This is a genomic window from Gordonia sp. GONU (genome assembly GCF_024733855.1).
Lineage (GTDB): Bacteria > Actinomycetota > Actinomycetes > Mycobacteriales > Mycobacteriaceae > Gordonia > Gordonia amicalis.
On the sequence record NZ_JANRHB010000037.1, the window covers coordinates 1 to 53,855 of the forward strand.

Here is a 53,855-nt window from a genome sequence, read left to right on the forward strand (position 1 = left end):
GCCCCCGGCCGACGTTGCGTCGACGCGCACCTTCCGCAAGCAGCCGCCGCCCGAGTAGGGCCCAGCTGCGCGGCGACCCCCGCGGGCGCATCCGGTACCCACCGGATGCGCCCGCGGTGTTTTGTCTGTAACAGGTGGAGCACTACGTGTCGGCCGGCGACACGAACTGCTGAATGTGGCCCTCAGAGGCGCGAGTCCCCCTCCCTCGGGTGCGAGGAGCGCGCCACCCCGCCCCCTGAGATGCGAGGAACGCGCCACCCCGCTACCTGCCGTGCGACGAGCCGCGCCACCCCCGCTCCCTCAGGTGCGAGGAGCGATAGCGACGAGCCTCGAAAGGCCGGTGAGGAGACGTCAGCCCTTCGACCGGGACGGCTCGCAAGCCTCTGGGGCCCGTAGCCAGGCAGCGCCACACACAACAAGGGCCGGTGACCCCGAAGGTCACCGGCCCGTGCCGTTGTTGTCTCTATGGAGTTACGAGACCGTTCACTCGGCTCAGAAGAACGCCGGGCGGAAGGTCTTGGCCCACGACTCCTTGAAGGTGCTCGACCAGTAGTCCCACCAGTGCGCACCGTCCGGGGTGATCCGGGTGGTGAGCTTGACGCCCGGGACGAGCGCCACGCGGCCGACGTACAGCTGGCTGCTGGTCGAGGCGGCGACCTCGAGCGGGATCATCTGCGCGAACTTGACCGGGTCGAAGTTGCCGCTGGTCGGGTTGACCGACGAGTCGTACTTGCTGCCGACGCCGCTGCCGGACGACACGTAGACGTACTTGCCGGCCAGGTTGCCCGCGCTCAGGAACGGGTCGTTCTGGAACCAGCTACCCGCCGGGTAGAAGCCCCACATGTTGGTGGGGTTGCCGCCCATCTCGATGACGGAGGCCTGGATGCCCTGGGTGAAGCCCGGCATGGTGACCGTCGGGTAGCCGCTGTAGGACGCGACCGCCTTGTAGAAGTTCGGGTGACGCGACGCGAGGTTGAGCGCCGAGGTGCCCGACATCGACAGGCCGGCGATGCCGTTGCGACGGTTGTCGCTGCCATGGCGAGCGGCCATGTAGCCCGGCAGCTCGCGGGTCAGGAAGGTCTCCCACTTCTGGACGCCCAGCGCGGGGTCGGCCGACTGCCAGTCGGTGTAGAAGCTGCCGCCGCCGCCGAACGGGATGGCGACGTTGGTGCCCTTGCCGGCCATGAAGCGGGCGACATCGGTGTTGATCAGCCAGCCGCTGTTGTTGTTGGGGGCGCGGAGTCCGTCGAGGAGGTAGAGCGTCGGCTTCGGTCCGCCGCCACCCGCCGAGACGATGCACACCGGCACGGTCCGGTTCATGGCGTTCGAGCGGACGTACTCGACGTTGCAGCCATTGGCTGCGGACGCCGGCGGAGCTGCGACCAGCGTGGCACCTGAAACGGCCACGAGAGCCACGAGTCCGGCGACGAGGCGCTTACGGGCGCGAGTCAGCATTCGTCAGTTTTCCTTTGGATCTCGGCCGGAGTCGGCCGCTGGCTGGGTCTTGCCTACCGGGTACTGCGGAAGTGGTACGTAGGGGGATTGTATTGATCCCCGTCCGGCGCGGTACCCGTCGTTGTGAAGTGTAACGGCACGATAACGTCGCGGCAAAGGCTGGAACGTGCTTCGTGACCCCGGATGACAGTGGCGCATCTCACATCTGCCGCGATCTGAACAGCCCATATGACCCATACGCGGCACCCTTGCCCGATTTTGCCCTCTGAACGAATGAAATTGCCGCGACCGCACCGTTATTCGTTTGGGTGGTTAACGGTGATACGGAGATCCGTCGCGACCTTCGGGGCCGGCCGTGTCGATCAACCACCCGCGATTCGACGCCTGGATCACTAGGGTCAGGGCGGTGGACATGGGTGAATACCTCGACGCCGACGCCACCGCACTCGCCGGACTCGTCGCCTCCGGCGAGGTCACGGCAGTCGAACTCCTCGATCTGGCACGGGCACGTGCCGCCACGGTGAATCCCCACCTCAACGCCATCGTCATCCCGATGGAAGCCGAGGCCGACCGCCGGGTGCAGACCGAGCTCGACGGGCCGTTCGCCGGCGTCCCGTTCCTGATCAAGGACCTCGCGCAGGACTACCGCGGCTATCCGACGACGCGCGGCTCCCGGTCACTCGCCCGGTACGTGGCCACCGAGCACGCGACGGTCGTCCAACGCTTCCTCGACGCCGGGCTGGTCATCTTCGGTAAGACCAACACCCCGGAGTTCGGTGCCAAGGCACAGACCGAATCCGACCTCTGGGGCCCGGCGCGCAATCCGTGGAACCCCGACGTGACCCCCGGCGGCTCGTCCGGTGGCAGCGCGGCCGCCGTCGCCGCCGGCATCGTGCCCGCGGCCGGAGCCAACGACGGCGGCGGATCCATCCGCATCCCGGCGGCGTGCAACGGCCTGGTCGGCCTGAAGGCCTCGCGCGGTCTGATGCCGTTCGGCCCCGCCACCGGTGAACCGCTCTTCGGGATGGGGGTCGAGGGCGTCGTGACCCGGACCGTGCGCGACGCGGCCGCCCTCTACGACGCGATCATCGGCCCCACCTCGTCGTCGACCTACCCCGCTCCCCTCCACACCGAGTCCTTCACCACCCGGATCGCCACGCCGCCGCGACTGCTGCGGATCGGGTTCACCACCCGTTCGGCGATCAACCCCGCACCACACCCCGAGGCGGTCGCCGCCGTCGAGCACGCCACACGCGTGCTCACCGGACTCGGGCACCACGTCGAGGAGGTGGACCCGCCGCACGACGACGCGGAACTGGCCCGCGACTTCCTCGAGATCTGGTTCGCGAAGGCGGCCGCCCAGGTCGACGAGGCGCGACGCCTGACCGGCGCCGGTGACTCCGAGTTCGAGGCGGACACTCTCGCCCTCGCCGAGATCGGCCGTGCGGCCGGGGTCGTGCCGCTCTTCCGGGCACTCGATCACGTCAACGACCACGTCCTCGCGCTCGAACGCTTCCACCAGAATTACGACCTGCTGCTGACCCCGACCCTCGCCGTACCGCCACCGAGGATCGGGTCCATGACGACCCCACCCCTCCTCCAGCGGGCAGCACGTCTCGCGGCTCGCGCCCGCGTCGGCCGGGTGATGTCGCGGATGGGAATCGTCGACCAGCTCATCGAGGAGAACCTCGACTGGGTTCCCTACACCCAGCTGGCGAACCTGACCGGGCGTCCGGCGATCAGCGTTCCCCTGCACTGGACCGACACCGGCCTGCCGCTCGGGGTGCAGTTCGTCGGCAAGCTGGGCGCCGACGGCGATCTCCTCGCCCTCGCCGCATCACTCGAAGATGCCGCGCCGTGGTTCCACCGGTACGCCGACATCACCGTGTGACGCGGCGCTAATGTCTTCTCGAGATCGCGAGTTCTCGTGGGGACGAGCGGCACATCGAACGCGGTGAGGAGTTGTCGTGACTGAGCAGGTGGCCGACGCGGTGGTCGTCGGTGCGGGTCTGGCGGGTCTGGTCGCGACATACGAGCTCACCAAGGTCGGCCGGCGCGTGGTCGTCGTCGATCAGGAGAACCGCAACAACCTTGGGGGGCAGGCATTCTGGTCGCTGGGCGGACTCTTCATGGTCGACACCCCCGAGCAGCGCCGACTCGGCATCTCCGATTCCGCGGACCTCGCCCTGCAGGACTGGATGGGGTCAGCCGGATTCGACCGTGACGACGAGGACTACTGGCCGCGACAGTGGGCCCGGGCGTACGTCGACTTCGCGGCCACCGAGAAGCGGCAGTATCTGCACGATCTCGGACTGCGCATCACCCCGATCGTCGGCTGGGCCGAACGCGGGGGCGGTTTCGCCGACGGGCACGGGAATTCCGTGCCACGCTTCCACCTGACCTGGGGCACCGGACCGGAGGTCGTGCGGATCTTCGCCGAACCGGTCGTCGAGGCCGAGAAGCGCGGGCTGGTCGAGTTCCGGTTCCGCCATCGCGTCGACGAACTCATCGTCGAAGACGGTGTCGCCGTTGGCGTGCGGGGCGCGACCCTCGCACCGACCGACCTCGGGCGCGGCAAGGCGTCGAACCGCGATGTGACGGGCGAGTTCGAGGTCCGCGCCGGCGCGGTCATCGTGACCTCCGGCGGGATCGGCCACAACCACGACCTCATCCGCAAGAACTGGCCGGTCGACCGTCTCGGACCGGCACCGAAGACGATGATCTCCGGCGTCCCGGCCCACGTCGACGGACGCATGCTGGGGATCAGCGAGGACGCCGGCGCGAGCATCGTCAACCGGGACCGCATGTGGCACTACACCGAGGGCATCCACAACTGGGACCCGATCTGGCCGGACCACGCCATCCGGATCATCCCGGGCCCGTCGTCGTTGTGGCTCGACGCCAACGGCAATCGCCTCGCGCCGCCGAACTTCCCGGGCTTCGACACGAACTCGACGATGAAGGCGATCCTCGCCGCCGGTCACGACTACTCGTGGTTCATCCTCACCCAGTCCATCGTCGAGAAGGAGTTCATGCTGTCGGGTTCGGAGCAGAACCCCGACATCACGTCCAAGGATCTCCGGCTCGCCGCCAGGAGCCGCCTCGCCAAGGGCGCCGCCGGTCCGGTGGATGCCTTCCTGCGCAACGGTATCGACTTCGTGGTCGCCGACAACCTGCCCGAATTGGTCAGCGGCATGAACGCGATCGCCCGCGGCCCCGAACTCGATCTCGCCCACATCGAACGCGTCATCTCCGCCCGCGACGCCGAGGTGGACAACAAGTTCTCCAAGGACGCCCAGCTGATGGCGATCAACAACGCGCGACAGTTCATCGGCGACAAGATGGTTCGTGTGGCCAAGCCCCACCGCATCCTCGATCCCGCACACGGTCCGTTGATCGCGGTGCGGCTCAACATCCTCACACGGAAGACCCTCGGCGGCCTCGAGACGAACCTCGACTCCCAGGTGCTGCGACCCGACGGCAGCGCGTTCGACGGTCTGTTCGCCGCGGGCGAGGTCGCCGGCTTCGGGGGCGGCGGTGTGCACGGTTACAACGCTCTCGAGGGCACCTTCCTGGGCGGGTGCATCTTCTCCGGACGAGCGGCCGGACGGGCCGTCGCGCGCAGCTGACCCCGGCCCTCGACCGGGTGGCGGCACGTCTACGAAAAGGGCTGCCTGCCCTACTTTTTCGCGACCCCATCCGCGATCCCGTTTCGGACATGCGTGGGCTAGGGTAATGGGCGTGCCGGTGCCGCAGACGATCCTGACGCGAAAGACCAAGTCGGCGATCTTTCTCGTCCTCACCATCGACGACGGTGGTGAGGACACGGTCCGCGATGTGCTGGCGGAGATCCCGGGACTGAACAACGCGGTGTCCTCGCGTGCCCCGGAGGCGGCGCTGGCCGGCATCGTCTCGATCGGTTCGGACGCGTGGGACCGGTTGTTCGACGGCCCCCGTCCCCGTGCGCTGCGTCCGTTCGTGCCCTATGAGGGCGACGTCCACACGGCTCCGGCCACCCCGGCCGATCTGCTGGTGCACATCAAGTCCGACCAGATGGACCTGTGCTTCGAACTCGGCCGCCTGATCACCGACGCACTCGGCGATGCGGTGACGGTCGTCGACGAGGTCCACGGCTTCCGCTATTTCGACCTGCGCGATCTCATCGGTTTCGTCGACGGCACCGAGAATCCGGTCGGGCAGGCCGCGGTCGAGGCGATCACCGTCGGCGACGAGGACCCCGACTTCGCCGGCGGCAGTTACGTCGCGATCCAGCGCTATGTCCATGACCTCTCGTCGTGGAACGGGCTGAGCACGGGTGAACAGGAGGCCGCGATCGGGCGGACCAAGCTCGACAACGTGGAGATGTCCGACGACGTGAAGCCGGCGAACTCCCACATCGCGCTCAACAAGGTCGAGGACGAGAACGGCGAGGAGATCGACGTCGTCCGCGACAACATGCCCTACGGCGACGTCTCCGGGGCCGGCGAGAACGGCACCTTCTACATCGCCTACTCCGCCGGACCCGACGTCACCGAGGAGATGCTGCGCAAGATGTTCATCGGCGATCCGCCGGGGACCTACGACCGCCTTCTCGACTTCACCACCGCCGTCACCGGTGCGCAGTTCTTCACCCCGACCATCGACTTCCTCGAGGATCTGCCGCCCGCACCCCAGACATCCGAACCCGCCGCCCAGGTCCCGCCCCGCCGCGGCGACGGTTCCCTGGGGATCGGCTCCCTACGCTAGTCCCCCCGGGAACCAGTCCCTGCAGACAGACCCACCGCCCGACACCACCGCATCAGGAGGCCACCATGAACAACCTGCACCGCGAACTCGCGCCCATCTCCGAGGCAGCCTGGGCGGAGATCGAGGAGGAGGCGACCCGGTCGTTCAAGCGGAACATCGCGGGCCGTCGACTCGTCGACGTGAAGGGGCCGATGGGTCAGGACACCGCGGCGGTCACCCTGGGCCATCGCAGCAAGATCGACTCGCCGGCCGACGGCATCCAGGCGTTCATCCGGCGCACACAGTCGCTGGTCGAGTTGAAGGTGCCGTTCACCGTCTCCCGTGAGGCCATCGACGATGTGGACCGCGGCGCCCAGGACTCCGACTGGGATCCGGTCGTCGAGGCCGCGCGCCAGCTCGCGCTCGCCGAGGACCGGGCGATCTTCGAGGGCTACGCGGCTGCCTCGATCGCCGGTATCCGCTCCGAGGCCACGGCGACCCCGATCCAGCTGCCCGAGGACGTCCGCGACTACCCCGAGGCCGTCAGCCAGGCACTGACCACGTTGCGACTCGCCTCGGTCGACGGGCCGTACTCGGTCGCCATGTCGGCGGAGGTGTACACGCAGGTCAACGAGACGTCCAACCACGGCTACCCGATCCGCGACCACATCAAGCGGCTGGTCACCGGCGACATCGTGTGGGCGCCCGCCATCCGTGGCGCGTTCGTCATGAGCACCCGTGGTGGCGACTTCGAGCTGACGATCGGGCAGGACGTCTCGATCGGCTACGACTCCCACGACGCCGACGTCGTGAACCTCTACTTCCAGGAGTCGTTCACCTACCTCACCCACACCGGGGAGGCGGCCGTCGCGCTGTTCGGCGGTTGATCGACGGAGACCGACGCACCTCACTTAGCCGGGGCAACTAGTCTGACGCAGGTGATCGCAGTGACCTCCGCCCCGCTCGCCACGCGGGCTACGCTCCCGGCGCCGGGCCATGACCTCGGCCCGCTCGCTACGCTCCCGGCGCCGGGATGCTGACCCGACTCATCCGCACGTACCTGCAGCGGTACCGCATCAACATCGTCATGGTGGTGTCGCTGCAGCTACTGGCGACCGCGGCGATGCTGTACCTGCCGAGTCTCAACGCCGACATCATCGACAACGGTGTGGCGACCGGCGACACCGGCTACATCCTGCGGATCGGTGGCTGGATGCTCCTGGTGAGCATCGTGCAGGTGGTCGCCACGGTCATCGCGCAGTTCTTCGGCGCCCGGGCCGCCCTCGGCGCGGGCCGCGACATCCGCGGCGACCTGCTGCACCGGGTGAACTCGTTCTCCGCCCGCGAGGTCGGCACCTTCGGCGCACCGTCGTTGATCACGCGCACCACCAACGACGTCCAGCAGGTACAGATGCTGATCGTCATGAGCAGCGCGATCCTCGTGATGGCGCCGATCATGTGCGTCGGCGGGATCATCATGGGCATCCGCGAGGCCCCCGCACTGTGGTGGGTCATCGCGGTGGCCGTGCCGGTCCTCGGCCTGTCGATGGGGCTCGTCATCGCCCGCATGATCCCCGGTTTCCGCTCGATGCAGGAGCGCATCGACGCGGTGAACCGGGTTCTGCGCGAACAGATCACCGGCATCCGCGTCGTGCGCGCCTTCGTGCGGGAGGACCACGAGCGGCAGCGCTTCGCCGTCGCCAACGACCGCCTCGCCGACGCCACCCTGCGGGTCGGCAAGCTGATGGCCCTGATGTTCCCGCTGGTCATGGTGATCACCAATGTCACGATCGTCGCGGTCATCTGGTTCGGCGGGCACGCCGTCTCCGACGGCACCGTCGAGATCGGCGCGCTCACCGCGCTGATGACCTACGTCATGCAGATCCTGATGTCGGTGATGATGGCGTCGTTCCTGGCCATGATGGCGCCGCGCGCCGCGGTCTGCGCCGAGCGCATCTCCGAGGTCCTCGACACCGAGACCTCGGTGCATCCGACGACCGATCCGGTCGGTTTCGCCGGCCATCCGGGCACCGTGCGGTTCGACGACGCCGAGTTCCGCTACCCCGGCGCCGATGATCCGGTGCTGAGCGGCATCAGCTTCGGCGTGACGCCCGGGACCACGACCGCCATCGTCGGGTCGACCGGTTCGGGCAAGACGACGCTCCTGGGACTCGTCCCCCGACTCATCGACGCGACCGCCGGGGAGGTCAGGGTCGGCGGCACCGACGTCAAACGTCTTGATCCCGACGAGCTGAGGGCGGTGGTCGGTCTCGTACCGCAACGGCCGTACCTGTTCTCCGGAACCATCCGTTCCAACATCCTGCACGGCAAGGCCGACGCGACCGACGACGAGATCTGGGAGGCGCTGCGCATCGCGCAGGCCGACGAGTTCGTCTCGGCGATGCCCGACGGCCTCGACACGAAGGTGTCGCAGGGCGGCACCACGGTCTCCGGCGGGCAGCGGCAGCGGCTGGCGATCGCCCGAGCTCTCGTCCGGCGTCCCGCCATCTATCTGTTCGACGACTCGTTCTCGGCCCTCGACCTCACCACTGACGCCAGACTGCGCGCGGCCCTGCGCCCGGCCACCCGGGACGCTTCGGTGATCGTCGTCGCCCAACGCGTCTCGACCATCGTCGACGCCGAGCAGATCGTCGTCCTCGACCGCGGACGCATCGTGGGCATCGGCACACATGACGACCTGCTGGCCTCGTGTCCCACCTACGCCGAGATCGCCGAATCGCAGATGGCCATGGAGGAGCGCGCATGACCCGCCCAGGTGGGCCACCGGCGGCCGGCAGCCCCGAGTCCAAGCCGCGCTCGTTCTGGCCGTCGATCAGACGAGTTGTCGCCCAACTCGGTTCGTACCGGGGCCTGATAACGGTCACGCTCTCCTCGATCGTGGGTTCGGTCGTCCTGCTGGCCATCGCCCCGCGCGTTCTCGGGCACGCCACCGACCTCGTCTTCAACGGGGTCATCGGCCGGATGCTGCCCGCGGGCCAGACGAAGGACCAGGCGGTCGCGGGCCTGCGTGCAAGCGGTGACGACACGTTCGCCGACATGGTGTCGTCGATGGACGTGACACCCGGCGTCGGAGTCGATTTCGGCGACGTCGGCCGAGTCCTCTTCATCACGTTCGTGATGTACGTCGTGGCGTCGGGACTGGGCTGGCTGGCCGCCTATCTGCTGAACATCGTCGTCGTGGAGACCATCCGGGAGCTCCGTGCCCAGGTCGAGGAGAAGGTCCACCGTCTGCCCCTGCGCTATTACGACACGATGCCGCGGGGTGAGCTGCTCAGCCGGGTCACCAACGACCTCGACAACCTCTCGCAGAGCCTGCAGCAGACCATCGCCCAGTTCGTGAACTCGGCGCTGACGGTGATCGCACTGCTGGTGATGATGATCTGGATCTCGCCGTTGCTCGCGCTGATCGCGGTGGCGACGGTCCCGCTGGCGGTCCTCGCCACCGCCGTCATCGCGAAGCGTTCCAAGCCGCACTTCTCCGCGCAGTGGGCATCGACCGGGGCACTGAACGCCCAGGTCGAGGAGGCCTTCACCGGTCACGAGCTGGTGACTGCATTCGGGCGTCAGCGCGAGATCGAGGCGACCTTCGACGAGCGCAACGAGAAGCTGTACGAGTCGAGTTGGCGCGCGCAGTTCATCTCCGGCGTCATCATGCCGACCATCATGTTCCTCGGGAACCTCAACTACGTGGCCGTCGCCGTCGTCGGTGGCCTGCGGGTGGCGTCGGGTTCCCTGAGCCTCGGCGAGGTGCAGGCGTTCATCCAGTACTCACGCCAGTTCACGCAGCCGCTGACCCAGATCGGGTCGATGATCAACCTGATGCAGAGCGGTGTCGCCTCGGCCGAGCGCATCTTCGACATCCTCGACGCCGACGAGCAGACCCCGGACGCGGCGAACCCGAAGACCCCCGCGGTCGACAACGGTCTCATCGAGTTCGACGACGTCTCGTTCCGCTACGTCGAGGACAAGCCGCTGATCGAGAACCTCACCCTGACAGCGCGTCCCGGACACATGGTCGCGATCGTCGGGCCGACCGGCGCCGGCAAGACCACCCTGGTCAACCTGATCATGCGGTTCTACGACGTCGACTCCGGAACCATCCGCGTCGACGGCGTGGACTCGGCCGAGATGACCCGCGACGACCTGCGTGAGCGCACCGGCATGGTGTTGCAGGACTCGTGGCTGTTCGGCGGGACCATCTACGACAACATCGCCTACGGCGACCCCTCCGCATCCCGCGAGGAGGTGCTCGAGGCCGCGCGGATGAGCCACGTCGACCACTTCGTCCGCACCCTTCCAGACGGTTACGAGACCGTCCTCGACGACGAGGGGGGCGGCGTGAGTGCCGGTGAGCGACAGCTCATCACGATCGCCCGGGCGTTCCTCGCCAAGCCCACGATCCTCATCCTCGACGAGGCGACCAGTTCCGTCGACACCCGCACCGAGTTGCTCATCCAGAAGGCGATGGCCAACCTGCGTACCGATCGCACGAGTTTCGTGATCGCACACCGACTCTCGACGGTACGCGACGCCGACGTGATCGTGGTGATGGAGAACGGCCACATCGTCGAGCAGGGCAGCCACGAGGAACTCCTTGCCGCCCGCGGTGCGTACTGCCGTCTCTACGAGAGCCAGTTCACCGGGGCGCTCGAGGCGGGCTGACGTCAGTCCCCACGACCCCGCTCGAGCGCACCGGCGATCTGGCGCTCGAGCCGTTCGGCCGCCGGCGGCGGGATGTCGATGAGTCCGTCGAGTTCGGCGCGCGCCTTCTTGTAGGCTGCCTGGCGTTCCGCAGCGGTGGCACCTGAGTCGGATGCGACGCTGATGAGCTTGCGGGCGCGGTCGAGCGCTTCGCGTTCGACCGGTGAGAAGCCGACCTGTCTGCGGCGGCGTGCCTCGCGTTCGGCGGCGTCGAAGGCCGCGGCGTAGTCGCCGACCGCCTCCCGGTAGTCGGCGAAGTCGGCCGGTGCGATCGTCGACTCGGTGTCGCCGGGACGTGGAGGGTCCGGACGAAGGTCGTCCGCGTGGACTCGCGCACGATGAAAGGCGAGGGTGAGCGGCTCCCGCATGTCGGTCATCAGGGGGTACTCGATCAACGTGGCCAGGTCGACTTCGTAGGCGAACCACTTCTCGTTGAGCGCATCGTGCTGTTTCAGCGTCTTGCGCAGCTGCTCGGCGGACGTCGTGGTCAGCTTCAGCTGCTCGGTCTGTGCGGCCGCTTTGATCCGGGCCAGCTCGATCTTGTCCTTGCGTCGCTTCTCGTTGTACTTGGCGATCGACCCGGCCCAGCCACCGACAACTCCACCGATGGGAAAGATCAGCCACCAGTTGTTGCTCGCGAACTCGAGAATGCCGGTCACAGCCCAACTGTACCGAGACCGACCGTCCGCGATTAAGTTGAACGCATGGCCGATCCGGGCGCGCCTCAGCTCGTTCTCGACACCGTCGATGACTGGCGAGAGTGGTTGCGCGACAACCATCGGACCTCGTCAGGCGTATGGCTGGTGTTTTGGCGCAAGGGTTCCGGACGCGAGCCGCTCGACTACGACGAGACGGTCCGGGAAGCGCTCTGCTGGGGATGGATCGACGGCCACACCCGCGTCTTCGACGAGGCGCGGCGCGGCATATGGTTCACCCGGCGCGGCCGCAACAGCCCGTGGGCGGCGTCGAACAAGGCGCGGATCGCCGATCTCGTCGAGTCCGGACGCATGCAACCGGCCGGCCAGGCGGCCGTCGACGACGCCAAGGCCCGTGGCCTGTGGTCGATCTTCGACGACGCCGAGGCGGGCATCGAGTCCCCCGAACTCGCCGCGGCCCTCGACGCCGACCCGACGGCACGAGCCAACTGGGATGCGTTCCCGCCGAGTGCCCGCAAGATGGGACTCGCCCAGATCGCCCTGGCGAAGAGAGCCGAGACCAAGACCAAGCGGATCGCGACGATCGTCGAGCAGGCCGCGCGGAATGTCCGCCCCTGACTGCTGGTTGAGCCCGTACCACTGCTGGTTGAGCCCCGTCGAAACCCCGACTACAGATCCGGGATCGGCAGGTCCAGGTTGGGGGCGATGATCCCGCCGTCGACCTCGAGGATCTTTCCGGTCACGTACGCACCCGCCGGGGAGGCGAGGTAGAGCGCGGCGGCGGCGATGTCCTCGGGTTCGCCGAGCCGGTGCATCGGGGTGGCGTTCTCGACGGCGGTACGCATCTCGTCGTTGCCGGCGACGATCTCCAGGGACGACGTGAGGATCGCGCCGGGCGCGATACCGTTCACCCGGATCTTCGGGTTGAGGTCCATCGCGGCGATCCTCGTGTAGTGCGCGAGAGCAGCTTTCGCGGTGCCATAGGCGGCGTACGCACGGCCCGGCACCCGGCCCACGGCCGAGGTGATGTTGATGATCGAGCCGTGACCCGTCGTCGCGAGCATCTGCTTGGCCCCGGCCACGACGAGAGCGTGAGCATTGGCCACATTGAAGTCGAAGGCGTCGACCAGGTGTTTGGGAGTCGTGTCGAGCAGCGGGCGTGGCATCGCACCGCCCACGTTGTTGACGACCGTGTCGAGCCGCCCGAACTCGTCGACCGCGGTCTGCGCGAGGGCGGCCGTGGCGTCGGCGTTGCTGAGGTCCACCGGGACGACGTGCGCCCGGCGCCCGGCGTCGGCGATCTGTCCCGCCACCTGGTCGAGGTCGAATTCGCTACGTGCCGCGATCACCACGTCGGCACCCGCCTGCGCGAAGGCCACGGCGATCGCCGCGCCCAGCCCGCGACCGGCACCGGTGACGACGGCGACATGGTCATCGATTCGGAATCTGTCGAGAATCACTCCCCGACCTTGCCACGAACCGCCAGAAAACGAGAACGTGTTCTAGAAAATCGCCCGGATCAGTACTCCCGGCCGGGGGTGATTACGGAGATCAGCTCGTCGCCCGCCGCGAACCGGCGGAGATTCTTCGCCAGCCACGGCGCGAATTCGCGAGTCAGACCGGACGCGGGATTCGCGACATGCGGCGTGATGATGACGTTCGGCAACGACCACAGCGGATGGTCCGCCGCCGGCGGCTCCGGGTCGGTCACGTCGAGCGCCGCCCCGGCGATCTCGCCGGCGACGAGTGCGTCGTACAACGCCTCCTCGTCAACCAGAGGACCCCGTGCGATGTTGACGATCCATGCGTGATCCGGAAGTGCCGCAAGGCTTTCGGCGTCGATCATATGCCGCGTCTCCGCGGTTGCCGGCGCGGCCAGCACCACGTGGTCGGTCGAGGCCCACACCGCGTCGAGGTCGGTGGAGCGTCGTACCTCATCAGCCCCCGGCACGTCGCGGCCCGACCGGTTCACCGCGATCACGCGCGCACCGCACGCCTGCAGCCGCGGCCCCAGGGATGCACCGATGCCGCCCGCTCCGACGATGGCGACCGTCGAGCCGTGCAGCGACCGCACCGACGTGTCGATCCGTTCCTTGTCCCAGTGCCGGATGACGGCGGTGTTGATCTGGCGCAGCCCGGCGAGGAGCAGCGCCAGCGCATGCTCGGCGACGTTCTCTGCGTAGAAGCCCGAGGCGTTGGTCCAGACCCGACGGTCGTCGACGATCCCGGCGTCGAAGAAGTCCTCGATGCCCGCCGACTTCAGCGCCACCCATTCGACGGCATCCGACAGCTCGGGGAAGTCGTCGGGCAGTCCGATCCAGACCAGCACCCGCGCCTCGTCCAGGCCGACGATCTTGCCGCCGGCGCGCTCGACGGCGGCGACGAGGTGCTCGTCGTGGTTCGGTTCGATCGCCACCGGAATGGAGGCGCCCGGCCCAGCGGTCATCGGGAGACCGCCCGCGCCGCGTTGGTGGCGAGTTCGTCGGCGATCTCGTTGAAGTGGTCACCTGCGTGGCCCTTCACCCATCGCCACTCCACCTCGTGACGCTCCTCCTCCTCGATGAGGCGGCGCCACAGGTCGGAGTTCTTCACCGGCTTCTTGTCCCTGGTCTTCCAGCCGTTCGCCTGCCAGCCGGCCACCCACTTCATGATGCCGTTCCGCACATAGGTGGAGTCGGTGTAGATGATCACCTTCGACGGCCTGGTCAGCGCGGCGAGACCCTCGATCGCCGCGGTGAGCTCCATCTTGTTGTTCGTGGTGTCGGGTTCCGACCCGGAGATCCGCTTCTCGCTGCCCTTGTACCGGAGCACCGCACCCCACCCACCCGGGCCCGGATTGCCGAGGCAGGCGCCATCGGTGGAGATCTCCACGACCGCCATGCCATCGGCGCCGGTCGGGTTCTCGAGAGCGGGGTTCACGGGATCTGTCACGCAGGGTAGCCTACGTCAGCGGCGTGACGGCTCCCCAGACCGCTCACATCCCGAACCATGCTGCGCCGAAGCCGTCTTCTTGCTGACACGACCACCGCCGACCCCTAGGGTGGACACATGGCTGTCTGGGATCCAGCACGCTATCTGCAATTCGCCGACGACCGGGCGAGGCCCTTCCTCGACCTGATCGCGCAGATTCCCACCAACCCGACGACGATCGTCGATCTGGGGTGCGGTCCGGGGCACCTGACCAAACACCTGCGCGCTCAGTGGCCGTCTGCCGAGATCCTCGGCATCGACGAATCCGCCGCGATGGTCGACCGCGCCATCACCGACAACTTCGATCCTCGCGCGAACTTCGACGTCGCCGACGTGGTCGAGTGGGCACCGCACCGCCCGTACGATCTGATGATCTCCAACGCGATGTTCCAGTGGGTCCCCGATCAGTTCGGCGTCATCGACCGCCTCCTGGGCCATCTCTCCGACGGCGGCGCCTTCGCGATCCAGGTGCCCAACGGCCACGACGCCCCGTTCCGTACGGTACTGGCCGAGCTCGCCGCCACCGAACCGTTCGCGGAGTCGCTGAGCGACGTCCGCCCCTTCCCCCGCCTGGACGCCGAGGACTACCTGAGGTTCTTCTTCGATCGCGGTTTCCGCGTCAACGCCTGGGAAACCACCTACCTGCACGTCCTCGCCGGCGACGATCCGGTCTTCGACTGGATCGCCGGTGGCGGGATCCGGCCCTACATCCAGGCCCTGCCCGCCGACCTGCGTGAACAATTCGTCACCGAACTCAAACGCCGCCTCGCCGAGGCGTACCCGCGCCACGAATGGGGCACGCTCCTCCCGTTCCGGCGCGCGTTCGCGGTCGCCACCCGGCACTGAATCTGTCGCCTGCGCAGCCGGGAAGGCTGCAGGGCGAATCGAAGGGTCACATCCCGGTCAAGCTTCGGCCACCTCCACCGGTCGGACCGGCTACTTCTGCAACACTGGCAACAACCAGTAGTCACAGGGGGTACGCATGTCCCGACGCAGCCGTGAGCGCCTGCGCCCGCTCTCGCCTGCGCGCCGCACTCTGGTGATCGGTGGCCTCACCATCGGACTCGCCGCGGGCCTTCTCTCGGCGGCTCCACCGGCCGGCGCGGCGGTCTGCAACGTCACCGGAATCACCGGCGGCGACGTCGGCAGCACGGGCAGCACCGGGTCCAGCGACCTCGGCTGGGGCAGTGTCGATTTCGGCAGCTACCGCGCCGGCGGCAAGAAACCGCAGGGACCATTGCCGAGGCTCAGGGGCGCGACGACCGCCGTCTCCTGGGTCACCGGTCCACGGAGCCCCGAACGCACGGACACCCGCTTCGGGATCACGGCCACCGATGTCGGCGTCCCCTGGGAGAACGGCTCCGGCCAGATCCTCATGGCCTTCGGCGACACCTGGGGCAGATGCGCCGGTCAGATGGTCTGGCGGCACAACACGATGCTCCGCAGCGATGCGAGCTCGAATCTCGACAAGGCCATCCGCTTCCCGACCGCGATACCCGGAGCCGTCCGTTCCGGCGCATCGGTGACACCCGCGCATCCCACGTATTCGCAACCGATGTTCAACGCGGTCGGCGTCCGCAACATCGAGGTGGGACGCATCCCGACCGGCGGCATCTCGGTCAACGGCATCCAGTTCCTGAGCTTCATGTCGATCCACAAGTGGCTGGGGCCGGGACGCTGGAGCACCAACTACTCGGCGATCGCGGTGTCGCGCAACAACGGTCAGACCTGGACCGTCGACAACAACACGATCCGCGTGAACCTCGACCTCACCGTGCCCGGCGTTCCGCAGATCGCGCGCGGTCACAGCCGGTTCCAGATGGGCGCGTTTCTGCGCAGCGGGGAGTACATCTATCAGTACGGCACGCCGAACGGTCGGCACGGATCGGCGTTCGTGGCCCGCTTCCGGCCCGGCGACATCCTGGATCTCAGCCGCTACCAGTACTTCCGGGGCGGTGATGGATGGTCGCCGAATCCGGCCGACGCCGCCCCGATCGTCGGGTTGCCGGTCAGCGAGATGTCGGTGGCGTACAACGCTTACCTGAAGAAGTTCGTGATGCTCACCGAACGTGCCGGCACGATCATGATGCGCACGTCCCCCACCCCGGTCGGCCCGTGGAGCGGCGAGCGCGTCCTGATCCCCAGCGCGCACTCGAGCGGTCTGTACACGCCGTACATCCACCCCCGCTCGAGCGGCAAGAATCTGTACTTCGTGGTGTCCCGCTGGGACGACTACAACGTGATGCTGGCGCGCACCGACCTGTCCAAGTTGTGAGACCGCTGCCATCATGGACCGGTGAGTGAATCAGAGACGACGCGCATCGTTCTCATCCGAGCGGTCAACGTCGGCGGCGCCATGCTGCCGATGGCCGAACTGCGGGAGATCGCAACCGAACTCGGGGCCACGGACGTCTCGACGTACATCGCGTCGGGCAATCTCCTCTGTTCACCACCAGGTGATCCCACCGAGTTCGACCGTGCGCTCGAGGCCGTGATCGAAGAGCGCTACGGCTTCTTCCGCGAGGTCATCAGCCGCACCCCCGCCGAAGTGAGTGCCGCGCTCGACGCGCACCCGTTCGAGATCGTCGACGACAAATACTCCTACATCTACTTTCTCGTCGCCCGACCGGACGCCGACAAGGTGGCGGCGTTCGAAGAGAAGGAGTTCGGCGGCGATGTCCGGCAGGTGATCGGCTCCGATCTCCACATCCGATACGCCGAGGGTGCGGGCCGATCGAAGCTCACCGCGCCCGCGATCGCCCGGGGTCTGGGTGTGCAGGGAACCGGCCGCAACCTGCGTACGGTCCGAAAGCTGCTGGATCTCACCGAGGCTTGAGCAGCCCGGTGGCCGGACCGCAGGTGCGGGCGTAGCGTCGGAACAAGGACACCGGACGCGTACGTCGAGAGGAGTCCCCATGGACCGCCCGGAATCGGACCCGACAGTAACGGACCCCACGCGTGGGAATCAGCCGGTACCTCAGCCCCCGCCGCCTCCGGACCCGGTTCCGGTGCCGGAGCCGATCCCCGAGCCTCCGCCGGAACCGCCTTTCCCGACGCCCACGCCGCCGCCCGATCCCCAACCAGGACCGCCCGATCCGGAGCCGCCTCCGCGTCCGGTGGTCATCTGAGCGTCAGCCGCGCGACAGGACCCGCGTCACGCGATCCAGGTCGGCGAGTTGATCCGACTTCGGCGCCTCCCACAGCTTCTTCGGTAGCTCTTCGAGGGCCTTGACCGCCGATTCGGCACTGTCGAGGATCTCGACGGCTGCGTCGCCGCCGGTGTCGGCGGCCGCGATGAGGCGATCGTCGAGTTCGAAGACCGCGTCGTCCAGCCGGTCCCGCGCCGACACGAGTTCATCGTCGTGCGGAATGGCGGGATTGGCGTGCACGTCGGCGATCGCGTAGCGGATACGCCGGTGCAGCAACGCCTCTAGGGTGTTGTCGGTGGTCCAGCTCTCCGGTGCGCGGCCCGGCCGGCCGGGGATGAGATCGGTGGACCGGGCAAACCGGCGCACCCGTTTGTCGGAGTCGTAGGCGAACCACGCGGCCCCACCGAGGATGAACAGCGCAACCACCACGGTCACGACGATGACGATGACTGCGATCATGGCCGGCTCACCTCGTCCGACACGGTTCGCACATGATCTGGCATACGGCCCAGCCTACTCAGGACGTGCGCACACCCTTGGGAGCCTTGCCGGACATGAAACCGAACAGGTATCCGGCGACGCGCCGCATCTGGATCTCGTCGGCGCCCTCGGTGATGCGATAGCGCCGGTGGTGACGGTAGATGTGCTCGAACGGTTCATGCCGCGAGTACCCGCGTCCGCCGAACACCTGCATCGCCTGGTCGGCGGCGTCGCAACACAGCCGGTTGGCCTGGTAGTTGCACATCGAGACCTCGGCCGAGGCGGCGAAGTTGCCGTGGGTGTCCATCTTCCAGGCCGTCTCCCGGATGAGCGCACGCACCATCGCACACCGAGTGTGCAGATCGACGAGCGGGAACTGGATCGCCTGGTTGGTCGAGAGCTTCTTACCGAACGGAGCCCTCTCGTTGGCGTACTCGACCGCCCGGTTCACGCAGTACTGCGCGGCACCGAGACTCGACGCCGCCTGCCGAATCCGGTTCTCGTTGAAGAAGTGCTGCACCACCTGCAGGCCGGCACCCTCCGCCCCGAACACGGCCGAGTTCGGGACTCGCACGTCGCGCAGGGAGATGTGGGCGTGATCGGTGGGCATGTTGAACGTCCAGAGGTACTCCTCGACGCGGAAGCCGGGCGCCTGCGGGTCGACGAGGAACGCGGTGATACCGCGTGCGTCACCGGGTTCTCCACTCGTACGGGCAAAGACGATGTCGCGGTGGGCGGCGTGTATTCCGGTGTTCCAGGTCTTCTCGCCGTTGATGATCCAGTCGTCACCGTCGCGGACAGCGGTCGTCTCCATGTACGTCGCATCGGAGCCGTGCTCCGGTTCGGTGATCCCGAACGCGAAGAACTTGGTGCCGGCCGCCAGACCCTCGACCCACTCCTCCTGCTGCTCGGGGGTGCCGTACTCCAGCATCAGCAGGAGCCCGATATTGTTGCCGACGATGGCATGTTCGTTCTGCAGATCGCAGTGCAGGCCCAGCCCTTTCGACGCGAGATGCTCGCGGATGATCGCCATGGCGAGATTCGATCCGTCGCGCCCGCCGAACTCCTCGGGGAACGGATACCGGAAGTGTCCCGCGGCGTCGGCCCGCCGCCGTGCCTCGCCAAGCAGCGCTTCCCACTCGGCGTTCGGCAACCCACCGCGTTCCCAGTCCGTGCGCGAGTCCTCACGCCGGTGGTCGAAGAACCGGATGTTGTCGTCGGCCTGCTCGAGAGGCTTGATCTCCGCCTCGATGAAGGCGTCGAGTTCATCCAGGTAGTCGCTCAGCGACTCGGGCAGTGCGAAATCCACGGTGAATCCTTCTCGTTGGTGATCGGCTGTCGTGTGGTCATGTCACGGGTGCGGGACCGCGAAGTACTTCGGATTGGCGACCACCAACCGCGCCCGCACGTCGGCCGCGACCGCGGCACGCACCTTCTCGTCGGTGCCGTCGAGTTCGCCGGATCGCAGGGCGTCGCACAGTGCTCGCTGATCGGTGACGCCCAGGGCGGCCAATCGTTGCGCGCTCTCCGCGGCGTGGATGGGCCCGAGCAGGACCTGGCGTCGGACGACATCCACGACGTTGCCGGCGACCCGCGTGTGGAACTTGACCTGCGGTGACATCTCGGACGTCACGGCATCGGAGCGGAGGAATCCACCGAGCGCTTCGAGCAACTCGAGCGACGACGGCGAGCCGTGCGGCTCCTCGTCGGGGCCGGAGGTTTCGACGCTCAACGGGTCCGGCACCACCTCGGGCGACACGATTCCGAGATCGAGCAGGGCGTCGAATTCCTGTTCGGCACTTCGCCGTCCGATCGCGGCGAGCTCGACGGACCGTTCGATGCCGTCGAGGTGCCGGTTGGCCTGGAACGCGCAGATCAGGCCCCACTTCACCGTGGCGTACAGCTCCCACCAGCGCAACGCCTCTTCGGCGGGTCGCCACCCGGCCACCTCGGCGTAGGCGTCGAGCAGCCCAGCGCGCTCGCCCATCCCGGCCACCGGGGTGGAGCCACCGAACCGCCAGGCCTTGGCGCACAGCCAACCCAGGTCCTCGACCGGGTCACCGATGTGGACCAGTTCCCAATCAAGCACCGCGGCAACGCCATCGGCGTCGACGAGGAGGTTGCCGAGCCGGAAGTCACCGTGGACGACACCGGAACCGGGAGACGACGGCGGTGGATTGGCCACGAGCCACTGGGTCGCGAGGAGGAGCCCGGCCGGCATCGCGTCGAACTCGCGCGGGAACAGTGCGCGCAACGCATCGACCGGATCGACGAGTTCTTCGAGACCCGGCGTCGCAGCGGCATCGATCTGATGCACCCGCGCCAGAATCCCGCCGCACTGTTGGACGAACCGGTCACGCGCAGCAGCATAGGTGTCGTCGCGGAGTATCCGACGCGGGATCGATTCGCCACCGATGAAATTCATTGTGAGGTAGGGAAACCCGAGAACGCTGTCCTCGCCGAGGCCGGCATCGAGGATCGCCGGCACCGGAACCCCGGCGTCGGCGGCGGCCCGCAGGACCTCCGCCTCCGCCCCGAGTCCGCCGTCGTCCTGCGCCGCCGGTACGGCGCGGATGATGATCGCTTCGGGTCTGCCCTCGCTGTCGACGAGGGTCGCGGCGTAGGTCGCGCGGCTCGCACCTGCGGGTAGTCGCCGGGCAGAATCGACCGTCACCGGAGTACCTCGTGTCGCGCTGAGCCGCTCGGCGACTCGGGTGGCCACATCCCGGGCCTCAGGCACTCCCACGCAGATCCGTCCCTTCGCGCCTCACCCGGTGACCGACGCCATCACCGGTGTAATCCCCGACACAGCGAAGCTAGCACGGAAGCTGAATCCGCTGTCAGAAAACTCCCGTGTCAGGCGCGCTCTCCGGTTGTGGGGGTCTGGAACTCCGGCTGATCGATGATGCGGACCCAGGAGCCGTCGGGACGACGGGTGACGACCTGCGCACGGGCCCCCGCTCCGTTGCGCGGCGGTGTCGAGGTCAAGGCCAGGTCGTCACCGAAGGCGAGCGTCGGCAGCGGCGACTCCGGGACGAAGGTCGGACGGTGTTCGAGGACCGACGCCCAGAGGTCGCGGATGGCCGCGCGACCCCTGGTCACCCGCCCCGGCGGAAACGCCATGACGGCGTCCTCGTGGTAGAGCGAGGCGACCGCGTCCGCGTCGCCGGCGTTGGAGTACTCGACGAACAACCTGGTGAGGTCTTCGGGAGTTCGGGCGGTCTCGTAGGCGGTCACAACGATTCCTCTCGGGCGGAGTCACAGGGACCTCTTCACGGTGCGTTGCCAGCCAAAATAAGTCCAAGTGATTGTCCTGATGGTCGCTATCATCGAAAGTTATGGAGATGCGGCAGCTCGAGTACTTCGTGGCAGTGGCCGACGAGGAGAGCTTCACCGCCGCGGCGCAGCGGGTGCACACCACGCAGCCCAACATCAGCGCACAGATCCGCAGCCTCGAACGCGAACTCGGATCGGCGCTCTTCGACCGGTCGGGCAGGTCTGTCCGCCTCACCGACGCCGGGCGGGCAGCACTCCCCGCGGCGCGCCCGGCGCTGGCAGCCGCCGCGGGCGTGATTGATGCGGTGTCGGAGGTCCGCGGCCTGCTGCGCGGAAGCCTGGCGGTGGGCATGGTCGAGGGCTGTACCGTCGCACCGCTGTTCACCGCGCTGGGCGCGTTCGGTTCCGCCCACCCGAAAGTCGCCTTGAGCCTGCGTGAGTCGCCGTCGGACCGGCTCATCGCATCGGTGGCCGACGGCAGTCTCAACGTGGTGCTCGCCGGCTACGGCGACGAGTTGCCGCGCGGCATCGAATCACTCACGGTCATCTCCGAACCCGTCGTCGCCGTTGTCCCGGCCGACACATCGGGAAAGGTCGAGGCCACGCAACTCGACGACCTCCGGCGCCGGTCCCTCATCTGCCTGCCGCGCGGCGCAGGCATCCGAACCGTCTTCGACGACGCGGCGGTCGCGCATGGCGGACCCATCCGGCCGGCCATCGAGGCGTCATCCCCCGACGCGATCGTCGAATTGGTGTGCAGCGGCATGGGAACGGGCATCCTGAGCGCGTCCATCGCGGCTGCCGACGAACGCGTTGCCGGACTCCCGATCGACGGCGTCGACGTCGACGCACGGCTCGGTGTTCTCTGGAGAACCGACCCTGCCCCCGCGACGCGACGGTTCGTCGACCTCGTACGCGAGGAATTCCGCCTCGCCGACCCGGAGTGACGCTCCGAGCTCAGCTCGCCAGCGCGTCCCCGGCCTCGTCCGCCGACTCCTCCGGCAGCGCGGGATCCACCGCATCGTCGGTCGGCTTCCCGGCGATCCAGTCGCCGATACTCAATCCTCGACGCCCCCAACGCTTGTCGAAGTGCCGCGCCCGCGCGGTCGACTTCTCCAGCTTCGCCGGCGAGTAGCGGCGCCGGGCCCAGGTGGATCTCGGTCGTGCCAGACGGATGGCACCGGCCCAGGCGAAGATCGGGATGAACACACCGACGATCGCCGTCGAGTACTTGCCCTTGACCACGCAGAAGATCGCGGCGGCGATGTTGATCGGCGCGGTCAACGCGAACGCCACGGGTCCGAACTCGACGTCCGCCTCGGCATTGAACGGGTTGAAGCCGAGAAGGACCATTCCCAGCGCGGCGACGGTGAGGGCGACCACCTGCACCGAGAGTTGGCCTTCGCGTGACCAGTACACGTCCTGGAGACGAAGGATCAGCGCGAACTCGTCGAGCACCAGCGACGCGCCGATACCGACCAGGACGGCACTGATGGACGCGCCGGGCTCGACGCCGTTGACGCCGACGGAGACGAACGCTCCCACGAGCAGCAGAATCAGTCCCGGGACCATGTGGTGGACGTGCAGACCGCCGGACACATTGTTCTTGAAAGGCCCCTTGCCCGCCCGGATCAGTCGGGTGATCACCCGCGTCACGACGAACGTCACCGTGAACGAGGCGAACAGGAGGAACAGCGGAAGTCGTTGATGCGTCAGGTCATCGAGTAATTCCACCGTCGGTCACTCTCTCGTCATGCCGGCACGATGCCGGTGCGCCGCTGCTCGATGATCAGGCAGCGGTCCTCGACGTAGAGCAGTCCCGCGTCCTCGGCGATCTTCCGTGCCTCCTCCGAACGGATTCCGAGCTGCAGCCACAGCGCCGTCGCGCCTGCCTCGACCGCGGCACGCGCGACGTCGGCGCACTCCGGACCGGGACGGAACACATCGACGAGGCCGACCTGGTCGGGGATCTCCGAGAGCGACCGGAACACCTTCTCACCGACGATCTCGTCGGCGGTGGGGTTGACCGGGATGATCCGCCAGCCGAGGTGTTTCATGTGCGCGGGCACCTCGTTGGCGGCCTTGGCCGTGTTGGCGCTGGCACCCACCACGGTGATGGTGTCGTAGGTGGACAGGATCTTCTCGACGATCTCGTCCGTCGTGCGGGGGTCGGCGGAGTCTTGGGTAGCCATTCTGAGAGTGTATGTGCCGACGTCGGCTGATTCGGCACGTCGGCGGTGTTCGCCGGCGTCAGCGCATCACGCCGTGCAGGACGATGGCCACCAGCCGCTCGGCCCAGGCATCGTCGAACTCCTGGTCCCGGAGCAGCAGGATGTGCAGCATCGCCGATCCGCCGACGACCTCGATGAGACGGTCCGGGTCGACGTCGGGGTGCACCTCGCCCCGCTCGACCGCCACCACCAGCCGTTCGCGTACCCCACCGAACACCTCGGCGAAACCGGCGTGGACGCGGGCGGCCAGGGCCGGATCGGCGGACATGTCGGCGATCAGACCGGGCAGCGCGACCCGAGTCACCGGTCTGGCGAACAGGTCCCGGGCCGCGTCGACCATGGACCGCAGGTCGGACTCCATCTCGCCACTCGACGGCGGTAGACGCGTCATCTGCGCGAACACGACGTCGTGGACGAGTTCGGCCTTACCCGACCATCGCCGGTACAGCGCGGTCTTGGTGGTGGCGGCCCGGTCGGCGATCGCGGCCATCGTCAGGCGGCGGTACCCCACCTCGACGACGAGTTCGGCTGCGGCGTCGAGCACGGCGGAGTCGATCCGCGCGTCACGGGGACGCCCGGCGACGGTCTCGATCAGTCCGGTGCCGTCGAGACCGGTGCCGGCGAGATCAGCGCCGTCGGGTCCAGCGTCCATGAGACCAACTCTCGTAGCAGTCGCGATTTTGCCGAAGTCCCTGCGCGCTCCGCGACCCGTCTGCTGTCATTACGCTACTCACCGTAGCGAATATTGGGGGTGCGCCCGTGGCCACCGAACCGGCGGTCGAACACATCGACCATCTACAACGCTCCAGCAGGGACACCACCTCGGTCCCGGACATCCTCGCGTCCTGGCTCGCCGAACAACCCGACACACCGGACTCGGCCCCCGAGGTGACGGTGAGCGCGGGTGGCGACACCAACGGCATGTCGTCGGAGACCATCTCGGTCACTGCGACCTGGCCGGGGACCGAAACCCTGCACTGGGTGATGCGGATGGCGCCTTCCGCCGCCGACATCCCGGTGTTCCGCACGTACCGGATGGACCACCAGTTCGAGACCATGCGCCGTGTCGCCGAACTGACCGACGTGCCGGTCCCGCGGGTTCACCACCTCGAACCGACCGGATCGCTGCTCGGTGCGCCGTTCTTCCTCATGGACCGCATGGAGGGCGACGTGCCGCCCGACGTCATGCCGTACACATTCGGCGACAACTGGTTTGCCGATGCCGACGCCACCGACCGGCGTCGTGCGCAGGACTCCGCGATCCACGTCATCGCCGACCTGCACTCCATCCCCGACGCGACGGAGAACTTCGGGTTCCTCCTCGACGACCTGCCCGCCGGGGACTCCATCCTGTCGCGGTTGCTCGCGTGGCTGCAGGACTGGTACGACCTGTCCGCCGAGGGAATCGGCCGCTCGCCTCTCGTCGAGCGCGCACTGACCTGGCTCACCGCGAACTTCCCCGACGAGGCCGCGTCCGCCGACCCCGTGCTGTCGTGGGGCGATTCCCGGTTGGGCAACATGATGTTCGTCGACTTCACGCCGACCGCCGTCCTCGACTGGGAGATGGCACGGATCGGGCCGCGTGAACTCGATGTCGCCTGGGTGATCTTCGCGCACGGCGTCTTCCAGGAGCTCGCGACGATGGCCGGCCTGCCCGGCCTTCCCGACCTCCTCCGCGAGGAGGACGTCCGCGCGACGTACCGGGAGCGGACCGGGGCCGAACTGGGCGACCTGCGCTGGTTCTACGTCTACGCCGCGGTGCAATGGTGCTGCGTCTTCATGCGGACAGGCGCGCGACGCGTGCACTTCGGCGAGCTCGAACGTCCCGATGACATCGACGGCACGCTCTTCTACCACCGTCCGTTGCTCGAACGTCTCCTCGAGGAAGGCTGACCACATGTCCGGTCTCGGACCGCTCGACGAGTTCCCGATTCATCAACTGCCGCAACCGATCGCCTGGCCCGCGAACTCCGACCGCAACTTCTACGATCGTGCCTACCTCAACGCCCACGACCGCAGCGGCGACATCTTCCTCATCACCGGCATCGGCTATTACCCCAATCTCGGGGTCAAGGACGCCTTCGTCCTGATCCGGCGCCGGGCGGCCGACGGCCCGGACACCCAGACCGCGGTCCACCTGTCCGACGCCATCGACGACGCGCGTCTGGACCAGCACGTGGGCGGTTATCGGCTCGCCGTCGACGAACCGCTGCGCACACTGCATCTCACGCTCGAGGAGACCGAGGGCGTCGCCGTCGACCTGCGCTGGGAGGGTCTGTTCGATCCACTCCTGGAACAACCTCATGTCATGCGTCAGGGCACCAAGGTCACGCTCGATGCGCAACGCTTCGCGCAGGTCGGTACCTGGCGAGGGTCCATCACGATCGACGGCGAACAGATCGCGGTCGACCCGACCGCCTGGATCGGAACCCGGGACCGGTCCTGGGGCATCCGGCCGGTGGGCGAGCCGGAACCCGCAGGGAGACCGGCCGATCCGCCGTTCGAGGGCATGTGGTGGCTCTACGTGCCGATGGCCTTCGACGACTTCCAGCTCGTCCTCATCGTCCAGGAGGACCCGAGCGGATTCCGCACCCTCAACGACTGTTCCCGCGTGTGGAAGGACGGCCGCGTCGAACAGCTCGGATGGCCGCGGATCTCCGTGCACTATGCGTCCGGGACCCGGATACCCACCGGCGCAACCATTTCCGCCACCGCATCGGACGGTTCGGCAGTGACATTCGAGGTGGAGTCACTGCTTCCCGTCCCGATCCACGTCGGCGGCGGGTACGGCGGCGACCCGGACTGGTCCCACGGCGTGTGGCGCGGTGAGGATTTCACCGAGCGACTCACCTACGACATGACCAGCCCGGAGGTCGTCGGGCGAATACCGTTCGGAGTGATCGACCATGTCGGACGGGCGGTCTGCCGGGAAGGCGACGGCACCACCCGCACCGGCTGGGGCCTGTTCGAGCACGGTGCGCTCGGCCGACACGACCCGTCGGGCTTCGCCGACTGGCTGACCGTCGCCCCGTAGTCCCTGCAAGGCTTGTGCGCACCGCACGCCCCCTGAGTAGCGAGCTCGCGAGCGTATCGAAGGGTCAGTCCAGACCGGCGAGGAACTCGTCGATCCGCGGCCAGGTCTGTTCCACGGCTGCCGACCCCGCGATGAGTCCGAGGTGGCTGGTCTCGACGGTCGTGAACTCCACTCGCGGCGATCCGGTGAACAGGTCGACGCCGTGGTGGGCCGCCGCCCAGCTGACGATGGCGTCCCGGTGGCTGCCGAACAGCTGTACCGATACCGCGACCTTCGAGAGGTCGACGGTCACGTCGTCGAATCGCAGGACGCCGCGGGCCAGTTCACCGCGCATGATGAAGTTCTCCCACATCTGCTCGGACGCTTTGCCCGGGTAGCCGGGCATCGTCTCCTGGAAGCGGTCGATGGCCTTCATCCGCGTCAGCGCCTCGGTGTCGTCGGCGTTGCGGATGATGTAGCCGGGCTTCTTGAGTTCCCGCTGCCAGGCGGTACCCCGGTAGGCGGTCCGCACGAAGAATGCGGGGATACCTCCCAGGACGCGCAGCGCAAGTGACACCGGCTTGGTACCGATGGGCCGCATCAGCGCCTTCACCAGGGGGTACGGCGGGACGCGGTCATAATCGAGTGGGGTTCCGACCGCGGTGATCGACCGCACCGGCAGACCCGGATCCGCGGCGACGGTGAGGAACGAGATGGTGCCGCCCAGGCTCCAGCTGAGCAGGTCGATCCCCTCGCCGGTCGACGGGCCGGCGTCGAAGTCCGCAAGGGTTGCGGCGATCGCGCCGGGAACGATGTCGGCGAAGAAGTCGGCGAACCCCAGGTGCCGGTCCTCGCGGGTCATCTCCCCGAAATCGAGCACATACGGCACCCGGCCGGTCGACAGCAGGAACTCCACCAGGCTCAATCCCGGAGTGAGGTCGTAGCAGTCTGTCGAGACCGCGAGCGGCGGGACGAGCAATACCGGCCGCTGCGCCGACTCGCGGGACGACGTCAGCTGCTCGACGGTGCCGTAGCGCCGCAGCTGACGATGTGGTGCGTCGACGACGACGGTGTGCGGCGACTTTCCGGACTCACCGATCTCCCCACCGCGTGCCAGGTGAAGCAGTGTGGCGACGCCGTCGAGACCACCCATGACAGTCCTCCCCGTGCAACTCGTTCGCAGACTCCTCACGCACCCGCGGGCGCGTGATCGCTGGTCATTCAACACGGTGCGCCGGCTCGGGTCGTGGTTGGGGCCGAGCGCAGGTGGGTATGTCCGGATCGAGGCATCGCGGCTACGGCCGATGCCAGGCGATCAAGACGCGGTCGAATCGATCAGCCCGCAGGGCGGTCCCATCCCCCGACCGTCCGCGCGTACGAGGAGGAGACATCATGGCCGAAGAACTCAACAACGTCACCGTCGCATTCCTGGTGGCCACCGAGGGCGCCGAACAGGTCGAACTCACCGAACCGTGGAAGTCGATCGAGGCCTGCGGCGGGAAGCCGGTACTGGTGTCCACCGACTCCGGCACCATCCAGGCCTTCGACCACCTCGACAAGGCGGACACCTTCCCCGTCGACGTGACCCTCGAAGACACCCGCATCGCCGATTTCGACGCCCTGGTCCTACCGGGCGGCGTCGCCAATCCCGACTTCCTGCGTGCCTCGGCACCGGCCGTGCGCTTCGTGCGCGGCTTCTTCGAGGCGGGCAAACCCGTCGCCGCGATCTGTCACGCGCCGTGGACGCTCATCGAGGCCGACGTCGTGCGCGGACGAACGCTGACATCGTTCCCCAGTATCCGGACCGACGTCGTCAACGCCGGCGGCAACTGGGTCGACGAAGAGGTCGTCACCTGCCGAAGCGGCGACAACGTGCTGATCACCAGCCGTAAGCCCGCCGACCTGCCGGCGTTCAACGCGGCGATCGTCGCCGAGTTCGCCCACAGCCGGGTGCCGAGCTGACCGACGGTCACACGACCGAGATGGGGCCCTGGCCGCGTCCGGTGAGGATCAGCAACGCCTGCTCGCCCTGCCCGGTCAGCTCGGCCGCCCCGACGGCCGTCGCCAGTGCCGAGGCCAGCACCGACTGCGGCAGCGTCGGCGCCGATCCGATCGCGCGTGCGATGTCGAGACCGTGGACGGCCAGCTCGAAGGTTCTCGTCGGCAGGTAGTGGGACAGCAGGATTCCACCCCATGGGGTGGCGACCGGTCGGTCGGCGACGCCGGTGATCGCCGCGACCGCACGGTCCCGGCGTTCGACCGCGGCCCGCAGCGGGTCGTCGCCGAGATCGACTCCGGCGGCCACGCCGCGGGACGTCACCTCGGGCGAGGAGGCCAGTCCCTGGATGCGGGCGTAATACCCTGCCACCGAATCGATCTCGACGGTGTCCGGCTCGGGTTGGGCGAGATAGTCGGCGACCGTCGTCAGCGAGCGACTCGTGTGTCCGATCAGCGAACGAACCGACCATTCCCCGAGGCCGGGCCGGTCCCACTGCTCAGGGCTCACCGCGGAGACCAGCAGGAGGAAGTGTTCGGCCCCCGCGATGTAGTCCTCGATGGCCCTGCTCAGACGCTGCTCGTCTGCCATGGTGTCTCCCTGGTTCTCCGGCGGAAACCGACTGCACAGCACACGATATTCGGCTGTCTCGCCGCGGTCGTCGCCACCGCCGAGGCCGACCGTCAGGTCCTCAGCTGTGGGGGTCGGACCTGACGGTGTCGTCGACGCCGGCCGTGTCGGCCTTGCTCGGTACGACGCCGCTGGCGGTGGCGAGCTTGGCGATGCGGTCGTAGAGCAAGGCGACCACGCCGGCGAACACGATCACGCCGAGGATCTGAGCCCAGGTGTCGAAGCCGTCGCCGACGATGGCGAGGACCGAGTCGTCGCCGGTGGCGGCGACGATGCCCGCGAAGACCACACCGAACAGGGCCTCACCGACGATCAGGCCGGTCGCGAGCAGAACACCCATACGCTTCTTGTGTTCGACTGCGCCGCCGCTTCGTTCGGCCCAGCGGTTGTAGAAGTGACCGAGGAAGGCGCCCACCGGGATGATGAGGGTGACCGACATCGGCAGGTACATGCCCATGCCGACCGCCAGCGGCGGGAGCCGGAACCTCCCCGCGCGGCCGAGCAGTTCGTCGATGAGGATGACGACCGCGCCGATGAGTGCACCGATGCCGATCAGACCCCAGTTGAGGTCGGCACCCAGCACGCCCTTCGCGAGCGTCGACAACAGGCCGGCCTGCGGTGCGGCCAGTGCGTCCTCTCCCGCTCCCGGAGCACCCACGAAGCCGAAGACGTCGTACATCAGTCCGAGGATCGGCGGGATGATCGCGGACCCGAAGAGCACGCCGATCACCAGCGCCACTTGCTGTTTCCACGGTGTCGCACCGACCAGTTGACCGGTCTTGAGGTCCTGCAGGTTGTCATTGGAGATCGTCGCGACGCCGAAGACGACCGCGGCGGTGAACAGCGTGTAGGCGATCAGCGCGTCTGTCTGGGAGGAGTCGGCGGTCCCGAACGTCGCCTTGACGAGGATCGCGGCGATCAGGACCACCAGGATGCCGACGCCGGAGATCGGGGAGTTCGACGAGCCGATGAGACCGGCCATGTAGCCGCAGACCGCCGCCACCGCCAGACCGATGACGAACACGAAGACGATGCTCACCGCGATGATCCCGGCGGCGCTGCCCTCGAGGGCAGTGTCGTGCACGAAGTCCCACAGGAGCAGGCCGATGGGGATCAGCAGCACGAGGATGCTGCCGCCGACGATGTTGAACGGGATGTCGCGTTCGGTGATGTCCACGGTCACGCCCTCGCGACGTGAACGCGACGAGGCGAGCGACCCCTTGATCCCCCGCGCGATGGGCCCCATCACCTTGATGAGGGTCCAGATCGCAGCGATCGCGATGGCGCCCGCGCCGATGAGGCGGACATCGTTCGCGAAGACGCCGGAGACGATGTCGCCGAGTGACTCGCCGGCCTCACCCTGGTTCTGGCTTTCGATGGGCAGCAGCACGGCATAGGAGATCAGCAGGCCGACGAGCATCGCGACGCCGACGGTGACGCCGACGAGGTGCCCGATGCCGATCAGCGACATCGACAGGCCGGCGCTGAACAGTGTTCCTCCCGCGCCGACCTTGATCGTCGCGGAGATCGAGTCGCTCAGGACCTTCAGCTTGGCCAGGAGAGCGAAACCCGCCGACGCGATCGAGCCGATCACGATCGTGCGCAGACCGGCCTTGTTCTCCGTGGCACCGCCGGCCGAGTCGCCGACCTTCAGGACCTCGGCTGCCGCAACGCCCTCCGGGTATGGCAGGTCCGATCCCGTGACCAGCGCGCGGCGCAGCGGGATCGAGTACATGACGCCGAGGATGCCGCCGATCGCGCACACGGCGACCGTGATCCAGTACGGGAACCCCGTCCACCAGCCGATCATCACCAGGCCGGGGATCACGAAGATGATGGCCGACAACGTGCCGGCCGCGGACGCGATCGTCTGGACGATGTTGTTCTCCACCACCGAGTGATTGGCGAAGTACCGCAGGATGCTCATCGAGATGACGGCCGCCGGGATGGCGGTGGCGAAGGTGAGCCCGACCTTGAGGCCGAGATAGACGTTGGCCGCGGTGAAGACGAGGGTGATGACCCCGCCGAGGATGACCCCTCGCAGCGTCAGTTCTCGCAGACTTGCCGTGGCCGTGGCCGTGGGCGCTGTCGCCATCAGGTCCCCTCACACAGGTTGTGAACGGCCACGCCATGGCTGGACGCAAACCGGATTCACTCGAGTACAGTCGATCCACCTTATGGCCGGGCAGTCGCTCCCACGCAAACCCGGCCTGGTGTCGCCGGGAACAGGTCCCAAACCCGGCACCGGACGCCGGCGGGGGTAGGGCATGATTTATCCATGACCGAGGGGAAGACGGAGCAGTCTGCCCGTACCCGTCAGGCGCTGATCAGCGCGGCGGAGGAGCTGATCGCCCTGCACGGGGTGGCCGCGGTCTCCAGCAGGCAGATCAGCAAAGCCGCCGGTCAGGGCAACAACTACGCGGTCGGTCACCACTTCGGTTCCAAGGACGACCTGATCCGGGCCACGCTCACCACACACAACATCCCCATCGACCGGTTGCGTCAGAAGGCCGTCGACGAGGTCGGGCAGAACCCGCAGGTCCGTGACTGGATCCGGTGTCTGGTGCGTCCGGAGATCGAGTACCTGGGCAAGCTCGGCGCACCGACCTACTTCGCCCGGTTCTTCGCAAATGTCTCGAGCGATCCGGCCACCACCATCCTGCTGTACGAGCAGATGGGCGAGTCGAAACCACTGCTGGCGATTCTCGAGGGTTTCTACGGCGCGCTGCCGGAATTCCCCGGCGACGTCCTCGAGATCCGCAACAACATGACGCGTCACATCATCGTGAACACGCTGGCCGACATCGAACGCGCTGCCGAGAGCGGTGATCACCCGGTGACGTCCTGGCAGCATCAGTGCGAGATCGTCGTCGACGCGCTGACCGGCATGTGGCTCGCCCCGATCACCCCCCTCGCTCCCTGAGGTGCGAGCGAAGCGAGCCACCCCTCGCTCCCGGATCAGATGAGGGTGCCCACGTCCTTGGCGACGATGTGGTCGAGTGCGCGCTCGGCCACGGCGGCGATGGTCATCGACGGGTTGCAGGCCGCGGCGTTGCCTGGCATGAGCGCACCGTCGAGAACGTAGAGACCCGGCTGCCCCTTGACGCGTCCCTCGAGGTCGCAGACCGTGCCCATGTTGGCCCCGCCGAGCGCGTGCCAGGTCGACGGGAAGAAGGCATTGGTGTCGGTCAGGATCGCGTCGGGTCCGGCGATCTTGCGCACGGCGCCGTCGATGTGTTTGGTCTGGATCTCCGAGTCACCCTCGTGCGGCCACTTGATGATCGCATCGCCGGCCGCGGAGTCGTAGGCGATGACGCCGCGTCCCGAGCTGACGCCGTACCCGACCATCATCGTCGTGCCCGCGTAGACCGGCATGGGCGGCAGCGACGCCTGGATGACGGTGAACGCACGCTTTGGGTTGGCCCAGTTGAGACTGCCGTACACCACCGGACCTCCTTGCACCGTACCGAGATCGATGCTCGGACTGGTCCAGGTGTAGATGCGGTCGGCGTTGGTGCCCCAGCCGTGGCCGAGGCCGTCGGGGAGGTCGGTGATCGTCCCGGCCTCGCGGGCGCGCACGAGCAGCTTGGTGGTGTTGACGCTACCCGCGGCCATGATGAGGGTCTTGGTGACGATCTCCTTGTGTTCCAGTACCTTTCCGGTCTCGTCGGTCCGCTCGACGTCGAGCGACCATCTGCCATCCCTGCGTCGGGTGACCTGGCGGACGGTGTGCAGTGTCCGCACCGCCACGAGTCCGGTGCCCTCGGCCTGCCGGATGTAGGTGACGTCCACACTGTGTTTGCCACCGTTGTTGACGCCGATGGCACCGTCACCGTTGGTGTAGGCCGGTTTCATCTCGCCGCGGAGCTCCGCCTCGGCATATCCCCAGTCGATGGGCATCGGAATCTTCTGTAGTGGGAGTCCCACGGCGCGAACACGTTTGGCGAACTGCCGCGGCGCCAGGTACTGCGGCGACCGCACGACCGAGTCCGGTGCCACCGCGACCTTGAGCATCCGTGCGACCCGCGGGTAGTGCACGCGGTCCATCAGCCGCCAGTCGAGCGCATTGGGGAAGTGTTCGTCGAACACCGCCTCGCTCGGCTGCAACGTCATCCCCTGATAGACCAGCGACCCACCACCGAGCCCGGCCGGGCACAGTGCCGTCATGTTCGCACCGGCAACCGATTCGAACAGTCCTACATAGGGTTCGACGCTGAGCGGCTTGCCGAACAGGTTCGGGGTGGACTCGTGCCACAGCATGCGCTTGTCGGGGTTCGACGCACGCGGAAAGGTCTCCGAGTTGGGCCCGGTCGGCCACCGACGGCCCCGTTCGAGCAGCAGCACGGGCACACCGGCCTGCGCGAGTCGGAGCGCCGAGACCCCTCCACCGAAACCGGAGCCGACGACCACCACCCGGTGTTCCTCACGAGTGTGCCGAATCCGGCGCGCCGGCGCGGCCGACGCCGGAGTTCGGTTCGCGGACACGGCGACCGCGCTCGCCGCGCCGGCCGCGGTGACCGCCGCGGCCTTGAGGAAGGTACGTCTCGTTGGGTACGCCCCGGACATGGGTCTCCTGTCATCAGTGCACGAGAACGTCCCGCGCAGACGTGCTGGGTAGCTCGCGGCCTGCGAAGGGAACGACCGCGAGCGGGAGAACGACGTACGGCCGCGAGGGATGCAGCCGTCCGAAGAAGACTTTGGCATCGACCACCGCTGCGTCAAGGGCAACAACGGATTTCGGCCCTGATTCCGACATCGCGGCGCGGCACGCTTGACAGATGCTGAGTCATGTGACTGAATCGAGCGCAAGCGGGTCCGCACAACGGACCCCACAGCGGACATCGACCGGGACCGGTCTTCCGAGCAGGCCGCCGATCCGGCCTCTCGAGTGTTGCGTTGCCTCGGCCACGGTGTGCAGAGGGGTGCGCACCGTGGCGGGGCCGCGAGTCGCTGCCGGTTCGTCACCCGCTGTTAGGATGACCCGACCACATCGCGGCCGGGGGAAGTACATGTCAGATCACTTGCAGGACAAGACCATCGTCATCACCGGGGCCGGTGGTGGGTTCGGCCGGGTCATCGCCGAGAAATGCGCTGCTCGCGGCGCTCGTGTCGTCGGCGTCGACATCGACGCCGATGGTCTGAGCGCTGTCGTCGACGGCATCGTCGCCGCCGGAGGTTCGGCACTCGCCCAGGTCGCCGACGTGACCGACATGGTGCAGATGCGGGCGGCCGCAGCACTGGCCGTCGAGGAGTTCGGGGCGATCGACGTCATCGTCAACAACGCCGGGGTCATGCCGCTGGCGTTCTTCGCCGACCACGAACGTGCGTGGGAGAAGTGGCACAAGGCCATCGACATCAACATCAAGGGCGTCGTGAACGGCATCTCCGCGGTCTACGACCAGATGATCGCGCAGGGCCGCGGGCAGGTCGTCAACATCGCGTCCATCTACGGCAACGGCGGCTTCGAGGGATCCGGTGTCTACAGCGCGACGAAGGCCGCGGTCACCATGCTGTCGGATTCGCTGCGCATCGAGGCGAAGGGCAAGATCAAGGTCACGACGGTCAAGCCCACCGGTGTCGCCGGCACCAACCTGGCCAGCTGGATCGTCAACGATCGCGCGATCCGCGGCATCGTCGGCCAGCGGGTGTCGTCGTACAAGGAGCACGTCACCCAGATGCTGCAGGGCGAGTTACCGGACGAGCTGACCGACGCGGACTCGATCAAGTACTGGCTCATCACTCCCGAGGATCTGGCCGACGCCGTCGTCCACGTCATCGATCAGCCCTGGGGCATCAGTCTCTCGGACGTGACCGTGCGCGCGAGCGGCGAGGACTACCTGTACTGACCTCGGTCCGCGGCCGTATCGAGATCAGCCGCGACGCTCGCCGCGGTACTTGCGGTGGTACTCGTCGTAGAGGTCGGAGTTCTTCTCCCGCTCCAGGCGGTTGACCAGGTCCGGGTTGAGTCCGTGCTGGGCCAGTCGGTGCCGGCGGTACACGCGGTTCAGTGCGATCGAGAAGAAGAGATAGGCGATGAGGATCGGCGCCGTCATGGTGAACCGGACGCCCCAGTCCGCCGGGACGAAGAGCATCGGGATCAGGATGATGATGCACGGGATCGCCCAGCGCACGACCATCCGAAGCGAGGCCCTGGGTCCCGCGAGGTCGTTCTCGACCCAGTCGGTCATCGACTTCGGCAGGGGTGCCCAGTAGCAGTACTTGACGTACTCCCAGGCGTTCGGGGTCGTGCGTTGCGTGGTGCTCACCTCTCGATCGTGCACCATGTGGTTGCCGCTTCCCAAGCAAGTTGTCGCACGCCACACTGACCTCGGGTGTCCGCATCCGGATCGACACGACCGAACTCATCGCCGAATCGGGCATATCCACCACGCTGCGTGTGCTCGAACACAGCGCGGTCGGTAATCTGGCCGCGTCTCGGCACGGCGAACCGGCGAAAGGACTCCGCGATCATGGGCTCGGACCCGACCACCGCCGCATCCTCCACCGACGCCTCCTCCATCGATTCCGAGGCCATCGGCGGCCTCGAAGCCGAACTCAACGACTTCTGGCGACGTAGCCGTATCCGCACACGACTGCGGGCCCGCGAGATCGATCCCCGGCTCGACCCGTCCTGCTATCCGCTCATGTCCGTGCTCACCCGCCACCACTCGATGCCGATGTCCGACCTGGTGAGCGCCGTGGGCATGGAGAAGTCGACGGTCACGCGGCAGATCGACGCGGTGGTGCGACTCGGGCTCGCCGAGCGACACCCCGACCCCCGTGACGCGCGGGCACGCGTGGTCACGCTCACCGATCACGGGCGCGAGCGCGTCGACGCCGTCCTCGCCTCGGCGGTCTCCGATTGGCGGGCCCGCCTGGCCCAGTGGAACCCGGACGACATCCGGACCCTCACGAGCCTGCTCCACCGACTCGGCGAGGCGACCAACGACCCGGTCGTGGACCGGGAGTCCTGACGGCCCCGACCAGGGCAGGCAGTACGGTTCCCCACCGGTTTCCGGTCGCCGGGAATATCCCGCTTAGTTGCGCGTTACACCTTTCACGCCCTATGGTTGCAGCATTCAACTAAACGGCGGCGGCCCACGGCCGGTCCCCGTTTCCATCAGCCCCTTTTCCGGCACCTGTGTCCACGAGGTCGACGAGGTCATTCCGTCGATGTTCTGTGGTCGCCGCCATTCGGCTCCGTCCACACGGTGCACGCACGACTTCGGAGGTACCCCCGGTATGACAACGTCCCCACCACGCGTGGAACCCGTCGACACACCGATGACCCACAAGCAGCGCATCAACGCACTCGTCGGTCTGCTGCTCGGTATGTTCGTGGCCCTGACCTCGGCCACGATCGTGTCCAACGCACTGCCCACGATCATCACCGAGCTTCACGGCACGCAGGATCAGTACACCTGGGTCGTGACGGCGACGCTCCTCGCCTCGACGGCGGCCACCCCGATCTGGGGCAAGCTGTCCGACGTCTTCAGCAAGAAGCTCCTCGTCCAGCTGTCGCTCGGCGTCTTCACCCTCGGCTCGGTGCTCTCCGGTCTCTCGACCTCGGTCTCGATGCTGATCGGCTTCCGTGTGGTCCAGGGTCTCGGCCTCGGCGGTATGCAGTCGCTCGTGATGATCGTCATCGCGTCGATGTTCAGCCCGCGTGAGCGCGGCCGCTACCAGGGCGCCATCGCCGGCGTCATGTCCATCGCGACCGTGGCCGGCCCGCTGATCGGCGGCGTCATCGTCGACACCAGCTGGCTCGGCTGGCGCTGGACCTTCTACGTGTGCGTCCCGCTGGCCGTCATCGCCATGGTCGTCGTGCAACGGACCCTGAACCTCCCGGTCATCCGTCGCGAGGTCCACATCGACTACGCGGGCGCCCTGCTCATCGCGGCCGGCGTCAGCACCGTCCTGATCTGGGTGACCCTGGCCGGAAAGAGCTTCGACTGGGCCTCGGCCACGTCCTTCGGCCTCGTCACCCTCGGCCTCGTCCTGCTCGCCGCCGCGGTATGGGTGGAGTCCAAGGCCAAGGACCCGATCATTCCGCTGCACCTGTTCAGGGAACGCACGACCACGCTCGCGACCATTGCCAGCATCGCCGTCGGCGTCGCACTCTTCGGCGGCGCGGTCTTCCTCGGCCAGTACTTCCAGATCGCTCGCGGCTACTCGCCCACCGCGGCCGGCCTGCTCACGCTGCCGATGGTGTTCGGTTCGGTGGTCTCGGCGACGCTGTCCGGGCGCCTCATCACCAAGTACGGCCGCTGGAAGAACTACCTGCTCGCCGGCTCGGTGATCATGGCCATCGGCTTCGGGCTCCTGTCGACGATCGACGCCCACACCAACATGGCGGTCCTCAGCGGCTTCCTGTTCGCCCTGGGCCTGGGTATGGGCATGACCATGCAGAACCTGGTCCTCGCGGTGCAGAACACCGTGGAGCCGCGCAACCTCGGTGCTGCCACGTCGACCGTGACGTTCTTCCGCTCACTCGGTGGTGCGGCCGGCGTCTCGGTGCTCGGCGCGGTTCTGTCCAGCCACGTCACCGACCTCATCGGCCAGGGACTGCGCGCCATCGGCATCACCCAGACGGGCTCCGGCGGAGGCGCAGGCCTGTCCAACCTCAACGAGCTGCCCGCGCCTATCGCGGCGATCGTCCGCGGTGCCTACGGCGACGGAACGGCCCGGATCTTCCTGGTCTCGATGGCGATGGCCGTCATCGGCACGATCGCGGTCCTCTTCATCAAGGAGGTCGCCCTCAACACGCTCAGCGGTGAGGATCAGCGACGCGCCGCCCAAACGGCCGCCGACTCGGCCGATGCCGAACTCACGCAGGTCCTCGCGGGTGAGAACCTCGACGGCATGGACGCCGACCTCGACCGCCGGGTGGTCATCGACCCGCCCGTGGAACCGGTCGACCGAAGGTCATGACCTCCGCCCGCGACGTCGCAGCGCGTCGATCGTGACGCGGGACAACTGAGGGAAGCCGATCGCGGCCGCCACCACGGCGGCCGCGATCGTCGTCATGAGGTGCATGGTGGTGGGTCTCGTTGACGAACCGGACGGGCGCGGGTGATCCTTGGCCGGTGAATTCGGACCAGTCGCCCGCCTCGGGCCGTGCCCCGCTGCCGCACTCCACCGACACTGCCACGCTGCCGCTCGCGGGGATCACCGTCGTCGCCCTCGAACAGGCCGTCGCCGCCCCCCTGGCCACCCGGCATCTGGCAGACCTCGGTGCGCGGGTGATCAAGGTCGAGCGCGTCGGCGAGGGTGACTTCGCCCGCCAGTACGACTCCGCGGTGCGCGGCGGCGCGGGTTCGCATTTCGTCTGGCTGAACCGGGGCAAGGAATCGGTCGAACTCGACCTCAAGAGCGACGCCGGACGCGATGCGATCAGGACGCTCATCGCCGGCGCGGACGTGTTCCTGCAGAATCTCGCCCCCGGCGCCGCGGCCCGGCTCGGGCTGGGGGCCGACGCCCTGCGCGCCGACCATCCGGAACTGATCGTCATCGACATGTCCGGCTACGGCGACGCGGGACCGTTCCGCGATCGCAAGGCCTACGACATGCTCGTCCAGGCCGAGACCGGTCTCATCTCGGTGACCGGCACCCCCGAGGACATGACCAAGACCGGCATCCCGTCCTCCGACATCGCCGCCGGCATGTACGCCCTCACGTCGGTGCTGTCGGCACTGTTCCGCCGGGCGACCACCGGCGTCGGCGCACGGGTGTCGGTGTCGATGTTCGACGCCACGGTCGAATGGATGGGTCACCCCATGTACATGCGGCTCTACGGCGGCCGCCAGATCGCCCGGGCGGGCCTCGGCCACGCAGCGATCGTGCCCTACGACAAGTACCCCACCCAGGACGGCACCATCCTCATCGGCGTCCAGAACGACCGCGGGTGGGACACGCTGGCCCGCGTCGTGCTCGAACGCCCCGACCTCGCCGAGGACTCGCGGTACAAGACCAACATCGACCGCGTCTCCCGTCGAGCGGAGGTCGATGCGATCATCGCCGCGGAGACCAAGCGGTTTACCACCGAAGAACTCGACCGCCGCCTCGCCGACGCGGGGGTGCCCGCCGCCGAGATCCGTGACCTCGAGGCCGTGGTGGCGCATCCCCAGCTCGGCGAACGCGACCGCTGGCGGGATGTCGACACCGAGGTGGGCCCGATCAAAGCGGTGCTGCCGCCGATGACCTTCGACGACGTCGAACTGGCGATGGGACCGGTACCGGCACTCGGCGAACACACCGAAGCGGTGCTCCGCGAGTTCGGGATCACCGCCGACGAGCAGCCGTGACGAACATTCCCTCAGCGTAGGATCGGCAAAGCGGACCTGCAGCCCTCGGGTCGCGCATTTTCTGCACGGATACGACGACCTCTCGGAGGCGATATGTCCGACGATTCGCTGTACACAACCCGGGACTCGGGTGCACCGGCCGGGAGTGACGAACACTCCCTGACGGTCGGCGCCGGAGGACCCATCGTCCTGCACGATCACTATCTGATCGAACAGATGGCCCAGTTCAACCGCGAACGAATTCCCGAGCGACAGCCACATGCCAAGGGCAGCGGCGCATTCGGGACGTTCGAGACCACCGAGGACATCTCGGCCTACACCAGTGCCGCATTGTTCCAGCCAGGCGTGAAAACCGAGATGATGGCGCGGTTCTCGACGGTGGCCGGCGAACGGGGCAGCCCCGACACCTGGCGTGATCCGCGCGGATTCGCGCTGAAATTCTATACATCCGAAGGCATCTACGACATGGTCGGCAACAACACGCCGATCTTCTTCGTCAAGGACCCGATGAAGTTCCAGCACTTCATCCGTTCCCAGAAACGCCGCCAGGACAACAACCTTCGCGACCACGACATGCAGTGGGACTTCTGGACGCTCTCGCCCGAGTCCGCTCATCAGGTCACCTGGCTGATGGGCGACCGCGGCATCCCGAAGACGTGGCGTCACATGAACGGCTACAGCTCGCACACGTATCTGTGGGTCAACGCCGAGGGCGTGAAGCACTGGGTCAAATATCATTTCAAGTCCGATCAGGGCGTGGAACACCTGACACAGCACGAGGCCGACCAGATGGCCTCTGCCGACACCGATTTCCACACCCGGGACCTGTTCGAGAACATCGCCGCAGGCAATCACCCGAGCTGGACGCTCAAGGTCCAGCTCATGCCGTTCGACGACGCGGTGAGCTACCGCTTCAATCCGTTCGACCTGACCAAGGTGTGGCCGCATGGCGACTACCCGCTCATCGAGGTCGGCAAGATGACGCTGCACACCAATCCGGTCGATCACCACACGCAGATCGAGCAGGCCGCCTTCGAACCGAACAACGTCGTCCCGGGTATCGGCTTCAGCCCCGACCGGATGTTGCTCGGACGGGTGTTCTCCTACGCCGACGCGCATCGACATCGGCTCGGCGGCAACTACAAGCAGATCCCGGTGAACGCGCCGAAGAACGAGGTCCACTCGTACTCCAAGGACGGCGCGATGCGTATCCACAACGTCACCGACCCGGTCTACGCGCCCAACTCCAAGGGCGGCCCCTCTGCGCTGTATCCCGGTCAGGGCGAACCGCAGTGGGCGGCCAACGGGGAGATCCTGCGCAGCGCCTACGTCGACCATCCCGAGGACGACGACTGGGGGCAGGCCGGCACGCTCGTCCGCGAGGTGTTCGACGACGACGCGCGAGAGCGGTTCGTCGACAACGTCGTCGGCCATCTCCTCAACGGTGTCTCCGAACCCGTGCTGCAGCGCGCATTCGAGTACTGGCACCGCGTCGATCCCGACATCGGTGCTCGCATCAAATCGGGTGTCACCGAGAAGAAGGACGAGTCCGACCCGAAGAAGGACGACCAGGGCAACCCGGCACGGTCGTCGGCACAGGAGAAGGCGAAGGCCGAAAAGGCCTGAGCCCGCTCGACACCCGGGGCGAGGACCCTCGCTCCCTGAGGTGTGCGGAGCGATAGCGCCAGAGCCCCTGCGCTCCCTGAAGTGCGAGGAGCGATAGCGCCAGAGCCCCTGCGCTCCCTGAGGTGTGAGGAGCGATAGCGACGACCCCCTCGCTCCCTGAGGTGCGAGGAGCGATAGCGACGAGCCTCGAAGGGCCTGGTGAGATGAACTCGCCAGGCCCTTCGAGACGCGTCCTCCGCAAGGCCCGGATTCGACACCAGGCGACACGCCGGTTGAGCCGACACCGAGCGAAGCGAGGCGTCGCGTCGAAACCCGGCCCCACCGATCCCAGAGACACCACCGCTGGTCCGCCGCCGACTAGGCTCGATCCCGTGAGTGTGCGCGCAGGCATCGTGGTGACCGGAACCGAGGTTCTGACCGGGCGTATCGCCGACCAGAACGGGCCGTGGCTGTCGGAGCAGCTCCTCGAGCTGGGGGTGGACGTCGCCCACATCACCATCTGTGGGGACCGGCCCGCCGACCTCACCGCCCAGCTGCGCTTCCTCGCCGACCAGCAGATGGATCTCATCGTCACCAGCGGAGGCCTCGGTCCCACGGCCGACGACCTCACCGTGGCGACGGTTGCCGACTTCTGTGGACGCGACCTACAGCTCGACCCCGCACTCGAGGACCACATCGCCGGAATCATCCGGCGCTGGCGGCCCGACACCGTGGACCTCGACGACGGGCCGACCCGGATCGGTATCCGCAAGCAGGCCCACGTTCCCGCCGGCGCCACCGCGATACCGCCCACCGGCACCGCACCGGGCGTCGCCGTCCCCGCGACACCCGACGAGCCGCTGCCGACGATCCTCATCCTGCCCGGCCCACCCGTCGAGCTGCAGGCGATGTGGCCGACCGCGATCGCCTCACCCGCCATCGCCGAGGTGCTGTCCCGGGCCGACGACCTCACGCAGGAGACCATCCGGGCGTACGGACTGCACGAGGCCGAACTCGCCGAGACACTGCGTCGTGCCGAGGACTCGATCCCGGGATTCGACGCCCTCGAGATCACCACCTGTCTGCGCCGCGGGGAACTCGACATGGTCACCCGCTTCGCCGCCGACGGTGCCGAGATCTACCGGCAATTGCTGACATTCATCACCGAACACCATGGGCGACAGATCTTTTCGACCGATGGCTCGACCATCGAGGATCAGCTGATCGCGACGCTCGACGGACGGCTGATCGCCACGGCGGAGTCCTGCACCGGCGGGCTCATCGCGGCGCGGCTCACCGACCGCCCCGGTTCTTCCGCCTACGTCACGGGCGGCGTCGTGTCCTACTCGAACGAGGCGAAGTCCGACCTGATCGACGTGCCCGCAGAACTGATCGCCTCGCACGGGGCGGTCAGTGAGGAGGTCGCCGCGGCGATGGCCGAGGGAGCCCTGAGTCGCCTGAAGTCCGATGTGGCGGTCTCGACCACCGGGATCGCCGGACCCTCCGGCGGCACCGAGGCCAAACCGGTCGGCACCGTCTGCTTCGGCGTCGCCGTCAAGGGCCGCCCGACCTACACGGTCACGCGACGTTTCCCCGGCGACCGGGAACGGGTCCGCTCCCTCACCACCACCGCCGCGCTGCACCTGGTCGTCGCACAGCTGGAGAGAGACCCCGCCGCCGGTTGACCTCCCTTGTCGAGTTGTCCCCTGCTACTGGTGGAGCGGCCCCTGTGTGGCGGTTGCTCGTCGTTTCGACGCGGTGGCTCGCTGGCGCTCGCTACCGGCTCAACGAGCATGGACACGTGGCAGTATCGACTCGCCGCCGCTCGCTAAGCGTGGTCACGTGGCAGTATCGGCTCGCCGCCGCTCGCTAAGCGTGGTCACATGGCAGTATCGACTCGCCGCCGCTCGCTAAGCGTGGTCACATGGCAGTACCGGCTCGCCGCCGCTCGCTAAGCGTGGTCACGTGGCAGTATCGGCTCGCCGGCGCTCGCTACCGGCTGCCGTTTGAGCTGTCCCCCGCCGGTTGAGCTGTCCCCCCGCCGGTTGAGCTCGTCGAAACCTACAGCGGCCCGGTGGGCAGCTGCCGGCGGACGAGCTTACCCGTGGGGTTGCGCGGCAACTCGTCGACGAAGACGACGTCACGTGGCACCTTGTACCGCGCCAGATTGGCCTTCACGTGCGCCTTGATGTCCTCGGGTGACGGGTTCGCGTCCTGCGCCGCGACGATGAAGGCGCGCAGACGCTTTCCGAATTCGTCGTCGTCCACGCCGATCACCGCGACGTCGTCGATGTCCGGGTGTTCGGCGAGGAGGTTCTCCACCTCGAGCGGATACACGTTCTCGCCGCCGGAGACGATCATGTCGTCGTCGCGGCCGTCGATGTGCAGCAGGCCGTGCTCATCGAAGCGCGCCATGTCACCCGTCGACATGTAGCCGTCGATGATCTCCTTGTTCCGTCCGTCGGTGTACCCCTCGAAAGGGGCGCCGTTACGGACGAAAAGTCTTCCACGAACGTTGGTTCCGGAGATCCGACGGCCCTCGTCGTCGAAGAGTGCGAGCCGGCTGGTGACCGGCGGGCGGCCCACCGTGCCCGGCGCGAGTCGCAGTTCCTTCGGCTGCGCGACCGAGGCGATGGCCACCTCGGTGGACCCGTAGAGGTTGTAGAGGACGTCACCGAACGTGTCCTGCACCGCTTCCGAAAGCGCCGGTGACAGAGCCGATCCCGCGATGACGATGATCCGCAGGGCGGACGTGTCGTACTTCTTGATGACGTCGGGTCCGAGAGCGAGCATGCGGTGGAGCATCGTCGGCACCGCGACCAGCACCTCCGCCTTGTGCTCGGCGAGCGCGGCCAGGGTCTTCTCCGGGTCGAACCGTCGCATCACGACGGTCTTGTTGCCCAGCGCTGCCCCCACACCCCAGAGGGCGAAACCGGTGGAGTGGAAGATCGGCGAGACGATCACCATGGTGCCGCGCTGCGGGAACGGGATTCGGTCGAGCAGGAGGGCACTGGAGAACGGCGACAGCTTGGAACGTTGTGCCCCCTTGGGCAGACCGGTCGTGCCGCTCGTGAGGATGACGAGTCCGGCCCACTCGTCCGGTTCCGGAGGCGTCGCCGTGTCCCCGTCTGCGACGATGTCGTCGAGGGTGCGAACCCCCTCGGGGACCGGACGCTCGCCGTCGACCCAGGTCACGATCCGGAGCGTCTCGGCAGGCAGAGCATCGGCGAGGTCGGTGAACTCCTCGTCGTAGAGCATCGCGACGATCTTCTCGCGTTCGGCGACCTCGACGAACTGGGTCTTGCCGAATCCGGTGTTCATCATGGCCAGTCGGTAACCGGCCTTTCCCGCGGCGCTCATCGTCGTCAGCAGACCCCGGTGATCGCGGGCGATCACTCCGATCACCGAGCCTCGCTCGACGCCGGAGGCCTCGAGGTGGTTCGCGAGCGCGTTGGCGTTCGCGTTCAACTCGCCGTAGGTCAGTTCACCGCGTTCGTCGGCGACCGCACCCGCTTCCGGGTACTCGTCCGCCCCGTGTGCCACCACCGAGGCGCAGGGTCCGATGATCTTCGCGCGCTTGACCGTTGTCAGGAGCTCCTTGGGGCGTGTGAGGTCCAGCAGCCCCGAACGCTTGAGTACCTTGAACGCTCCGACGGCGTCCTCCACCTGTTCGACGGCAGTCCCGACCGCACCGGTCACCGAGACCATGTCCACCCACCTTTCGCGGCCGGAGCCGCTGTCCGCGCCCACGGGTCGGCTCGGGTGACCCCGCGGTTGGTCACGGTCGTCACCAATGGCCGAAGCAGGTGCCAGAGTAGGGCGCAACTCGGCGGTCGATGTCCGCTTCGCCGAAATCGGTTCGGTGCCAGCGCTTGCCGGATCACCGGACTTTTCCCGGCCCGGATACCCGGCCAACGTTGCCGGAATCGGATTACCGATTCGTTGCGATTTCGCGACAACTCTGACAACATCTGTCATCAGATCGAGGGTGGAGGAACATGTTCAGTTTTCGACGGTTGACGACGATCGTCACCGCTGCGGTGGCATGCACGATGACAGCGACGCTGGGTCTGTCCGGAGTGGGTGCGGCCGGAGCCGCGCCGGCGAAGAAGTACCCCGTGTCCTGGGACTTCCGGTCCGCCATTCCGAACGTGCTCAACCAGACGCTGGACGCGAACTGGTCCCCGCCGGGCACCAACGACCCGTCGTGCAAGCCGACGAAGGAACGCCCGAACCCGGTGATCCTGCTGAACGCCACGGCGACCACGCAGTGGGCCTACACCGCGGGCGCTCCGTACCTGGCCAACCGTGGGTACTGCGTGTACACGTTCAACTACGGCAACATCACGCCGATCCCCAGCTTCCCGATCCAGGGTCTGGACGACATCGAGAGGTCGGCCCGCGAGGTCTCGCGCAACGTCGACCGGATCATGCGTCAGACGGGCGCGAAGAAGGTCGACCTGGTCGGCTGGTCGCAGGGCGGTGGCCTGTTGCCGCACTACTACATCGATTTCCTCGGCGGCGACAAGAAGGTCGACAAAGTCATCGGCATCGCGCCCGGCAACCACGGATCGACCGGCGACATGCTCACGTACGTAAGGTATTTCATCCCGCCGTTCGGACCTGTCGGCTACGACATCTTCAAAGCACTGTTCCCCGCTTTCGCGCAGCAGGCGCAGTATTCGGATCTGGTCCGCAAGGTCTACGGCAATGGCGACACCAAGCCGGGCCCGCATTACACGACGATCGTCACCAAGTACGACGAGATCGCGACCCCGTTCACCAACGGCTTCCTCGAGGGCGACAATGTCACGAACATCCTTCTGCAGGATGACTGCCCGGTCGATCTGTCCGAACATCTGTCGATCAACTTCAGCGAGCGCACGTGGCGGCATGTGCGAAACGCGTTGACACCAGCAGAGGCCACGCGCGTACCCTGTTTCCAGGTCGACCCCTTCTATCCCGGAATGAGTGAAGGCAGATGACGGCAGATCCAGCCCCCACTCGAGACCACGCCGCCGACACCGAGATCGCCGCGGACGACATCGCAGCGGCCGACATCGCGACCGACGGTATCGCGCCCCTGGGCCCGGATTCGGTGGCCTGGAAGGTTTTCGGTGATCTGACATTCGTCCTGGGCGCACCGCGTCGTCTGCTCATCGATGTCGCCCACCCCGTGGTGGCCACCGGCGTGCGCGAGTTCTCGGTCTTCGAGACCGATCCGTACGGGCGCGCCGAACGCACGCTCGACATGATCATGGGTGTCGTCTACGGCCGCGAGGACGCGCTCGACATGGCACGCCGATTGCGTGAGCGCCACCGCGACATCAAGGGCCAGAACCCCGACGGCTCGCGCTGGAGTTCACTGAATCCCGAAGCGTTCCACTGGGTTCACGCGAGTCTGGTGCACGGGATCTACACCCAGCAGAAGGAACTCGGTCGCGGCTGGAAGCCGGGCGAGGTCGAGCAGTTCTATCTCGAGATGCGTCAGGTCGGACGCATGTACGGGGTGCGCGAGCAGGACATGCCGGAGAACTGGGAGGCCTTCTGCACCTGGTTCGACGAGATGACCCGCACCAGGCTCGAGCGGTCGGACATGACCGATCGGGTCTTCGGTGTGGTGACGTCTCCCAAGCCACCGCCGCACATCCCGGTCCTGCGGCACGCGCTCGTGTGGAACACGACGGTTCGTCCCGTCGCCGGCCTCGTCCTGGCCACCGTCACCGCGGGTCTCCTCACACCGGAACTGCGCGAGTTGCTCGGCATCGACTGGGGCACCGGACGACGTGTGCTCTTCCGCCTGATCTCGTTACAGTCGCAGCTGGTCATCCCGCGGCTGCCCAGGGCCATCCGAATGGTGCCGCACGCCCGCGCCGCCTACCGGTGACGACAGACACCTCGTCCCCACCCGCGAACGGCGGGTGGGGACGAGGTGTTTCGTGGCTCAGAAGGCGCGCAGGTTCTCCCTCAGGGTCGAGCCGGTGTACTCCTCGCGGATGAGTCCGCGGCGGCGCAGTTCGGGTGCCAGTCCGTCTGAGATCATCGCCAGGTTCATGCGCGTGGTGGGCAGGTAGAACAGGAAGCCGTCGCCCCCGGCCTCTTCCATGATCTCGCCCATCTTGTCCGCGATCGTGGATGGTGAACCGATGAGACCCATGTCCTTGACCTGGAAGCTGCTCGCGACGACCTCACGCAGAGTCTCGTCCTCGCGGCCACCGAACAGTCCGGCGATCGAGGTGTACTCGCCGTTCTGCTTGGACAGGTCGATGTCGCCGACCTTCGTGTCGGGATCGATGGCACCGAAGTCGATGCGACCGCCCGAGGTGTAGGACATGTTCCACAGGTTGTACTCGATTGCCTTGTCCGTCTTGCGGAACGCCTGGGCCGCTTCGTAAGCGGCCTGGGCCTCGGCGTCGGTGGCTGCGATCGTCGGGGTCGCGATGAACAGGACCTTGATGTGGTCGGGGTTGCGTCCGGCGGCGGCCGCCCGGGCACGGATGTCCTCGCGGTAGGCCTTTGCATCTGCGGCGTCCTTGACGATGGCGATCTGGGTGTCGTCGTAGTTGGCGGCGAGCACACGACCCGGCTCCGAGCTACCGGCCGAACAGATGGGGACCTCACGCTGCGGACCCGGGATGGTGTTCAGCGGGCCGCGGCACTTGAAGAACTTGCCCACGAACTCGATCGGGTTGACCTTGGTGTGGTCGGCATAGACACCGGCGTAGGGATCTGCGATGACGGCGCCCTCCTGCCACGAGTTCTGCAGCGCCTTGACGACGTCGATCCACTCCATCGCCATCTCGTAGCGCTCGTCGTGCTCGAGATGCCGTTCGTAGCCGAAGTTCTGGGCGACGCGGTCGGTGACGCTGGTGACCACGTTCATGCCCACGCGACCCTCGGTGAGGTGGTCCAGGGTGGTGAACGCACGTGCGGCCAGGAACGGCGGGTACTGGATGGTCGAGACGGTCGGGATGATGCCGATGTGCTTCGTGGCCTGCGTCATCAGCGGGACCAGCGGCAGCGGATCGTTCTTGGGGGCCATGAAACCGCGGCGCAGCGAGGTCTCGGCGGAGTTCTGGTAGGAGTCCTCGACCATCGAGGTGTCCTCGATCAGGATGTAGTCGAAGCCGGCACGCTCGAGGCTCTTGGCCATGTCGACGTGGATGTCGGGCTTCATCCAGTCCAGGTGGTTGGTGCCGGTCCACGGACCGTCACCGTTCGTGGGGCTCCAGGGGTGAATGCCGAAGCCGTCTCCGAGGAACCAACCCATGTGGAACATTGCGATCTCCTGTCGTGCGAAGTGGTTGTGAGAGGTGTTGTCCGCCGACCGGGTCGGCCGGTGAATCGTTGGCTCAGGCCGCTGTTTCCATGGCCTGGTAGGCGCCGACGAGCGTCTGCGTGTAGTCGTTCGACGGCGCGTCGAGAATCGACATCGTCTCGCCGGATTCGACGACCGTGCCGCGGTTCATCACCAGCAGGTCGTCGGTGATGAATGCGGTGGCCGGGAGTCCGTGCGAGATGAAGACCAGCCCGAGCGAATGCGTCTTCACGTAGTCCTTGAGCAGGTTCAGGACCACCGCCTGCGCCGAAACGTCGAGCGCACTGACCGCCTCGTCGCAGACGAGGATGTCCGGGCCGACGACGAGCGCACGTGCTATCGAAAGGCGTTGCCGCTGACCGCCGGAGAGCTGATGCGGATACCGTTCGACGAGTTCGGGTGCGATCCCGAGTTCGGCGACGATCGCGTCCACGGCGGCGTCGGCCGCCTTCTCGTCCAGCCCGCCGAGGATCTGCGCCGGGCGGCGGATCGCCTCGCGGACGACCCGTCGCGGATCGAACGTCGTGGTGGTGTCCTGAGCCACGAGCTGCACCTTGCGGCGGTACTCGAGACGACCCGGGCGACGTTCGAGCAGCCGGGACAGATCACGGCCGTCGACCAGGACCTGACCCGAGGTCGGCGTGGTGAGTCCGACGATCATCTTGCCGAGAGTCGATTTGCCCGAACCACTTTCGCCGACGATACCGGTGGCTCGGCCGCTCTCCAACTTTGTCGTCACCCCGGCGACCGCGGTGACCTTGCGCCCGTACTGCTTGTACACGTCGACGACTTCGATGATCGTGCTCATGCTGCGGTCTCCTCTCTCATGACCGTGTCGAGGGTTGGAAGGCGTTCCAGCTGAGCAGAACTCAGCGTGGGCATGCATTCCAGCAATCCCCGGGTGTACGGGTGGTTCGCGTGGTCGAGGTCCTTCGCGGCGATGCTCTCCACGACGCTGCCGGCCTGCATGACGAGAACCTTGTCGGCGAAGCGTCGGGCGAGGGCGATGTCGTGGGTGATGAAGACGAGCGACGCCCCGTTCTCGATGGTGAGGCCGGTCATGAGTTCCATGACCGACACCGCCAGGGACGCGTCGAGAGCACTCGTCGGCTCGTCGGCGATGAGTAGCTCCGGCTCGGAGGCCAGCGCGATGGCCATCATCACGCGCTGACGCATGCCGCCGGAGAGCTGGCCGGGTACCGACGACATGACCCGGCGCGGTTCGACGATGCCGACCTGCTCCAGACGGGCCTCCGCGGCCGCGGCGCGGTCCTTGCGGGAGCCGTACCTGCTCTTCGGCAGGACCGCGGTGAGCTGACTGCCCACCGACCAGATGGGATCGAGAGAGCTCATCGCGTCCTGGAAGATCATCGAGATCCCCTCACGCCGAGCCGGGATCCGCTGAGCCTTCTCCGCGAGCAGCGAACGGCCCGACAGCGACATCGTCGCCGCCGACACCTCGCCCACACCCGGCGGGATGAACCCGCCGAGTGCGTTGGCGATGCTCGACTTTCCCGAACCGGACTCGCCGACGATCGCGACCCGCTCGCGCCGGCCGATCGTGAACGAGGTCGGGTGGACCTTCTCCACTCCGCCGTAGCGGATCGTCAGATCGGTGACCTCGAGGACCGGGGCGACGGTGCCCGTCACGTCCTCCTCGGCGACCGCCACCTGGTCGGTGAGCGTGGTCATGGCTTGAGCTCCGAGTAGTCGATCACGCTGTCGGTCCGGAACACGTAACCCTCGACTCCGTTGGCGAATGCGTTGAGCGGCTGTACGTATCCGATGTAGACGGTGGGCATCTGGTCCTGGAGGATGCGTTCGGCCTCGTTCCACTCGCCCCATGCGGCCGGCGTGAGCGGCTCGCCGGAGGCGTTGCCCGCTGCGATCGCGCTGTTCAGCGGTGCGTAGTCGAAGTCCGGCCAGTTGATCGGCGACCCCGGCGTGTAGAAGAGGGACAGCACGTATGGCGGGGACTGCACGACCGCGTAGTCCCGGCCCATCGAGGCCTGGAACGTCTTGTTGGCCAGTCCCTCCTGGAACACCGCCGAGTTCACCTCGTTGAGGGTGACCTCGAATCCCGCGGCGCGAGCGGCGGTCTGGATCTGGACTGCCGTCTCCTTGAGATCGGGCACGGCGTTGTTGACGGTCAGCTCGAACTTCACCGGGGTGGTGATCCCCGCGTTTCGCAAGATCTCCAGCGACTTCGCCGCGTCGGTGGTGTTGCTCTTCAGTCCGTTGCCGTTGTAGTCCGGGAGCGTGTCGTTGAGAATCGACGAGATCGGACCCAACCGGCCCTTGTAGACGTCCTTCATGATCGCGTCGTAGGGAACCGCATACGAGAACGCGCGGCGGACCTCGACGTTGTCGAACGGCGCCTTGGTGGTGGTCAGCGGAACGTAGACGTAGGCGTTGCTGGGCACCGTGAAGATCTGGGCGGCGTTCGCATCGCGCAGGGCGACCTGATCGGCGGGACGCAGCTGGGTGGCGACGGACGCATCACCGCTCTTGACGAGGTTCGAGCGCTGGCCGGCGTCGGCGACGACGCGCTGGACGACACGCTTCACGTCGGGCTCACCGAGGGCGTATCCGGGGTTGGCCTCGTAGACCATCTGCTGGCCCGGGGTGTAGCTGGTGAGCTTGTAGGCACCGAACCCGAAGTCCGCGTTGGTCTTCGAATACTCGACGCCATACGGATCGTCGGCGGTGGCGTGTGCCGTCAACACCTCGGAGTCGTAGATGGCGTACGGGGTGTTCGCCAGCAGCGACAGCAGTGTGAAGCCGTGAGACGGATCGGCGATGCTGATGGTGACAGTGGCGTCGTCGACCTTCTTCACCTGGTCGGTCGAGGTGATCACGGGAGCGCTGACGAACGACACGATGCTGGTGTCGACCTCGAACTTGCGCTTGAACGAGAAGATCACGTCGTCGGCGTCGAGAGCGTTACCCGCGGCACTCTTCGCCTCGGTGTTGAGATGGAAGGTGTAGGTCTTGCCGTCGGGGCTGACCTCGTAACTCTTGGCCAGCACCGGCTCGAACTTGAAGAGCTCCTGGTGGGCCGAGAGCCCGTCCGTGCCTGCGACATACGGGTTGCGGATGAGGGTCGCGCCGGTGTTCAGGAAGAACTCCGCGGCCTCGTAGCCGGTGGCGCTCGTCTCGTAGCTGAAGCTCGGGGGTTGTGCCGCGGTCACGATGACCACGCCGCCCTCGGCGGAATTGTTCGACGACCCGCCACCGCACGCGCTGAGTGTCAGTGCGGCGGCGAGGGCGAGCGCGGTTCCGCTCACCAAGGTGGACAGTCGTTTCATGGGTATCGGGTACTCCGTTCTGGGAATGAATGGGATGCAGAGAGGGGCCGTTGACGCGCGCCGGTCAGGTCAGACGCGGCGACGACGGGAGATGAAGGTGGTGACCCGGGAGGCCGCCCACACCGAGTAGGCGAGGGCGATGACAGGGAACAGGGCGGGCCACCAGCGTCCGACTGCTGCGTCGGCGGCTCCGTCGGCGAGCATGTTCCCCCACTCCGCGGTCGGGAGCGGGATGCCTACGCCCAGGAAGCCGAGGCCGGCGCAGAAGATGATCCCCATCCCGAAGATCGCCGAAGCGTTCTCCAGGACCGGTGCACACGAGTTCGGGATCACGTGGCGCAGGAGGATTCGGAACTCCGATTCGCCACTCATCCGCGCGGCGGTGACAAAACCGTCGTTCCGTGTCCGCAACACCTCGGTACGCATCAGCCTGCCCTGGAAGGGCATGAGCACCAAGGCCAGTGCCAGTGCGATGACCACCGAATTGCGTCCGAAGAAGGACACGATGACCAGCCCGCCGATCATGACGGGCAGTGCCTGGACCAGATCGATGGTGCGCCCGAGCGTCGCCGCGATCGCGCCGAGCACGCCGCCCTTCGAGCCGTACATGCCCGCGATCGATCCGATCGCGATGCCGACGGCGGTCGCGAGGAGTGTCACCCCGATCGCGATGGCGATGTCGAGACGGAAGGCGGTGAGCGTCCGGGACAACACGTCGAAACCGTTGGAATCGGTGCCGAACCAGTGGTCCCCCGAGGGTGCGCTCGATGGGGTTCCGACCACCTCGGTGGCCGATTGCGGTGCCAGCATCGGTCCGAACACCGCGAGGAGAAGCAAGAGTGCGAACGGGATCAGACCCGCGTAGTCGCGTAGTCGGGCCATCTTCCCGAGGCGCGGGGGCCTGTGGGAGGTTTCGGCCGTCGTGGAGAGTGGCGCCATGACCATGTCAGACCTCCTGGTTGCGCGAGTCGCGTCGACGGGAATCGAGAAGACCGGTGGCCACCTCGGTGAGGAAGTAGACGATCAGACACAGGCCGGCGATGACGACCAGGAATGACCGGAGGGCGAACACATCCGACGACCGGACCGCGTCGACTGCGTACTGGCCCAGCCCGCCGAGTCCGAACAGCGATTCGAGGACCACCGCGCCACCGAGGAGCAGGCCGAAGATCATGCCGAGCATCGCGACTGCCGACGGCAGCGCCCTGCGGTAGACGCTCAGGACGACCACCCGTCGTGGTGCGCCGGAGGCGATCCGGAATCGAGTTGCCGGACTGTCGATCTCGGTGTCGAGGGCCAAGACCAGCGACTTGACCAGGATCGCCGAGTGCGACACCGTCATCACCGCGACCGGCAGGATCAGGTGGGCGATGTAGGAGTTGGCCGCCGCGGTGTCGCCCGCGATGACGGCGTCGAGGATCGGGAATCCGGTGACCTCGGCCGGCGGCATGAGGATCGGGTCGAGCCGTCCGGACGGGGCCGGAACCCAGGCCAGCGTGGCGAAGAAGACGAACAGGAACAGGATGCCGACGACGTATTCGGGGATCGCGCCCGCCGAACTGGCGTAAGAGCGGAGCACTTTGGAGAACCGGTTGGTCGGCCGGGTCACGATCAGGTAGGACATCGGCAGGCTGATCAGACAGGCGAAGAACAGGCCGGCGCCGATGAGCTCCAGGGTTGCCGGGACTCGCGTGGCCATGTCCTCGGCGACCGGCCGGCCGGTGGCGATCGAGTTGCCGAGGTCCAGGCTGAACAGCGAGGTCACATAAGTCCAGAACTGCGAGACCGGAGAACCGTTCAGTCCATATGATTCTCGCGCCTGGTCCAGTGCGGCACCGGACAGGCGGCCACCGGAGGCGGACACCAGTGGATCACCGGGGATGAGCTGGACGAGGAAGAACGCGACGACGACGAAGATCAGGAAGTTGACGACGCCGCGGCCGGCCGCGCGTCCGATCCAGGCCCACACGGACAGTCGTGACACGACTGCCCCGAAATCGGAGCGCTTCGTCCCGGT

47 protein-coding genes are annotated in these 53,855 nt (G+C 67.2%); 23 read left to right on the top strand and 24 right to left on the bottom strand.

The annotated features are described in order from the left end of the window. Window positions 1–492: 492 nt before the first annotated feature. Window positions 493–1,455 (bottom strand): alpha/beta hydrolase family protein, encoded by a 963-nt coding sequence (locus tag NWF34_RS21795; protein ID WP_258326032.1) that lies wholly within the window; start codon window positions 1,453–1,455, stop codon window positions 493–495. A 412-nt stretch (window positions 1,456–1,867) separates the two neighbouring features. Here NWF34_RS21795 and NWF34_RS21800 point away from each other — a divergent pair, with 412 nt between their 5' ends. The 6 genes from NWF34_RS21800 (at window position 1,868) to NWF34_RS21825 (ending at window position 10,863) form a co-directional block, all read left to right on the top strand. Beyond that, entirely contained in the window at window positions 1,868–3,346 is a 1,479-nt protein-coding gene (locus NWF34_RS21800; protein ID WP_258326050.1) for an amidase, read from the top strand. 76 nt (window positions 3,347–3,422) lie between these two features. Continuing rightward, window positions 3,423–5,084, top strand: a complete 1,662-nt coding sequence (locus NWF34_RS21805; RefSeq protein ID WP_258326033.1) for an FAD-binding dehydrogenase — start codon at window positions 3,423–3,425, stop codon at window positions 5,082–5,084. A gap of 112 nt (window positions 5,085–5,196) precedes the next feature. Continuing rightward, a complete protein-coding gene (locus NWF34_RS21810) occupies window positions 5,197–6,201 on the top strand; it encodes a Dyp-type peroxidase (RefSeq protein WP_258326034.1) in 1,005 nt (334 codons plus the stop codon). Between the two features lie 65 nt (window positions 6,202–6,266). Further along, the gene (locus NWF34_RS21815; protein WP_006436573.1) at window positions 6,267–7,067 is read left to right on the top strand and encodes a family 1 encapsulin nanocompartment shell protein; all 801 of its coding nucleotides are present in this window, start codon (window positions 6,267–6,269) and stop codon (window positions 7,065–7,067) included. 146 nt (window positions 7,068–7,213) lie between these two features. After that, window positions 7,214–8,947: an ABC transporter ATP-binding protein gene (locus tag NWF34_RS21820; protein WP_096274825.1), complete on the top strand. Its 1,734-nt coding sequence runs from the start codon at window positions 7,214–7,216 to the stop codon at window positions 8,945–8,947. Continuing rightward, complete coding sequence (locus tag NWF34_RS21825; RefSeq protein WP_258326035.1) at window positions 8,944–10,863, top strand: ABC transporter ATP-binding protein; 1,920 nt, start codon at window positions 8,944–8,946, stop codon at window positions 10,861–10,863. Before NWF34_RS21820 ends, NWF34_RS21825 begins: the two co-directional genes overlap by 4 nt. Window positions 10,864–10,865: 2 nt before the next feature. On the opposite strand, the gene NWF34_RS21830 is transcribed toward NWF34_RS21825, so the two are convergent. Beyond that, entirely contained in the window at window positions 10,866–11,561 is a 696-nt protein-coding gene (locus tag NWF34_RS21830) for a hypothetical protein (RefSeq protein WP_024499178.1), read from the bottom strand. 45 nt (window positions 11,562–11,606) lie between these two features. Here NWF34_RS21830 and NWF34_RS21835 point away from each other — a divergent pair, with 45 nt between their 5' ends. After that, window positions 11,607–12,176, top strand: a complete 570-nt coding sequence (locus NWF34_RS21835; RefSeq protein ID WP_024499177.1) for a YdeI family protein — start codon at window positions 11,607–11,609, stop codon at window positions 12,174–12,176. A 50-nt stretch (window positions 12,177–12,226) separates the two neighbouring features. Here NWF34_RS21835 and NWF34_RS21840 read toward each other — a convergent pair whose 3' ends face one another. The 3 genes from NWF34_RS21840 to rnhA are packed head-to-tail and all read right to left on the bottom strand — an operon-like array spanning window position 12,227 to window position 14,438. Beyond that, a complete protein-coding gene (locus tag NWF34_RS21840) occupies window positions 12,227–13,018 on the bottom strand; it encodes an SDR family oxidoreductase (RefSeq protein WP_006436567.1) in 792 nt (263 codons plus the stop codon). A 59-nt stretch (window positions 13,019–13,077) separates the two neighbouring features. Beyond that, window positions 13,078–14,004: a D-isomer specific 2-hydroxyacid dehydrogenase family protein gene (locus tag NWF34_RS21845; RefSeq protein WP_024499176.1), complete on the bottom strand. Its 927-nt coding sequence runs from the start codon at window positions 14,002–14,004 to the stop codon at window positions 13,078–13,080. After that, complete coding sequence (gene rnhA / locus NWF34_RS21850; RefSeq protein ID WP_375295700.1) at window positions 14,001–14,438, bottom strand: ribonuclease HI; 438 nt, start codon at window positions 14,436–14,438, stop codon at window positions 14,001–14,003. The genes NWF34_RS21845 and rnhA overlap by 4 nt, the downstream gene beginning before the upstream one ends. Window positions 14,439–14,606: 168 nt before the next feature. On the opposite strand from rnhA, the gene NWF34_RS21855 reads away from it, so the two are divergent. From NWF34_RS21855 to NWF34_RS21865, 3 genes are all read left to right on the top strand, one after another. After that, window positions 14,607–15,374 (top strand): methyltransferase domain-containing protein, encoded by a 768-nt coding sequence (locus NWF34_RS21855; RefSeq protein ID WP_024499174.1) that lies wholly within the window; start codon window positions 14,607–14,609, stop codon window positions 15,372–15,374. Between the two features lie 136 nt (window positions 15,375–15,510). After that, window positions 15,511–16,803 (top strand): DUF4185 domain-containing protein, encoded by a 1,293-nt coding sequence (locus tag NWF34_RS21860; RefSeq protein WP_024499173.1) that lies wholly within the window; start codon window positions 15,511–15,513, stop codon window positions 16,801–16,803. Between the two features lie 21 nt (window positions 16,804–16,824). After that, the gene (locus NWF34_RS21865; protein ID WP_006436562.1) at window positions 16,825–17,364 is read left to right on the top strand and encodes a DUF1697 domain-containing protein; all 540 of its coding nucleotides are present in this window, start codon (window positions 16,825–16,827) and stop codon (window positions 17,362–17,364) included. Between the two features lie 295 nt (window positions 17,365–17,659). Here the strand turns inward: NWF34_RS21865 and NWF34_RS21870 are convergent, their stop codons facing one another. The 4 genes from NWF34_RS21870 to NWF34_RS21885 form a co-directional block, all read right to left on the bottom strand. Continuing rightward, window positions 17,660–18,136 (bottom strand): hypothetical protein, encoded by a 477-nt coding sequence (locus NWF34_RS21870; protein ID WP_006436560.1) that lies wholly within the window; start codon window positions 18,134–18,136, stop codon window positions 17,660–17,662. Window positions 18,137–18,194: 58 nt separating this feature from the next. Beyond that, on the bottom strand, window positions 18,195–19,466 hold the full coding sequence (locus NWF34_RS21875) for an acyl-CoA dehydrogenase family protein (protein ID WP_006436559.1): 1,272 nt from the start codon (window positions 19,464–19,466) through the stop codon (window positions 18,195–18,197). A 42-nt stretch (window positions 19,467–19,508) separates the two neighbouring features. Beyond that, entirely contained in the window at window positions 19,509–20,903 is a 1,395-nt protein-coding gene (locus NWF34_RS21880) for a phosphotransferase family protein (protein ID WP_006436558.1), read from the bottom strand. Between the two features lie 110 nt (window positions 20,904–21,013). Then, complete coding sequence (locus NWF34_RS21885) at window positions 21,014–21,394, bottom strand: nuclear transport factor 2 family protein (RefSeq protein ID WP_006436557.1); 381 nt, start codon at window positions 21,392–21,394, stop codon at window positions 21,014–21,016. A 101-nt stretch (window positions 21,395–21,495) separates the two neighbouring features. On the opposite strand from NWF34_RS21885, the gene NWF34_RS21890 reads away from it, so the two are divergent. Continuing rightward, a complete protein-coding gene (locus NWF34_RS21890) occupies window positions 21,496–22,380 on the top strand; it encodes a LysR family transcriptional regulator (protein WP_096274827.1) in 885 nt (294 codons plus the stop codon). Window positions 22,381–22,390: 10 nt separating this feature from the next. On the opposite strand, the gene NWF34_RS21895 is transcribed toward NWF34_RS21890, so the two are convergent. From NWF34_RS21895 to NWF34_RS21905, 3 genes are read right to left on the bottom strand one after another with little or no spacing between them, the layout of a single operon-like run. Then, complete coding sequence (locus tag NWF34_RS21895; protein ID WP_006436555.1) at window positions 22,391–23,167, bottom strand: hypothetical protein; 777 nt, start codon at window positions 23,165–23,167, stop codon at window positions 22,391–22,393. Window positions 23,168–23,184: 17 nt separating this feature from the next. After that, complete coding sequence (locus tag NWF34_RS21900) at window positions 23,185–23,625, bottom strand: CoA-binding protein (RefSeq protein ID WP_006436554.1); 441 nt, start codon at window positions 23,623–23,625, stop codon at window positions 23,185–23,187. Between the two features lie 58 nt (window positions 23,626–23,683). Continuing rightward, on the bottom strand, window positions 23,684–24,316 hold the full coding sequence (locus NWF34_RS21905) for a TetR/AcrR family transcriptional regulator (protein WP_006436553.1): 633 nt from the start codon (window positions 24,314–24,316) through the stop codon (window positions 23,684–23,686). Between the two features lie 107 nt (window positions 24,317–24,423). On the opposite strand from NWF34_RS21905, the gene NWF34_RS21910 reads away from it, so the two are divergent. Beyond that, entirely contained in the window at window positions 24,424–25,557 is a 1,134-nt protein-coding gene (locus NWF34_RS21910) for a phosphotransferase family protein (RefSeq protein ID WP_006436552.1), read from the top strand. Window positions 25,558–25,561: 4 nt separating this feature from the next. After that, window positions 25,562–26,698, top strand: coding sequence for a hypothetical protein (locus NWF34_RS21915; protein ID WP_096274828.1), 1,137 nt, complete (start codon window positions 25,562–25,564; stop codon window positions 26,696–26,698). A gap of 64 nt (window positions 26,699–26,762) precedes the next feature. Here NWF34_RS21915 and NWF34_RS21920 read toward each other — a convergent pair whose 3' ends face one another. Next, window positions 26,763–27,830 (bottom strand): alpha/beta hydrolase, encoded by a 1,068-nt coding sequence (locus NWF34_RS21920; RefSeq protein WP_006436549.1) that lies wholly within the window; start codon window positions 27,828–27,830, stop codon window positions 26,763–26,765. A 239-nt stretch (window positions 27,831–28,069) separates the two neighbouring features. Between NWF34_RS21920 and NWF34_RS21925 the strand changes: the two genes are divergently transcribed. Continuing rightward, window positions 28,070–28,639 (top strand): type 1 glutamine amidotransferase domain-containing protein, encoded by a 570-nt coding sequence (locus NWF34_RS21925; protein WP_006436548.1) that lies wholly within the window; start codon window positions 28,070–28,072, stop codon window positions 28,637–28,639. Window positions 28,640–28,646: 7 nt separating this feature from the next. On the opposite strand, the gene NWF34_RS21930 is transcribed toward NWF34_RS21925, so the two are convergent. Together NWF34_RS21930 and NWF34_RS21935 are read right to left on the bottom strand one after the other, a co-directional pair. Continuing rightward, entirely contained in the window at window positions 28,647–29,264 is a 618-nt protein-coding gene (locus NWF34_RS21930) for a maleylpyruvate isomerase family mycothiol-dependent enzyme (protein ID WP_006436547.1), read from the bottom strand. A gap of 100 nt (window positions 29,265–29,364) precedes the next feature. Next, window positions 29,365–31,398: an OPT family oligopeptide transporter gene (locus NWF34_RS21935; protein WP_258326036.1), complete on the bottom strand. Its 2,034-nt coding sequence runs from the start codon at window positions 31,396–31,398 to the stop codon at window positions 29,365–29,367. Between the two features lie 183 nt (window positions 31,399–31,581). Between NWF34_RS21935 and NWF34_RS21940 the strand changes: the two genes are divergently transcribed. Next, window positions 31,582–32,226 (top strand): TetR/AcrR family transcriptional regulator, encoded by a 645-nt coding sequence (locus NWF34_RS21940; protein ID WP_258326037.1) that lies wholly within the window; start codon window positions 31,582–31,584, stop codon window positions 32,224–32,226. 35 nt (window positions 32,227–32,261) lie between these two features. Here the strand turns inward: NWF34_RS21940 and NWF34_RS21945 are convergent, their stop codons facing one another. Then, complete coding sequence (locus NWF34_RS21945; RefSeq protein ID WP_258326038.1) at window positions 32,262–33,869, bottom strand: GMC oxidoreductase; 1,608 nt, start codon at window positions 33,867–33,869, stop codon at window positions 32,262–32,264. Window positions 33,870–34,312: 443 nt separating this feature from the next. Here NWF34_RS21945 and NWF34_RS21950 point away from each other — a divergent pair, with 443 nt between their 5' ends. Next, window positions 34,313–35,149 (top strand): SDR family oxidoreductase, encoded by an 837-nt coding sequence (locus NWF34_RS21950; RefSeq protein WP_258326039.1) that lies wholly within the window; start codon window positions 34,313–34,315, stop codon window positions 35,147–35,149. Between the two features lie 24 nt (window positions 35,150–35,173). Here the strand turns inward: NWF34_RS21950 and NWF34_RS21955 are convergent, their stop codons facing one another. Continuing rightward, window positions 35,174–35,587: a DUF5313 domain-containing protein gene (locus tag NWF34_RS21955; protein WP_006436542.1), complete on the bottom strand. Its 414-nt coding sequence runs from the start codon at window positions 35,585–35,587 to the stop codon at window positions 35,174–35,176. Window positions 35,588–35,773: 186 nt separating this feature from the next. Here NWF34_RS21955 and NWF34_RS21960 point away from each other — a divergent pair, with 186 nt between their 5' ends. The 5 genes from NWF34_RS21960 (at window position 35,774) to NWF34_RS21980 (ending at window position 42,897) form a co-directional block, all read left to right on the top strand. Then, window positions 35,774–36,277: a MarR family winged helix-turn-helix transcriptional regulator gene (locus tag NWF34_RS21960; RefSeq protein WP_258326040.1), complete on the top strand. Its 504-nt coding sequence runs from the start codon at window positions 35,774–35,776 to the stop codon at window positions 36,275–36,277. Between the two features lie 268 nt (window positions 36,278–36,545). After that, window positions 36,546–38,234 (top strand): MDR family MFS transporter, encoded by a 1,689-nt coding sequence (locus tag NWF34_RS21965; protein ID WP_258326041.1) that lies wholly within the window; start codon window positions 36,546–36,548, stop codon window positions 38,232–38,234. Between the two features lie 155 nt (window positions 38,235–38,389). After that, entirely contained in the window at window positions 38,390–39,607 is a 1,218-nt protein-coding gene (locus tag NWF34_RS21970; RefSeq protein ID WP_375295699.1) for a CaiB/BaiF CoA transferase family protein, read from the top strand. Window positions 39,608–39,700: 93 nt separating this feature from the next. Then, entirely contained in the window at window positions 39,701–41,233 is a 1,533-nt protein-coding gene (locus NWF34_RS21975) for a catalase (protein WP_096274829.1), read from the top strand. A 371-nt stretch (window positions 41,234–41,604) separates the two neighbouring features. Further along, entirely contained in the window at window positions 41,605–42,897 is a 1,293-nt protein-coding gene (locus tag NWF34_RS21980; RefSeq protein ID WP_258326042.1) for a competence/damage-inducible protein A, read from the top strand. 376 nt (window positions 42,898–43,273) lie between these two features. Here NWF34_RS21980 and NWF34_RS21985 read toward each other — a convergent pair whose 3' ends face one another. Continuing rightward, on the bottom strand, window positions 43,274–44,920 hold the full coding sequence (locus NWF34_RS21985) for an acyl-CoA synthetase (protein ID WP_258326043.1): 1,647 nt from the start codon (window positions 44,918–44,920) through the stop codon (window positions 43,274–43,276). A gap of 290 nt (window positions 44,921–45,210) precedes the next feature. Between NWF34_RS21985 and NWF34_RS21990 the strand changes: the two genes are divergently transcribed. Further along, a complete protein-coding gene (locus NWF34_RS21990) occupies window positions 45,211–46,197 on the top strand; it encodes a triacylglycerol lipase (protein WP_258326044.1) in 987 nt (328 codons plus the stop codon). Further along, window positions 46,194–47,099 carry an oxygenase MpaB family protein gene (locus NWF34_RS21995; RefSeq protein WP_258326045.1) on the top strand — a complete coding sequence of 302 codons (906 nt, stop codon included), beginning with the start codon at window positions 46,194–46,196 and terminating at the stop codon, window positions 47,097–47,099. Before NWF34_RS21990 ends, NWF34_RS21995 begins: the two co-directional genes overlap by 4 nt. Window positions 47,100–47,156: 57 nt before the next feature. Here the strand turns inward: NWF34_RS21995 and NWF34_RS22000 are convergent, their stop codons facing one another. The 6 genes from NWF34_RS22000 to NWF34_RS22025 all read right to left on the bottom strand — a co-directional run. Then, window positions 47,157–48,491: an NtaA/DmoA family FMN-dependent monooxygenase gene (locus NWF34_RS22000; RefSeq protein ID WP_159404677.1), complete on the bottom strand. Its 1,335-nt coding sequence runs from the start codon at window positions 48,489–48,491 to the stop codon at window positions 47,157–47,159. Between the two features lie 73 nt (window positions 48,492–48,564). After that, window positions 48,565–49,338 carry an ABC transporter ATP-binding protein gene (locus NWF34_RS22005; RefSeq protein ID WP_258326046.1) on the bottom strand — a complete coding sequence of 258 codons (774 nt, stop codon included), beginning with the start codon at window positions 49,336–49,338 and terminating at the stop codon, window positions 48,565–48,567. Next, on the bottom strand, window positions 49,335–50,222 hold the full coding sequence (locus NWF34_RS22010; RefSeq protein ID WP_258326047.1) for an ABC transporter ATP-binding protein: 888 nt from the start codon (window positions 50,220–50,222) through the stop codon (window positions 49,335–49,337). Before NWF34_RS22010 ends, NWF34_RS22005 begins: the two co-directional genes overlap by 4 nt. Then, window positions 50,219–51,838, bottom strand: coding sequence for an ABC transporter substrate-binding protein (locus NWF34_RS22015; RefSeq protein ID WP_024499142.1), 1,620 nt, complete (start codon window positions 51,836–51,838; stop codon window positions 50,219–50,221). Before NWF34_RS22015 ends, NWF34_RS22010 begins: the two co-directional genes overlap by 4 nt. Window positions 51,839–51,907: 69 nt before the next feature. Then, window positions 51,908–52,783 carry an ABC transporter permease gene (locus NWF34_RS22020; protein ID WP_258326048.1) on the bottom strand — a complete coding sequence of 292 codons (876 nt, stop codon included), beginning with the start codon at window positions 52,781–52,783 and terminating at the stop codon, window positions 51,908–51,910. A 1-nt stretch (window position 52,784) separates the two neighbouring features. Beyond that, window positions 52,785–53,855, bottom strand: a 1,071-nt coding sequence (locus NWF34_RS22025) for an ABC transporter permease (RefSeq protein ID WP_258326049.1), incomplete at its 5' end; no start/stop codon positions are given.

Excerpts from the sequence above, each read along its gene's own strand:
- NWF34_RS21905 (WP_006436553.1), bottom strand. The coding sequence starts at position 24,316 with ATGGACGCTGGACCCGACGGCGCTGATCTCGCCGGCACCGGTCTCGAC.
- NWF34_RS21870 (WP_006436560.1), bottom strand. The coding sequence starts at position 18,136 with ATGATCGCAGTCATCGTCATCGTCGTGACCGTGGTGGTTGCGCTGTTC.
- NWF34_RS22000 (WP_159404677.1), bottom strand. The coding sequence starts at position 48,491 with ATGTTCCACATGGGTTGGTTCCTCGGAGACGGCTTCGGCATTCACCCC.
- NWF34_RS21990 (WP_258326044.1), top strand. The coding sequence starts at position 45,211 with ATGTTCAGTTTTCGACGGTTGACGACGATCGTCACCGCTGCGGTGGCA.
- NWF34_RS21920 (WP_006436549.1), bottom strand. The coding sequence starts at position 27,830 with ATGGGTGGTCTCGACGGCGTCGCCACACTGCTTCACCTGGCACGCGGT.
- NWF34_RS21950 (WP_258326039.1), top strand. The coding sequence starts at position 34,313 with ATGTCAGATCACTTGCAGGACAAGACCATCGTCATCACCGGGGCCGGT.
- NWF34_RS21975 (WP_096274829.1), top strand. The coding sequence starts at position 39,701 with ATGTCCGACGATTCGCTGTACACAACCCGGGACTCGGGTGCACCGGCC.
- NWF34_RS21860 (WP_024499173.1), top strand. The coding sequence starts at position 15,511 with ATGTCCCGACGCAGCCGTGAGCGCCTGCGCCCGCTCTCGCCTGCGCGC.
- NWF34_RS21965 (WP_258326041.1), top strand. The coding sequence starts at position 36,546 with ATGACAACGTCCCCACCACGCGTGGAACCCGTCGACACACCGATGACC.
- NWF34_RS22020 (WP_258326048.1), bottom strand. The coding sequence starts at position 52,783 with ATGGTCATGGCGCCACTCTCCACGACGGCCGAAACCTCCCACAGGCCC.
- rnhA (WP_375295700.1), bottom strand. The coding sequence starts at position 14,438 with ATGGCGGTCGTGGAGATCTCCACCGATGGCGCCTGCCTCGGCAATCCG.
- NWF34_RS21855 (WP_024499174.1), top strand. The coding sequence starts at position 14,607 with ATGGCTGTCTGGGATCCAGCACGCTATCTGCAATTCGCCGACGACCGG.
- NWF34_RS21825 (WP_258326035.1), top strand. The coding sequence starts at position 8,944 with ATGACCCGCCCAGGTGGGCCACCGGCGGCCGGCAGCCCCGAGTCCAAG.
- NWF34_RS21940 (WP_258326037.1), top strand. The coding sequence starts at position 31,582 with ATGACCGAGGGGAAGACGGAGCAGTCTGCCCGTACCCGTCAGGCGCTG.
- NWF34_RS21925 (WP_006436548.1), top strand. The coding sequence starts at position 28,070 with ATGGCCGAAGAACTCAACAACGTCACCGTCGCATTCCTGGTGGCCACC.
- NWF34_RS21945 (WP_258326038.1), bottom strand. The coding sequence starts at position 33,869 with ATGTCCGGGGCGTACCCAACGAGACGTACCTTCCTCAAGGCCGCGGCG.
- NWF34_RS21960 (WP_258326040.1), top strand. The coding sequence starts at position 35,774 with ATGGGCTCGGACCCGACCACCGCCGCATCCTCCACCGACGCCTCCTCC.
- NWF34_RS21890 (WP_096274827.1), top strand. The coding sequence starts at position 21,496 with ATGGAGATGCGGCAGCTCGAGTACTTCGTGGCAGTGGCCGACGAGGAG.
- NWF34_RS22010 (WP_258326047.1), bottom strand. The coding sequence starts at position 50,222 with ATGACCACGCTCACCGACCAGGTGGCGGTCGCCGAGGAGGACGTGACG.
- NWF34_RS21930 (WP_006436547.1), bottom strand. The coding sequence starts at position 29,264 with ATGGCAGACGAGCAGCGTCTGAGCAGGGCCATCGAGGACTACATCGCG.
- NWF34_RS21900 (WP_006436554.1), bottom strand. The coding sequence starts at position 23,625 with ATGGCTACCCAAGACTCCGCCGACCCCCGCACGACGGACGAGATCGTC.
- NWF34_RS21935 (WP_258326036.1), bottom strand. The coding sequence starts at position 31,398 with ATGGCGACAGCGCCCACGGCCACGGCCACGGCAAGTCTGCGAGAACTG.
- NWF34_RS21815 (WP_006436573.1), top strand. The coding sequence starts at position 6,267 with ATGAACAACCTGCACCGCGAACTCGCGCCCATCTCCGAGGCAGCCTGG.
- NWF34_RS21845 (WP_024499176.1), bottom strand. The coding sequence starts at position 14,004 with ATGACCGCTGGGCCGGGCGCCTCCATTCCGGTGGCGATCGAACCGAAC.
- NWF34_RS21915 (WP_096274828.1), top strand. The coding sequence starts at position 25,562 with ATGTCCGGTCTCGGACCGCTCGACGAGTTCCCGATTCATCAACTGCCG.
- NWF34_RS21835 (WP_024499177.1), top strand. The coding sequence starts at position 11,607 with ATGGCCGATCCGGGCGCGCCTCAGCTCGTTCTCGACACCGTCGATGAC.
- NWF34_RS21820 (WP_096274825.1), top strand. The coding sequence starts at position 7,214 with ATGCTGACCCGACTCATCCGCACGTACCTGCAGCGGTACCGCATCAAC.
- NWF34_RS21955 (WP_006436542.1), bottom strand. The coding sequence starts at position 35,587 with ATGGTGCACGATCGAGAGGTGAGCACCACGCAACGCACGACCCCGAAC.
- NWF34_RS21995 (WP_258326045.1), top strand. The coding sequence starts at position 46,194 with ATGACGGCAGATCCAGCCCCCACTCGAGACCACGCCGCCGACACCGAG.
- NWF34_RS22015 (WP_024499142.1), bottom strand. The coding sequence starts at position 51,838 with ATGAAACGACTGTCCACCTTGGTGAGCGGAACCGCGCTCGCCCTCGCC.
- NWF34_RS21795 (WP_258326032.1), bottom strand. The coding sequence starts at position 1,455 with ATGCTGACTCGCGCCCGTAAGCGCCTCGTCGCCGGACTCGTGGCTCTC.
- NWF34_RS21800 (WP_258326050.1), top strand. The coding sequence starts at position 1,868 with ATGGGTGAATACCTCGACGCCGACGCCACCGCACTCGCCGGACTCGTC.
- NWF34_RS22005 (WP_258326046.1), bottom strand. The coding sequence starts at position 49,338 with ATGAGCACGATCATCGAAGTCGTCGACGTGTACAAGCAGTACGGGCGC.
- NWF34_RS21985 (WP_258326043.1), bottom strand. The coding sequence starts at position 44,920 with ATGGTCTCGGTGACCGGTGCGGTCGGGACTGCCGTCGAACAGGTGGAG.